43 protein-coding genes and 2 pseudogenes (1 of these 45 cut by a window edge) are annotated in these 57,671 nt (G+C 41.3%); 17 read left to right on the top strand and 28 right to left on the bottom strand.

All coding sequences use genetic code 11. From position 1 onward, the window contains the following. Nucleotides 1–45: 45 nt before the first annotated feature. The 6 genes and pseudogenes from MCT08_RS17505 to MCT08_RS17530 all read right to left on the bottom strand — a co-directional run bounded on the left by MCT08_RS17505 (nt 46) and on the right by MCT08_RS17530 (nt 7,658). Entirely contained in the window at nt 46–1,674 is a 1,629-nt protein-coding gene (locus tag MCT08_RS17505; RefSeq protein ID WP_274678998.1) for a PTS transporter subunit IIBC, read from the bottom strand. A gap of 59 nt (nt 1,675–1,733) precedes the next feature. Then, a complete protein-coding gene (locus MCT08_RS17510) occupies nt 1,734–3,467 on the bottom strand; it encodes a glycoside hydrolase family 13 protein (RefSeq protein WP_274678999.1) in 1,734 nt (577 codons plus the stop codon). Between the two features lie 68 nt (nt 3,468–3,535). Continuing rightward, nucleotides 3,536–4,501 (bottom strand): LacI family DNA-binding transcriptional regulator, encoded by a 966-nt coding sequence (locus MCT08_RS17515; RefSeq protein ID WP_017070321.1) that lies wholly within the window; start codon nt 4,499–4,501, stop codon nt 3,536–3,538. 400 nt (nt 4,502–4,901) lie between these two features. Further along, the gene (nagK, locus tag MCT08_RS17520) at nt 4,902–5,810 is read right to left on the bottom strand and encodes an N-acetylglucosamine kinase (protein ID WP_274679000.1); all 909 of its coding nucleotides are present in this window, start codon (nt 5,808–5,810) and stop codon (nt 4,902–4,904) included. Between the two features lie 131 nt (nt 5,811–5,941). Beyond that, nucleotides 5,942–6,148: pseudogene (locus MCT08_RS17525) on the bottom strand (TnsA endonuclease N-terminal domain-containing protein); the annotation flags it as partial. A 469-nt stretch (nt 6,149–6,617) separates the two neighbouring features. After that, nucleotides 6,618–7,658, bottom strand: coding sequence for a hypothetical protein (locus MCT08_RS17530; protein WP_274679001.1), 1,041 nt, complete (start codon nt 7,656–7,658; stop codon nt 6,618–6,620). Between the two features lie 887 nt (nt 7,659–8,545). On the opposite strand from MCT08_RS17530, the gene ltrA (MCT08_RS17535) reads away from it, so the two are divergent. Beyond that, nucleotides 8,546–10,018 carry a group II intron reverse transcriptase/maturase gene (gene ltrA, locus MCT08_RS17535; protein ID WP_274678579.1) on the top strand — a complete coding sequence of 491 codons (1,473 nt, stop codon included), beginning with the start codon at nt 8,546–8,548 and terminating at the stop codon, nt 10,016–10,018. 261 nt (nt 10,019–10,279) lie between these two features. Here the strand turns inward: ltrA (MCT08_RS17535) and MCT08_RS17540 are convergent, their stop codons facing one another. Further along, on the bottom strand, nt 10,280–12,727 hold the full coding sequence (locus MCT08_RS17540) for a beta-mannosidase (RefSeq protein ID WP_274679002.1): 2,448 nt from the start codon (nt 12,725–12,727) through the stop codon (nt 10,280–10,282). 260 nt (nt 12,728–12,987) lie between these two features. Next, entirely contained in the window at nt 12,988–13,203 is a 216-nt protein-coding gene (locus MCT08_RS17545) for a DUF3820 family protein (protein ID WP_053311095.1), read from the bottom strand. A 214-nt stretch (nt 13,204–13,417) separates the two neighbouring features. Between MCT08_RS17545 and MCT08_RS17550 the strand changes: the two genes are divergently transcribed. Next, the gene (locus MCT08_RS17550; RefSeq protein WP_053311096.1) at nt 13,418–13,762 is read left to right on the top strand and encodes a YajD family HNH nuclease; all 345 of its coding nucleotides are present in this window, start codon (nt 13,418–13,420) and stop codon (nt 13,760–13,762) included. 70 nt (nt 13,763–13,832) lie between these two features. Here MCT08_RS17550 and MCT08_RS17555 read toward each other — a convergent pair whose 3' ends face one another. After that, complete coding sequence (locus tag MCT08_RS17555) at nt 13,833–14,123, bottom strand: YkgJ family cysteine cluster protein (protein WP_053311097.1); 291 nt, start codon at nt 14,121–14,123, stop codon at nt 13,833–13,835. A 156-nt stretch (nt 14,124–14,279) separates the two neighbouring features. Here MCT08_RS17555 and MCT08_RS17560 point away from each other — a divergent pair, with 156 nt between their 5' ends. Continuing rightward, the gene (locus MCT08_RS17560; RefSeq protein WP_274679003.1) at nt 14,280–14,990 is read left to right on the top strand and encodes a tRNA (adenine(22)-N(1))-methyltransferase; all 711 of its coding nucleotides are present in this window, start codon (nt 14,280–14,282) and stop codon (nt 14,988–14,990) included. Between the two features lie 130 nt (nt 14,991–15,120). Here MCT08_RS17560 and MCT08_RS17565 read toward each other — a convergent pair whose 3' ends face one another. From MCT08_RS17565 to MCT08_RS17580, 4 genes are all read right to left on the bottom strand, one after another. Then, nucleotides 15,121–15,375, bottom strand: a complete 255-nt coding sequence (locus tag MCT08_RS17565) for an HP1242/YdcH family protein (RefSeq protein WP_141652877.1) — start codon at nt 15,373–15,375, stop codon at nt 15,121–15,123. A 184-nt stretch (nt 15,376–15,559) separates the two neighbouring features. Continuing rightward, a complete protein-coding gene (gene tdh, locus MCT08_RS17570) occupies nt 15,560–16,591 on the bottom strand; it encodes an L-threonine 3-dehydrogenase (RefSeq protein WP_171981223.1) in 1,032 nt (343 codons plus the stop codon). Then, nucleotides 16,588–17,784, bottom strand: a complete 1,197-nt coding sequence (locus tag MCT08_RS17575) for a glycine C-acetyltransferase (RefSeq protein ID WP_172532559.1) — start codon at nt 17,782–17,784, stop codon at nt 16,588–16,590. The genes tdh and MCT08_RS17575 overlap by 4 nt, the downstream gene beginning before the upstream one ends. Nucleotides 17,785–18,210: 426 nt before the next feature. After that, a complete protein-coding gene (locus MCT08_RS17580) occupies nt 18,211–20,544 on the bottom strand; it encodes a S8 family serine peptidase (protein WP_274679004.1) in 2,334 nt (777 codons plus the stop codon). Between the two features lie 834 nt (nt 20,545–21,378). On the opposite strand from MCT08_RS17580, the gene MCT08_RS17585 reads away from it, so the two are divergent. After that, nucleotides 21,379–22,308, top strand: coding sequence for a LysR family transcriptional regulator (locus tag MCT08_RS17585; RefSeq protein WP_274679005.1), 930 nt, complete (start codon nt 21,379–21,381; stop codon nt 22,306–22,308). Between the two features lie 3 nt (nt 22,309–22,311). Then, the gene (gloA2, locus tag MCT08_RS17590) at nt 22,312–22,698 is read left to right on the top strand and encodes an SMU1112c/YaeR family gloxylase I-like metalloprotein (RefSeq protein WP_053311102.1); all 387 of its coding nucleotides are present in this window, start codon (nt 22,312–22,314) and stop codon (nt 22,696–22,698) included. Here gloA2 and MCT08_RS17595 read toward each other — a convergent pair. Then, a complete protein-coding gene (locus tag MCT08_RS17595; protein WP_171981232.1) occupies nt 22,675–23,073 on the bottom strand; it encodes a hypothetical protein in 399 nt (132 codons plus the stop codon). The genes gloA2 and MCT08_RS17595 overlap by 24 nt on opposite strands. Before the next feature lie 345 nt (nt 23,074–23,418). On the opposite strand from MCT08_RS17595, the gene uhpT reads away from it, so the two are divergent. The 4 genes from uhpT to uhpC all read left to right on the top strand — a co-directional run bounded on the left by uhpT (nt 23,419) and on the right by uhpC (nt 28,579). Further along, complete coding sequence (gene uhpT, locus MCT08_RS17600) at nt 23,419–24,813, top strand: hexose-6-phosphate:phosphate antiporter UhpT (RefSeq protein ID WP_053311104.1); 1,395 nt, start codon at nt 23,419–23,421, stop codon at nt 24,811–24,813. A 291-nt stretch (nt 24,814–25,104) separates the two neighbouring features. Then, the gene (gene uhpA, locus MCT08_RS17605; protein ID WP_053311105.1) at nt 25,105–25,710 is read left to right on the top strand and encodes a response regulator transcription factor UhpA; all 606 of its coding nucleotides are present in this window, start codon (nt 25,105–25,107) and stop codon (nt 25,708–25,710) included. Next, complete coding sequence (gene uhpB / locus MCT08_RS17610; protein WP_274673073.1) at nt 25,710–27,233, top strand: signal transduction histidine-protein kinase/phosphatase UhpB; 1,524 nt, start codon at nt 25,710–25,712, stop codon at nt 27,231–27,233. The genes uhpA and uhpB overlap by 1 nt, the downstream gene beginning before the upstream one ends. A gap of 8 nt (nt 27,234–27,241) precedes the next feature. Next, on the top strand, nt 27,242–28,579 hold the full coding sequence (gene uhpC / locus MCT08_RS17615; RefSeq protein ID WP_053311107.1) for an MFS transporter: 1,338 nt from the start codon (nt 27,242–27,244) through the stop codon (nt 28,577–28,579). A gap of 36 nt (nt 28,580–28,615) precedes the next feature. On the opposite strand, the gene MCT08_RS17620 is transcribed toward uhpC, so the two are convergent. From MCT08_RS17620 to MCT08_RS17640, 5 genes are all read right to left on the bottom strand, one after another. Continuing rightward, nucleotides 28,616–29,002: a cytochrome b562 gene (locus tag MCT08_RS17620; protein WP_053311108.1), complete on the bottom strand. Its 387-nt coding sequence runs from the start codon at nt 29,000–29,002 to the stop codon at nt 28,616–28,618. A 105-nt stretch (nt 29,003–29,107) separates the two neighbouring features. Continuing rightward, nucleotides 29,108–29,851 carry a phosphatase gene (locus tag MCT08_RS17625; protein ID WP_053311109.1) on the bottom strand — a complete coding sequence of 248 codons (744 nt, stop codon included), beginning with the start codon at nt 29,849–29,851 and terminating at the stop codon, nt 29,108–29,110. Nucleotides 29,852–30,022: 171 nt separating this feature from the next. Next, complete coding sequence (locus MCT08_RS17630) at nt 30,023–32,950, bottom strand: M66 family metalloprotease (RefSeq protein WP_274679006.1); 2,928 nt, start codon at nt 32,948–32,950, stop codon at nt 30,023–30,025. Nucleotides 32,951–33,123: 173 nt separating this feature from the next. Then, a complete protein-coding gene (locus tag MCT08_RS17635) occupies nt 33,124–35,901 on the bottom strand; it encodes a glycosyl hydrolase family 18 protein (RefSeq protein WP_274679007.1) in 2,778 nt (925 codons plus the stop codon). Nucleotides 35,902–35,973: 72 nt separating this feature from the next. Then, the gene (locus tag MCT08_RS17640; protein WP_274679008.1) at nt 35,974–36,432 is read right to left on the bottom strand and encodes a hypothetical protein; all 459 of its coding nucleotides are present in this window, start codon (nt 36,430–36,432) and stop codon (nt 35,974–35,976) included. 422 nt (nt 36,433–36,854) lie between these two features. Here MCT08_RS17640 and MCT08_RS17645 point away from each other — a divergent pair, with 422 nt between their 5' ends. Then, entirely contained in the window at nt 36,855–37,169 is a 315-nt protein-coding gene (locus MCT08_RS17645; protein WP_261916637.1) for an HD domain-containing phosphohydrolase, read from the top strand. A gap of 49 nt (nt 37,170–37,218) precedes the next feature. Here the strand turns inward: MCT08_RS17645 and trmY are convergent, their stop codons facing one another. Continuing rightward, the gene (gene trmY / locus MCT08_RS17650) at nt 37,219–37,818 is read right to left on the bottom strand and encodes a tRNA (pseudouridine(54)-N(1))-methyltransferase TrmY (RefSeq protein ID WP_168780449.1); all 600 of its coding nucleotides are present in this window, start codon (nt 37,816–37,818) and stop codon (nt 37,219–37,221) included. Between the two features lie 616 nt (nt 37,819–38,434). Here trmY and MCT08_RS17655 point away from each other — a divergent pair. From MCT08_RS17655 to MCT08_RS17665, 3 genes are all read left to right on the top strand, one after another. Next, a complete protein-coding gene (locus tag MCT08_RS17655) occupies nt 38,435–41,833 on the top strand; it encodes a response regulator (RefSeq protein ID WP_274679009.1) in 3,399 nt (1,132 codons plus the stop codon). 3 nt (nt 41,834–41,836) lie between these two features. Further along, the gene (locus MCT08_RS17660; RefSeq protein ID WP_274673765.1) at nt 41,837–42,451 is read left to right on the top strand and encodes a response regulator transcription factor; all 615 of its coding nucleotides are present in this window, start codon (nt 41,837–41,839) and stop codon (nt 42,449–42,451) included. Between the two features lie 788 nt (nt 42,452–43,239). Continuing rightward, the gene (locus MCT08_RS17665; RefSeq protein WP_168780445.1) at nt 43,240–43,476 is read left to right on the top strand and encodes an RNA recognition motif domain-containing protein; all 237 of its coding nucleotides are present in this window, start codon (nt 43,240–43,242) and stop codon (nt 43,474–43,476) included. Nucleotides 43,477–43,597: 121 nt separating this feature from the next. On the opposite strand, the gene MCT08_RS17670 is transcribed toward MCT08_RS17665, so the two are convergent. Continuing rightward, nucleotides 43,598–44,641 carry an alkene reductase gene (locus tag MCT08_RS17670; protein ID WP_168780444.1) on the bottom strand — a complete coding sequence of 348 codons (1,044 nt, stop codon included), beginning with the start codon at nt 44,639–44,641 and terminating at the stop codon, nt 43,598–43,600. A 150-nt stretch (nt 44,642–44,791) separates the two neighbouring features. Here MCT08_RS17670 and MCT08_RS17675 point away from each other — a divergent pair, with 150 nt between their 5' ends. After that, nucleotides 44,792–45,370: a TetR/AcrR family transcriptional regulator gene (locus MCT08_RS17675; RefSeq protein ID WP_168780443.1), complete on the top strand. Its 579-nt coding sequence runs from the start codon at nt 44,792–44,794 to the stop codon at nt 45,368–45,370. Nucleotides 45,371–45,440: 70 nt separating this feature from the next. Here MCT08_RS17675 and MCT08_RS17680 read toward each other — a convergent pair whose 3' ends face one another. Beyond that, the gene (locus tag MCT08_RS17680) at nt 45,441–48,548 is read right to left on the bottom strand and encodes a hypothetical protein (RefSeq protein WP_274679010.1); all 3,108 of its coding nucleotides are present in this window, start codon (nt 48,546–48,548) and stop codon (nt 45,441–45,443) included. 560 nt (nt 48,549–49,108) lie between these two features. Beyond that, nucleotides 49,109–49,603 carry a fasciclin domain-containing protein gene (locus tag MCT08_RS17685; protein WP_053311118.1) on the bottom strand — a complete coding sequence of 165 codons (495 nt, stop codon included), beginning with the start codon at nt 49,601–49,603 and terminating at the stop codon, nt 49,109–49,111. Between the two features lie 353 nt (nt 49,604–49,956). Here MCT08_RS17685 and MCT08_RS17690 point away from each other — a divergent pair, with 353 nt between their 5' ends. Beyond that, the gene (locus tag MCT08_RS17690; RefSeq protein ID WP_261916973.1) at nt 49,957–50,151 is read left to right on the top strand and encodes an outer membrane protein; all 195 of its coding nucleotides are present in this window, start codon (nt 49,957–49,959) and stop codon (nt 50,149–50,151) included. A gap of 158 nt (nt 50,152–50,309) precedes the next feature. Here the strand turns inward: MCT08_RS17690 and MCT08_RS17695 are convergent, their stop codons facing one another. After that, nucleotides 50,310–51,194 carry a LysR family transcriptional regulator gene (locus tag MCT08_RS17695; RefSeq protein WP_274679011.1) on the bottom strand — a complete coding sequence of 295 codons (885 nt, stop codon included), beginning with the start codon at nt 51,192–51,194 and terminating at the stop codon, nt 50,310–50,312. A gap of 166 nt (nt 51,195–51,360) precedes the next feature. On the opposite strand from MCT08_RS17695, the gene MCT08_RS17700 reads away from it, so the two are divergent. Then, nucleotides 51,361–51,861: a nuclear transport factor 2 family protein gene (locus MCT08_RS17700; RefSeq protein ID WP_261916971.1), complete on the top strand. Its 501-nt coding sequence runs from the start codon at nt 51,361–51,363 to the stop codon at nt 51,859–51,861. 806 nt (nt 51,862–52,667) lie between these two features. Further along, the gene (gene ltrA, locus MCT08_RS17705; RefSeq protein WP_274678579.1) at nt 52,668–54,140 is read left to right on the top strand and encodes a group II intron reverse transcriptase/maturase; all 1,473 of its coding nucleotides are present in this window, start codon (nt 52,668–52,670) and stop codon (nt 54,138–54,140) included. Between the two features lie 272 nt (nt 54,141–54,412). On the opposite strand, the pseudogene MCT08_RS17710 reads toward ltrA (MCT08_RS17705), so the two are convergent. The 4 genes and pseudogenes from MCT08_RS17710 to MCT08_RS17725 all read right to left on the bottom strand — a co-directional run. Next, a pseudogene (locus tag MCT08_RS17710) lies at nt 54,413–54,544 on the bottom strand (integrase); the annotation flags it as partial. 25 nt (nt 54,545–54,569) lie between these two features. Then, nucleotides 54,570–55,922 carry a diguanylate cyclase gene (locus tag MCT08_RS17715; RefSeq protein WP_274679012.1) on the bottom strand — a complete coding sequence of 451 codons (1,353 nt, stop codon included), beginning with the start codon at nt 55,920–55,922 and terminating at the stop codon, nt 54,570–54,572. A 395-nt stretch (nt 55,923–56,317) separates the two neighbouring features. Beyond that, nucleotides 56,318–57,508, bottom strand: coding sequence for a mannose-6-phosphate isomerase, class I (gene manA / locus MCT08_RS17720; protein ID WP_274674615.1), 1,191 nt, complete (start codon nt 57,506–57,508; stop codon nt 56,318–56,320). 1 nt (nt 57,509) lies between these two features. Beyond that, nucleotides 57,510–57,671: the 3' portion of a glycerate kinase gene (locus MCT08_RS17725; protein ID WP_176313328.1), read on the bottom strand. 987 nt of this gene lie beyond the right edge of the window; only the last 162 of its 1,149 coding nucleotides appear in the window; the start codon falls outside the window, past its right edge; its stop codon occupies nt 57,510–57,512.

Consider the following 57,671-nt stretch of genomic DNA (forward strand, 5'->3'; position numbering starts at 1 on the left):
GCAGCGCAAGGCTGCGTTTCTCGAGGTTATTTGATCTAAAAATAATTACGCAGGTTGCGCTGAAAACTTCTGAACTAATTTAGATTTAATGACATCCACCCCAGGACCATAAATAACTTGTACACCCTGTTCTTTAATCACAGCACCAAGTGCTCCTGTTGGCTTCCATGACTCATATTCAGCAACCAACTGCGGATCATTAACGGTAATGCGCAAGCGAGTCATACAAGCATCAATCTCAGCAATATTGCCACGCCCGCCTAAATTCTGAATAATAATGTCAAGCTTCTCATCTTCCGACATAGCTTCTGAGCTTTCATCCAGGTAGTTACCCATACGACCCGGTGTTGGTAATTTCAATTTCACGATTAGGAAGCGGAACAATCCATAGTTAAACACAAAGAAAACAATAGAAACCAATGCAAAGCGAACCAGATCACCACCGATGCCCGCTGAAACCATCATAGGTATACGAGTGAGTAACTCAATCAAACCAAAGGCATGTACACGTAGGTCCATCACATCGACCAACGCAAATGCAACCCCTGTTAATACCGCATGCGCAACATATAAAACAGGAGCAATAAACATAAACATGAATTCAATAGGCTCTGTCACACCGGTTAATAACACGGCAAGACACGCAGATAAAAACATTGGCTTATATTGTGCGCGCTTATCACTATCAACACAGTGATACATCGCAAACCCAATACCAATCAATGAAGAGGCTGCGATAATAACTTGGCCCGCTTTAAAGCGTGCTGGGTGCACCGTATCTAACAGATGTTGGTAAGTTGTCGGATCGCTTAATTTAAGATTATTTAAATCGCTAACCCAAGCAAGCCATAATGGGTCTTGACCATAAACACTTGAGCCCGCATTCATCCCAGTCATAAGCTCATAAGTACCACCCAACTCGGTGTAATTCATTGGAATAGTTAAAGTGTGGTGTAAACCAAATGGCAGTAATAAACGCTCTAACGTACCATACAAGAAAGGAGCAGTGATCGGCGCAGTGTCTTTAGAGGTAGCAATCCATTGACCAAAATCATTAAGCGCACCTTGAATTAAAGGCCATATTACCGATAAACCAAACGCAATAATCAGCGAATAGAAAATAACAACAAAAGGCACAAAACGCTTACCATTGAAAAATGCTAATGCCTGAGGTAAGCGAGCGAAGTCATGATAGCGGTTAAATAAGTTGGCACCTAAATAGCCAGACATAATACCGATAAACACACCCATATTTAGGGCAGGAGCACCCAAAATATTCGTGAAGAATTGAGAGACCGGTAGCTCAGAACCAAGTAGGCTCATCACAACCGCCTCTGGGTCACTGAGCATAGCGTTATCCACGCCCAATATAACCCCAGTGATACGGTTGATTAAGATGAAGGCAATTAGCGCGGCAAATGCGCCTCCTGCACGTTCTTTAGCCCATGAACCACCAATCGCGACCGCAAATAATAGGTGAAGGTTAACAATGATCCCCCAACCTATGTTTTCCATAATAGCGCCTAGTGTTTCAATGGCACCGATACCACCGGCATACATGGCGACAACTTTACCGAGTGATATCATGATACCAGCGGCTGGCATCACCGCGATAACAACGATAAGGGATTTCCCAAATCGTTGCCAAAAATCAAAAGATAGTAACTTACTCATAAATGATTCCTTGGTTTAAATGCAGAGTAGTCTTATCAACGCCCTGCGATAAATATAATTTAGTGCTTTCTTGCAAATATGTACGCAGCATAAGCTGGGGCAATTCGCGTCGTTATAAAATCTGAGCGAACGTGTTCATTGTTAATATTCTGATTATCAAGCAGTAACTCGCCTAACTGCGTACAGTCGATATCAACGACACTCTCTTGCTTACTTAAGTTGGTAATAATGGTCCATGTCATATCTTGAGCAACACGTTGATAAGCATAGATATTAGGATCGTTAGGTAGCAGTAATTGATAACGCCCAACCACTAAGCTTTCATTTGACTTGCGCAGGGCAATCAGCTGCTTATAGAAATTCAAGATCGAATTTGGATCGTTCTGTTGTTGCTCAACATTGATATCTGCGTAATTTTGATTGACGGAGAACCAAGGTTGCACCTCAGAAAAACCGGCAAAATCCTGGTCGTTCCATTGCATTGGCAAGCGACTGTGGTCGCGAGATACTTGATTTAACAAGGCTAAGATGTCTGCATCGCTTTGACCTTGTTGCGAGAGCTTTTGAATTAAATTTCTCGCAGACACATCATTAAATTCATCAAGAGAGGTAAACTGATGATTTACCATACCAATCTCTTGGCCCTGATAAATAAATGGAGTTCCTTTCATCAAGAAATAACAACTCGCCAACGCGGTAGCACTGGCATACCTAGAATTAGGATCGGCAAAAGTATCAATACTACGAGCTTGATCGTGGTTTTCTAAATAAAGCGCATTCCAGCCTTTACCTTCTAAGGCATCTTGCCAACGCGATAAAATGCGTTTGAACTCCACGAGATCGAAGTTCTCGTTGCTTTGCTCTTCCGACCATAGCTTCATGTGTTCAAACTGAAAAATCATGTTAAAAACACCACCTTGATCGTGCTCGGTCGCTTCAGCAACCCAAGGCAATGCGTTGTCGGCCGTCACCCCATTGGCCTCACCAACGGTCACGATATCAAAGGGATCAAACGCCTGCTCTTTTAACTCATACAGATGTTTTTCAATCCCTGCCACATTCATATGATAATCGAACGAAGAGACATAATTTTCACCCTTTGGATTGGGTAAAGAGGGTAAACCGGGTTGTTTCTGAATATGGCTAATTGCATCGACACGGAAGCCATCAATACCACGTTCCAACCACCAATGAATCATTTTAAATAGTGCTTGTTTAACTTCAGGGTTTTCCCAATTAAGATCTGGCTGTTTTTTAGAAAATAGGTGCAAATAATATTGTGCAGTTTTGTCATCATATTCCCATGCACTACCATGAAAAATACTTTCCCAGTTATTTGGTTCGCAAGTCGGCTTTTCAGCTGTAGGCTCACAACCATCACGCCAAATATACCAATCACGCTTAGGGCTATCTTTGTTATCTCGCGATTCGATGAACCATGGATGCTCATCGCTGGTATGGTTGATCACTAAATCCATAATAATGCGGATGCCACGTTGATGCGCAGCCGCGATCAGTTTGTCCACATCCTCTAGGGTTCCAAAGTCAGGATGAATCGCTTGATAGTCACTGATATCGTAACCGTTATCATCATTCGGTGATGCGTAGAATGGGCAGATCCATATTAAATCAATACCCAAATCAGCAAGATAATCCAGCTTAGCAATGATCCCATTGATATCACCAATGCCGTCCTGGTTTGTATCATAAAAACTACGGGGATAAATTTGGTAGGCAGTTGCTTTCTTCCACCACGCGAGTGGTTTTGAGTGTAGATTATGAGCGAGTGTCATCGGTTATACTATGTGTGTTATCGTTAACACATAGTGTTAAATGGAACCTATTTGGACTCAATACAATTTCAGAGAAACTGTGAGCTCTCTCTCATTCTTATGTCGAATGTGCCTTCAACGGAACTGAAATCGCGCTTGAGCAATTTTTTGACAGCTTGGTAGCCCACTTGATAGTAGTTAAAAGCGACAGTAGTCAGGCTTGGGACTAACAAATCGCTGTAGTCATAGTCACCCATGCCTACAATCCATAAGTTATGACCAATCTTGAGTTGCTGCTCTTTGGCGCGACGATATAAACGAATGGCAATATTATCGGTGGCACAAAAGTAGACATGATTAGGCTGTAATTGAATTGCCTGGTAGCCGGCTTTGTCCTCCGAGTTGGCTAGAGCTTGTAGTGAAAAATTCAACTCAGGGACGGTGTCGGTAATGGTGGCTTGCATCAACTTAGTACGGCTGGAAAGCATACGCTCATCATAAATATAATGTACGGCTGCCAGCGGTGCCTGCTGTTGTTTTAACTGAGTGATGGTTTGGGAAACGAGTGCTTTAATTGCAGCATGGTCGGGGTAATATAAACAGCAATGGTGGGGGGTGTTTTTACCAATAAATAACACATTGTCTAAGGTTTGATAAAACGTCTCTTCGACACTGTGCTTTGAAGCAATAATAATAGTGCCCAATGCATTTAAGCCATTAAACTCTCTCACAGCTTGGCATTCTGACTCATGGTTAAACCCTGAGGCATGAAAAAGCATTCGTACTTGTGATTCATTGGCAGCCGCCAGTGCCCCTTTGATTACTAAACTGGTTGTATATGACTCAATGCGAGGAGCAACGAAACCAATAATATTAGATTGGCTACGAATGGAACGAGCAAATATATTAGGGGTATAATGATTTTCTTTGACGATAGCATCAATTTTAAGGCGATTTTCAGCCGAGACATAACCGTCATTAAAGTAACGTGATACGGTCATTGTTGAAATCCCAAGCTGTCTTGAAATCTCCGCCATGGTCATTTTTTTGCTCATTACATATCTCATTCAATTTTGCACTCTTTCCATACACCCAAGTGACTTCAAGATGCAGGATTCAGAGTTGAATCTCCTAGGCATAGTATCCAATATATTGGCTTACAATACAGTAAATAAAAACTGGGCGTGCGCATGAGTGCTTAATTTTTACTCACAAGATTTAGGCCTGCACTCAAGACCGGGGAGTGAGCATATCTTGAACAAGTTAGACTCCAATGCTGACGAATAGAATATACCGAATCAACTTGAAGATGCTGACTTGAGTACCTGAAAATTATCATTTTGAGATTTTGGCTGTAAGGTGGAAGATAATAGGATGCATGAAAAAAGCCAGCAACTTACGTTACTGGCTTACTAAAAAAATCGTCAACGTATTTTAGGGCGAGACAGATTGGTACTATTTAATGTTTAAGAATGCAGCGCCACGAACACCACCTGAATCACCGTGTTTCGCTTTGATAATCTTAGGGCACTTCGCAACCGATAGTAGGTATTTAGGGATGCGCTTTGGCATCTCTTCATAAATCAGTTCGAAATTCGATAGACCACCACCGAGCGCTACAACATGAGGGTCATTACCTGTAAATATGTTTGCAAAACAGATAGCCAATAGCTCCATAAAGCGCTCTACGTGTTCACAGGCTTTTTCTTCGCCGGCTTCGTACGCTTTAATGATATCAATCGCCTTTTTCTCTTCACCAAAGTAATGTGCGTAGATAAGTTCAAAACCGCGACCGGACAGGTAGCTATCTAGACAACCTTTCTTACCACAACCACAACCAAGTAGTGGTGCATTGTCGCCTAGATGGAACCATGCATCGATTGGCAGTCGAGTATGCCCTAGTTCACCCGCAACGTGGTTACGACCAGAGAAAACCGCGCCGTCATATATCAAGCCGCCACCAAAACCTGTCCCTAAGATAAGGCCCATTACAAATGGTTCATCTTTCAGCTCTTCATCCCATGCTTCAGATAGTGCGAAACAGTTAGCGTCGTTTTCTACTTTTACGCTGCGACCAATTTTAGCTTCAAGATCTGCACGTAATGGCTTGTCGTTGGCAGCAGGTACATTCACTGTAAGTACGGTGCCATCGTCTGCATCTTCCATTCCTGGAAGACCTAAGCCGACTTTGCCTTCACAGCTAAACTCTTGGTCGTACTTACTAACCAGAGAGGCTATGGTTTCGATCAGCAGAGCGTAATCGTCGGTTGGGGTTGGTACTCGCTCCGTTGCGACTCGTTCTAGTTTTTCGTTAAATGCACCAAATTCAATCTTAGTGCCACCAACGTCAAAACCGTAGTACATCTTTTCTCTCCCAGAAAAATATAAAAAAATCTTTAATGGAGCCATTATCCATAGAGCTACGCCTACAAACTGTGACTCACGACCAATTTGGCTTTTCAACGCTGTCAACTGAACAGAGACTATCCTGACACAGGGGGATAACGACACTTGCGACCATTAAAGTAGTAATAAAAACCGTGTGGTTGAGATATGTACCTTTTAACATCAGGGTTATATTCTAGATGGAAACAAAAATCGAACTCTAAAACAGAGAGGGTGCGAACGACAGCATCGTTTTTCAAGCTCATGAACTTGCAGATGTTGTGGACGTGAGAGGATTTTTTGGTTTGGTCGAACATAGTGCGCTTCACTTTTGTTGTAAACCTACAACAAAAAATAGACTATGCTGACTTATAGTGCGAATTTGCTAAATATTTTGCAATTTATGCTAAGTTATTTTGCAAACATCAGATGTCGCTGAAATCATAAAGCGTCCAATGAGCCAACTCTATTTCAATAAGTTAGGCCATCATGAAAACCATATCGTATCCAAACATAAAACCATAAGATGTCCTTTTCGTATACCTCTACAAAACGGCAACTACCTAGTGTAAGAAAGTTACACAACGTTGACTACATGACATATACCCAATTCAAATCATCTTCAGTTTATAAATCTTCAAATAATTCACACCTAAGGTAGGCAAACGCCTACGGAACTCACTTTTGGACAGAAATGCGTTATAGATTGTACACAGCGATACTATTTTCGGATAAGTTGAGTTAGGAGAAACGCCTAAATGGACCTTCAATAGAAAAGCTGCTGGTTCAGTTGGAAGATCTAAACCGATTTATAAGGCTGAATATTTCGTCAGAAACAGTATTCTCAATAAAAGCTCGTTCTTCGCTGTGAAGGCTATTGAAGTCAGCAATTAAGGTCTCCATCTCATTTCTAGATGAGAGAACTCTCTGTGCGTCTTCGGAAGACCGGGCAATTTTTCTCATGTGACCCAGCATCGCTTGCATCTTCTCGTTCTTGTTCTCGTGATTCTTTTCAATAGCCATATACATGGACATCCAAAGCTCAAGGGCAATGTTTGACTCTAGTTTTAGCGCAGTACCATTAGTTAAGGAATTTAAGAACGTCATGAAAGCGAGGTGGTTTTCTTTCCTTGCTAGGGGGGTAATCTTTCCAATTTCAATGTAATGCCCGGAGAAAGTTATAAGCTCTGACAATATTCCCCTTAATGCCCTCTGATATTGAAATGCACCAAACATGTTTAAAACAAGTACGTTTTCAACCTTTGAAGTACTGAACAAGTCGCCCAGTTCTGGATTACTGGAAAAGCGAATCGACATTTTTCTTTGTATTTCTAGCTGGTTATGGATATGAGTGTGTACATTCCTATGACCTAACCCGATGTCACTACTCAGGTTCTCTTCATGCGTTATGCGTTTATATATTCCCACCGCCTCAGAGAGAAAGCTACTGTCTGAAATGAAGGCTTTTAATGTGCAGAACTCGAAACTGTTACTTGGGAAAATATTTCGATATAGCTCATCTGGATCAATGAATGTAACACGGTATTGATTTTCCAGCTTTTTTAGGAGGCTTACAAAACTCTCCTTATGGCCTTGGTACCTCTGGAACGCGATTAGTTTTAATTGTTCTTTTTGTTCATGCCTTAACGCCCTATTTTGAATAATAAGGAATAGCAGTGTTCCGACCGTTCCTATTGCCCCTAGGCTAGTACTGATGGCAGAAACGCTCTCTGCTTTTGTCCAATCCATATCCCAAATTGCCGCCAAGATACCGCCACCAACCAAACATGCTACGACACCTGCAACAAACGCTAAGCACGTAAACATTAATAGCTCTGATATTTTCAATTTTCGGCTCACCCTATCTAGCTGATTTTTAATGCATACTCAGTTGAATTATACGTATTAAAAATGCTTATCTCTATTTCCAATGGCACTTCTCTGAAACGTATCGCAAAAACGGCAGTATCACCTCCGAACTAGGTCGGGGCATGAACGTACGAGAACTTATCGCTGAGCAACCGACCTTGTAGTGGCATAGTGAGTTTAGCCACAGAGTTAGAGTTCTAGACATGAGGGAAAGTAGGTCAAAATATGCTTTAGAGAACCGCGTAGCTGAACTCTCGCAACTCATTTCGGGGCGTGCGACGTGAGGTCGTATGAAGCGCTGTTCACCGCTTAATGTGTGAACCATCTGTATCACCAGATGAACCTAGGACTCTGAATAAAGTAGCGAGTCTGACAATGTAACGAAGGCTGGTCATGCACCAGTCGGGATCTAAATCGCGAGAGAACGATCCTCCTGATAACCACAATCGGGTGAGTGCTAGGTAGTCAGCATGATGAACATAAGTGAATCCGCATAAGGTGCGTTATATGATGAATCAGCGGAAGTGGTTAATACGCTGTGGCCAAAAGGCATGAGAGTCGGAAAGAGATTGCCCCGTGCTCTTTCGTGATCGTTGAACTCTCCGCACTATAGCGGGCATCTACACTGACATTGCGCGACATACGGAACACGGTAAGCCTGTATCACTCCCTCTGGGAAAGCCTTCGTGGCCGATAGTGATGCAGGTATAGGAGGTTGGAAAAAGCGAAGGCTGCATTGTAACGATGCAGATACAGATTCATATCTGATCACGAAAGTGGGCTGACTTCCGACTGGTCTTCCGTTGCAAGAGAATTTGAAGAACTTTATTCAAGGAGAAACGCAAATGATGATTTCAAAAGAGATTAGTGCCTCTCCTGACAGTGCTCAATGGCAATCCACCAATTGGAAAGACGTTGAATCTCATGTTTTAAAGCTTCAGATGCGTATTGCAAAGGCAACACGAGAAGGTAAACACAGCAAAGCGAAAGCGTTGCAGTGGATACTGACTCACTCGCGTTCGGCAAAACTTCTTGCTGTTAAGCGGGTATCACAAAACAAAGGCAGTAAAACGCCTGGAATTGATGGCGTTATCTGGAATACAGATACGCGCCGCATGAAAGCGGTCAATCAATTGAGCAGAAAAGCTTATCAAGCCAAACCGCTCAAGCGTATCTACATCCCCAAGAAAAATGGCAAGCTCAGACCACTGGGTATCCCCTGCATGGTCGATAGAGCGCAGCAAGCGCTTCATCTTCTTGCTCTGGAGCCTGTATCAGAAACACTTGCCGGCCCTAACAGCTATGGATTTAGACCAAACCGCAGCACTGCCGATGCAGTCGCACAGTGCTTCAAGTGTCTGGCATTAAAGAAATCAGCTCAATGGGTTCTTGAGGGAGACATCAAAGCCTGTTTCGACAAGATCGGACATCAATGGCTTATGGACAACATTGCCGTAGATAAACGTATGTTGGAACAATGGCTAAAGTCTGGTTTTATAGACAAAGGGTTGTTCTATCGCACTGACGAGGGAACACCACAAGGTGGGGTCATATCTCCGACCTTGATGCTTATGACTCTTGCAGGGCTTGAGCAACGCATAAAGTCTACTGCACTAAAAAAGGGTGCTAGAGCCAACTTTATTGGATACGCCGACGATTTCGTCGTCACCTGTGCTTCAAAGGAAGTGCTGGAGAACGATATTAAACCGTTGATTGCTGATTTCTTAGCAGAAAGAGGCTTAACACTCTCCGAAGAGAAAACGCACATTACCCATATCAGCCGTGGTTTTGACTTCTTAGGCTTTAATCATAGGAAGTACAAAGGGAAATTGCTCATTAAACCGAGCAAATCCAACACACTGCTGTTCTTGAGTAACTTGCGTGAACTCATCAAAAAGCACGCAACTATCCCCGTTAACGATTTAATCAAGTTGGTAAATCCGAAACTCAGGGGCTGGTCGAATTACTATCGACACTGTGTAGCTAAACAGGTATTCGGATATGTAGGTCACAAGCTATTCCATGCGTTATGGCACTGGGCTAAAAGGCGTCATCCAACAAAGTCTAGAACTTGGGTCGCTCTTAAATACTTCATCAACCGTCAAGGTCAATGGCAATTTCACGGTTGGCAGAAGATCATGAATATGGATTGTCAGTTCAATCTGTTTCAAATAGCCAAAGTGCCGATAGAGAGACATGTGAAAATCAGGAGTGCCGCTACACCTTTTGATCCTCAACACCAAGAATACTTGGCAAAGAGAAAGTCAAAGAGGCAAAGTCGCAACTCTTGGCATGAGCCTGCTCTCACTGCTTTGTAAGTTGCTGGGTGCCAACTGGTGCCTTCGTGAAGGCTTGAGCCTAGTGCGGTGAAAGTTGCACGCTGGGTTCTTAGAGGGGCGACACTTGGTAACAGGTGTCGTCTACTCGACAAAACCTTGCTAGCAATGATCGAGCTGAGAAGTGTCTGGGCATTATCGAGTTAGGGAGTGCTATCTACAATGGTGCATTCTTAGTAGGGCGTAAAAGAGCCAGTGATACAATCACTGGCTCTTTTATCTTAAGTAGCTCAACCTTCGATTTTAGCTCAGGTAGCTGCCGGCCAAATGGTAAATGTGCAGATCGGCTTGCAACTCTTCTGCTGTTGCATTACCAATATAATCGATGGTGACAGGATGGTGGGGTAAAAGGGTAAAACTGGCATCACTGAATCGACCTTTACCGCTAAACTCAGGGTGAACAAAGAAAGCTGGTGCATCAGTTTTGAGCACAACTTGTATCCCTTGATCATTTTTAATTACGTCTGCTGTGATGTTAGCAGCGGCGAGTGGCAAGCGTTTAAACAAATCATCAAACCAAGTGTTGTAAATGACCTCACCTTGGCAGTTCAGCTCGACATGATAGAAGCCTTGCCCTTGGCGTTTTTCTAATGCCTCAGGACTTAATCGCCATAATACCTTGTTGCCGTCTTCTTTAATGACATCAGATAAAGGCCACCCCTCAAGAATGTTCCCTTGCCAGTCGATTAAGGACACTTGCCCTTCTATTTTTCGGTCGGCGTGTTCATCATTCAACCCGTGTAAACGCAGCCCACTTTCATCATGAACGAATGTCGCCATTTGCGGAGCAAAGAAGCGTTTGGCATGGTAGTGCAGTTGTTTCCAGCGACCTGAATACTCAATGCTCGACCATGAACTTACAGGCCAGCAGTCGTTCAATTGCCAATAGAGAATGCCTCGGCAAATGGGTTTGTTGGCGCGCCAAAATTCGCTGGCGGTTTTTATTGCGAGTGCTTGTTGCACTTGGCTGAGGTAAAGCATTTGTTGAAAGTTGGATGGAAAGCGGAAATAGCGCGTAAACATTTCGGTGATGATGCTATTACCACGGCCGTTTTTTTGGTGCTGTTCAAACGTTGGAGAGGTCACATTCCAATCGCTAGGCTCGGCAAAGGTTTTGACTTCCGGCAGTGATGGCCATGATTGATAACCAAATTCGCTGCAAAAACGTGGTTTAATGCTGTGGTACGCATCTAAGGATTTGCCAGAATGCCATACATCCCAGAAGTGCATATCGCCTTTGTTGTCATCGTGCCAAGCATCACCAAAATCTAATTCGCCATTACATGGAGAGCTCGCCCAGAAACGGCGCGTTGGGTCTTCGGTTTCGACTGTTTGTTGCAACACGCGATTAAGCCTGTCGTAGTTCACCACATACTTTTCGCGATTGGTACGAGACTCAGGATACCAACCAATAGCACCAATCACTTCGTTGTCACCACACCAAAGTGCGAGACTTGGGTGATCTCGTAGGCGTTTCACTTGGTCACGCACTTCCAGTTCTACATCGGCTAAGAATTCTGGCGTTGATGGATACAGTGCGCAGGCAAACATCAGGTCTTGCCAGACCAATAGCCCAAGTTCATCACACAGATCGTAAAACTCGTCTTGTTCGTACATGCCACCGCCCCAAACACGAATCATGTTCATGTTGGCATCGACCGCATCTTGAAGTAGGGCTCGATAACGGTCTGAGGTATGCAGCGCTGGCATGGCATCAAGTGGAATCCAGTTCGCACCTTTGGCCATGATGGCCTTACCGTTGACGATAAAGGTCATCGACGATCCCACTTCGTCTGCTAAAGTTTCGAGTTCTAACTCGCGTAAACCGATTTTCTTGGTGATGGTCTGGCCATTAATTGAGACGACTAACGTGTAAAGAGGCTGCTCGCCATAGCCTGCTGGCCACCATCGCTGCGGGTTCTCAATACTAAAGTTGAGTTGTGTATCGGTTGTGGCTGAGGTTTGCACGTTTAATACGTCTTCACCTAACGGAGAGGTGAGAGTTGCTTCGATCAATGCGCTGGATTCTGAATTTAATACTTCAAGGTCAACACTCACCGCGAGTTCGCACTGTTTGCTTTGCCATATTTGTTTGGTCGTGATGTTGTTAAGTCGATATGCTTGGCGGGCAATCAACTCGATTGGTGCATATACGCCGCTGGTTAGCAAGCAAATCCCCCAATCCCAGCCTGAATGACATTGGGTTTTGCGCAAAGTATTCATATGCGGAATTTGGTTATTACCCACAGCCCAAGGAACCGGGAAAGGCAGCTTTTCGGCGCGAGCGGCCGCTTCTAGATCTGCACGTCTAATCGTAATAGTGAGAGTGTTTTCCCCTTCCACTAAAAATGGGCGAACATCCGTTTGATACAGGCGGAACATGTTGCTGCATTCCAACACGGTTTCACCGTTGAGCGTAATCTCCGCCATGGTATCGACCATGCTCATGGAAAGGTCGATTACGTCATGGGCAAGGAGTTCTGAAGATACCTCGAAGCTTCGGGTTATTTGCCAGTCGTGCTCAGAGACCCACTGCACGTTTTTTTCATTGGTTGCCCAATAAGGATTGGGAATGAACTCGGCAGCGAGTAAGGCAGAATGCACATCGCCTGGTAGTGTCATGTCGGTTTGAATGTCTGGGTTCGTTAGGGATGCTAGGCGCCAATTTCCGTCAAGAATTAAACGAGTCATGCCCACTCCTGTATTAGGTTAGATTGAAGTCGGGCCATCATACGAAGCGGTGACTTTGAATTGGGTGCGCATGAGCAAACATTGATCAAAAACTAAGCCAATTTAATTAAAAATTGGAGCTACTTCATAGTTTTACCTACAAGTGGAATTGGTTGATTTTAATTTGATTTTCAAGATGCTATCTAAGTTCACCTAGCGCTAAAAGCCAACCCGCTATCGCTCAATCAGATTGCACTAAGAGTTTCGGTATTTCTAAGGAATTACATTCGCTTTAACGGCTTGACGACACTATCTAAGCCTTCGATTTTCAATGCTAAGCACAATTGCAATAAACGACCTAACTCCCCCTCTGGGAATCCTTTTTTATCAAACCACAGTAGATATTCTTCTGGCAGATCGATAAGTACTCGGCCAGCATATTTACCAAATGGCATTTGCATGCGCGCAAGTTTTATCAGGTTTTCTTTTTCTAGCATTTCTTATCCACATGAATGACTAACCATTTGAGTTTCTTCAGTTTACTTTTCTCTGCTTAGTTACGGTAGTTTTTTGTTATTCACTCTCTTTGGAAACCAGTCACCTTGTGGTCTAATATCGGACATCGGTTCTCCGCCCAAGTTTTGATTTGCAGCGGATACTGGTTTTTAATATCGTAATAAGACTTTCAATAAACCAATGGTTGGAAATAGCATGTCATCAGATTTTTATGGTTCAAGTGCGAGCTATGCTCGTCAAGAAAGTGGCTACAGAGAAAAGGCACTCAAGCTCTATCCGTGGGTGTGTGGCAACTGTGCTCGTGAGTTCGTTTACTCAAATTTGAAAGAGTTAACGGTCCATCATAAAGATCACGATCATACCAATAACCCGGAAGATGGCAGTAATTGGGAGCTTTTATGTTTGTATTGCCACGACCATGAGCACTCTAAATATTCTGACCATGATCGATTCGGTGCCGATCCAGTCGCAAGGTTAGATGATCATCAAAGCGCTACCTACAACCCTTTTGCTGACCTAGCAAAGATGATGAAAAAGTAATGCAGATTGCTGTAAGGTACTCCGTTCGACCCCCGAGTACCTATATGCTTAAACGCTAAACGAATAAGGCTTACATGAACTCTGCTCTTTCATCGCGACACTCATATGAGCCCATTTCAAATTCTCGGCAAATCCAAGGACGATTTTCATAAATCGTGCACATGAAAGTCTCACGGTCTAATGCCGAACACCAACCATCAGCCAAACGTAGCATAGTTTCCCCACCCCACTCATCAAAAGCGATATGTTGCTGAGGTACGCCAGTATCCGTAATAATCATCACTTCTAAACGGCAACAACAAGCCTGACAATTAGAACAAGAAACTTCTGGGGTGGTTACGTTTTTAATCGGTATCGACATCGAGTATCTACCATCAATTGAATTAGCGCATAGTACTCTAAATTACGTTATGTTATCGACATTCTTGTGCGATGTGTCTTGCTCTCACCACTTTAACTTCGCAGATAAATCCATTATCTTCTCGCCAACTTCGCTAAAGAGAAGAAAACCATTACAATGCGCCCGTTTTTCATCGTTATATGGGCATTTTTCTTGAAACTGAGTAAAAGACTAGAACAAATAGAACAAATGGTGACAGCCGACTATACCCACATTTGGGATTGCTGCTGTGATCATGGGTTACTTGGCGCAGCATTATTGTCTCGCCTGGCTGCGCCAAATATACACTTTGTGGATATAGTTCCCAAGCTAATGGATGAGCTAGAAGGCAAACTGCAACGCTTTTATTCACACTCACTTTCTCGGTGGAAAACACACTGCATTGATGTAGCGACATTGCCATTGGATAAGCATCAAGGAAAACACTTAGTCATTATTGCTGGCGTAGGTGGTGATTTAATGATCAAGTTTGTTGAGACTCTTCATCATAAGTACCCAGAATTAGCCATTGATTTTCTGCTGTGTCCGGTTCACCACCAATTTGCACTGCGTCAGAAGCTCATTGAACTTGATTTTTCTTTGAAGGATGAAGTGTTGATCGAGGATAATAAACGTTTTTATGAAGTGATGTTGGTTACATCAGTAACCGATGAAAACGCGCCAATTAGCGCTGTTGGTGACAAAATTTGGCAATCAACCTCGCTCAAACAAGCTAATATTGCCGAAAAATACTTACGTAAAACACTCTGTCATTACCAGCGAATTGAACAGGGTAGCAGCAACAGCGTGACACACATTATTGCCGCGTATCACACCGTGGTGCTTTGATTCTAACGTTGAAAGATAACTCTTGAGTAGAAATTGATGCTAAAGCCGTTTTATTGCATCGACCAAAAATGGATCTGACGGCTAGCATTTTTTACTGACCTTTCGTCAAATAAAATATGGGAAAACACCGTTAGATAGCTTGCTGATGATGCTTGGTTAGCCTTTTGTATAACATGTCTTTTAACTCGACACGCTGAAGCTTGAGATCATTCATATTGTCATCATCAATTGGACTGCCCGATATCTCTAGCTGACGGATATCATAATCCAATTGGTGATACTGCTGCAGCTTCGCTTTGAATGTAGGATCATCATGGTTAAGCTGAACAATATCTAATTTAAGCTCAGGAAATTCTAAGATAAAAGCATGATTTTCATTAAGCATCGGCATTCCCTCTTCAGTTGAATTACTCACAGTATAGAAGGAATCGTGACAAAGAAATGTGGCTTAAAACGCAAAGCAGTGATGTGGCGAAACTCATTTTAATCGACCATGAAAGGTGATTGCAGATATAAAAAAGGCGACAAGTTAACCTGTCGCCTTATCTATTTCTAAGCCAGCTTCTTGCTTATTCCCAATCAAGAATAACTTTACCAGAAAGCCCGCTACGCATTGCATCGAAACCTGCTTGGAAGTCATCAACCTTGAAGTGGTGAGTGATGATTGGCGTTAGATCTAAGCCAGATTGAATCAAAGAAGCCATCTTGTACCAAGTTTCAAACATCTCACGACCGTAGATACCTTTGATCACTAACCCTTTGAAGATCACTTGGTTCCAGTCAATCGCCATATCTGATGGTGGAATTCCCAATAGCGCAATACGACCACCGTGATTCATGGTTTTTAGCATTGAACTGAATGCACTCGGTACACCCGACATTTCAAGACCCACGTCAAAACCTTCGGTCATACCTAGCTCGCTCATCACATCTTCAAGTTTTTGCTCTGCGACGTTGACTGCGCGAGTTACGCCCATTTTACGAGCTAGATCAAGGCGGTATTCGTTTACATCAGTAATCACAACATGGCGAGCGCCAACGTGTTTCGCCACGGCCGCAGCCATAATGCCGATTGGTCCAGCACCGGTGATCAATACATCTTCACCAACTAAATCAAATGACAACGCCGTATGTACAGCGTTACCAAATGGGTCAAAGATTGATGCTAAGTCGTCTGAAATTCCATCTGGGATTTTAAAAGCATTAAATGCAGGGATCACAAGGAATTCAGAAAAAGCACCGGTGCGGTTTACCCCCACACCCACAGTATTGCGGCATAAGTGCGTACGACCACCACGACAGTTGCGGCAGTGACCACATGTGATATGACCTTCACCAGAAACGCGGTCGCCCAATTCAAAACCACGTACTTCTTGACCAATACCAACCACTTCACCGACGTATTCATGACCCACAACCATAGGTACCGGAATGGTTTTTTGTGACCATTCATCCCAGTTGTAAATATGCACATCAGTACCACAAATGGCGGTTTTCTTAATTTTAATGAGCAGATCATTGTGGCCAAGTTCTGGCATGTCAACGTCTGTCATCCAAATGCCTTGCTCAGGCTTTAATTTTGATAATGCTTTAATTTTCATTTAATTAGTCCCATGTCTTGACCAACTTCGATAAATGCATCAATGGCGCGATCTAACTGCTCACGGCTGTGTGCTGCCGACATTTGTGTACGGATACGAGCTTGACCTTTTGGCACTACTGGGAAAGAGAAACCAATAACATAGATACCTTTAGCAAGCGCACGCTCTGCAAACTCAGCCGCAACTTTAGCATCGCCCAACATGATTGGGATAATCGCGTGATCAGCACCGCCCATAGTAAAACCAGCCGCTTCCATACGAGTACGGAAATGGGTAGCATTATCCCATAATTGGTCACGTAGCGAACCGCTTTCAGCCAGAAGATCTAACACTCTGATTGAGGCCGTCACAATCGCAGGAGCCACAGAGTTAGAAAACAAATAAGGGCGTGAACGCTGACGTAACCAGTCAATCACTTCTTTCTTGCCAGATGTGTAACCACCAGAAGCCCCGCCCATCGCTTTACCTAAAGTACCGGTAATAATGTCGATACGATCAATGACATCATGGTATTCATGCGTACCACGACCGTTTGCGCCCATAAAACCAACAGCGTGTGAGTCATCAACCATCACCAACGCATTGTATTTATCCGCTAAATCACAAATAGCAGGTAGGTTGGCAACCACACCGTCCATTGAGAAAACGCCATCAGTTACGATAAGCTTATTACGAGCACCGGCTGCATCTGCCGCGATCAATTGCTCTTCTAGCTCTTGCATGTTGTTGTTTGAGTAACGGAAGCGCATCGCCTTACACAAACGTACCCCATCAATAATCGAAGCATGGTTTAACGCGTCAGAGATGATCGCATCTTCTTTATCTAAAATCGTTTCAAAAAGACCGGTGTTCGCATCAAAACATGAGGTGTAAAGGATCGTATCTTCCTGACCAAGAAATGCTGACAACTTATGTTCAAGCTCTTTATGAATATCTTGTGTGCCACAGATAAAACGCACAGAAGCCATACCAAAGCCGTGCTTTGCCATACCGTCTCGACCCGCTTCAATCAGCGCAGGATGGTTCGCAAGACCCAAGTAGTTGTTAGCACAGAAGTTCAATACTTCTTCGCCAGTAGAAATTGATACAGCAGCTTGCTGTTGTGAGGTAATAACACGCTCTGATTTGTATAAACCTTCAGCTTTCACTGTTTCAAGTTGCTGCTGGATCTGTTGGTAAAATGCAGAAGACATTACTGATTCCTTCTTTGATTTATATCGCCTATGACTGGCTTTGTAGGGTGGTATTGATAGTCTTTATTTACACTGTAAACACATCGATTAATCATCTCCGTATTTAGCTATGGGTATCACCAATACCAAGACAATAAATGAGATAAATATAGTTTAATCCAAGCTCATCATGACGATAATCCCTCAAAGTGGAAAACCATTCGTGAATTCTAGGCACAAATTATTGTAGACCTGAAAGGTAAGTAATTTTCATAATGGAGGACCAAAGAAGGTAAATATCACGGAGTAAAGGTTAGTTCTTCAAACGGCAATATTTAAAATGCAAAAATCTTGCGGTGAATATCCTTAAACCTTCTTAATCAGCGGTTTAAAGATAGAAAATTGAAAGCAAGTAACATAACGCTACTTGCTTTTATTTAGTGACTATTAGTTATGAAGAAACTTCCACTGCTGAGAGACATGACTTGGATCAACTGCAACACCAGGCTGGTATCCTTGACTATTACAGTGCGCAGCCCATGCTCCAAAACATTGATACACACCGTGTCCAGGAAATTTCACCACCGTTCCATCGACATAAGAGCCAAAACCAGTTGGATATTCATACTCGAAATCACCACCAGGAGTACCACCATTATTCGTCGATGACACTTGAACTGATACTCTAGCGCTATCAGTATCTTGACCATCGCTTACCGTCAATTTAAACGTCAATGGTTGGTCGACATTGTTTAAAGAGCTGGTATTAACGGTAATCCGTGATTGAGTAGCATCACCCAAATTAACCCGTTCTCCACTCACTTGCTCCCACAGGTAAGTCAGAGTATCGCCATCTGCATCCGTTGATCGTCTGCCGTTCAATCGGAAGGTCTCACCGTGGTTAATACTGCTATGGTCGACATTGGCTTTAGCAACAGGCGCCTGGTTACCACCCCCATTGGGTGATACGTTAATTTCAACTACTGAAGTGTCTGAAGCTTGGCCATCACTAACCGTCAATTTAAATTTCAGCGCATGATCGATATTGTCAATAGTCTCAGTGTTAACCGTGATTAACTCTCTGGTATTATTCCCCAGCTCTACTGATTCTCCACTAATTTGACGCCAAAGGTAAGTGAGAGCATCCCCATCAGGATCGCTTGAACCACTGCCACTTAAAGTAAAGCTCGTTCCGTGCACAACCTCAGTTTTATCGACAGTGGCTTCAGCAACAGGCTTATGATTGACGGCATCACCGCTAGTAAGAGTTAAAATAACAGTATCATTCGCTTTTTCACCGTCAGCAGCAGTGACCTCTAATTTAACCGGAATTTGGATAGTTTCTTCAACTTCAACACTCGCTGGAATGCTGATTTTTGGACTTACCGATCTCGCCTGCCTCAGACTAATGAGAGCAGGATCAACACCCTCAACAAGTCTCTTCTTAATTGACCACTTGTAAGTGATATCATCTCCAGTAGATGCCGAACCATCTAAACGATAAACTTTATCAGCAACAAACTGTGCAGATACATCGCTACCGGCATTAGCTTCAGTTTCTAGAGCTGACTCCTTGATATACAACAGACGATTTGGCGACTGATACCCGACGTCATAAAGCGTGTTTTGCGTACTATTGGCAATAAGCGCTTGTTTAAGCTCACTTGGGCTCAACTTTGGGTTCGCTTGAAGCATTCTCGCTACCTGCCCTGTGACGTGTGGCGTCGACATTGATGTACCGGACATCACTTGGTAACCACCATGGTTACGCGCAGAGATAATATTTTCGCCCGGCGCAAATAAAGTAACGCACGCTCCCCAGTTTGAAAAGCTCGCACGATAATCATCTTTGGTTGAAGCACCAACGGTAATAGAGAAGTCTGAATACGGCGAGTGAGTACAAGCATCGGTGTTATTATTCCCGGCACTATGAACAAATGTTAGATTGTGTTGAGTAATCAATCTTTCCACGGCTTCGTCGATTGGCGGCCAACGCGAATTGTTACCAATACTGTAACTCACTACCGCAGGCTTACCTTGTTGCTTTGCATGTTCTGTGACCCAATCTAAAGCCTGTAATTGCTTAGTACCATTGGTGCGGTTATTACACTCAAGTACTCGTACAGAAATGATATCCGCTTTAGGTGCTACACCATACTGATGTCCACCCGCGGTAGCGGCAACATGAGTGCCATGCCCGTTGCAATCAGATGCGTCGCTGTCATTGTCGACAAAATCCCATCCAGACTTCGCTCGCCCTTCGAAGTCTGGGTGATTAAAATCGATACCAGAGTCTATAACATAAATCGATACACCTTCCCCTGTGTATTGACCATGATCGTATCGTCCATCCAGCGGTAAATCTCTTTGGTCTGAACGATCTAAACCCCAAGAAGAAACTTGCTCATTATTTAAACTCTGCACATTATCGCCGGTAAAGATAACATCTTGATAAACACCTCTTACTTGAGAGGAATCTCTAAGCAGCTCTGCTTCTTCAGGTGATAATTCGACAGAGAAACTATTAAAGTTTTGGTAAACATCAGATGCCGTAATGACGCTCGACTTCTCTCGAGTTCTCATTAATGAAGAGGTTGTACTTCGACTTAACTGCTCCAACAATTGTTCTACTTTCTGTTCTAACGAAATGTTGTCCTTCGATCTCAACATCATTGTTGGTTGATCCTCTTCAAGCAATACAATATAAGTATCTCTTTGTGAAGCATGAACCTGCACCGAGAGCACCAGTGTAAGAAGTAATAATTTGTTGTATGTTTTCATATAAATGACCGCCAAATATTCATTGAAAATACACCTGGCAAAAAAGTGCTATGACCATTGATTGTTTGACGCTGAAAGCTATCACCAAACACCTTATGAACCACCCACCAGATGCGAGATAAAATACGAAGGCCTTATCGAGAAGCTTTCCTCAATAAACCAATTTTCGTCATCAAAATAAGTTATCTCTCACCCCGAAAATGCACAAAGACAAATAAGGTTAATTAGAGCTAGAGCATAATATTAATCGGATGGGAATCACGATAAACAACACCATTAAACGACAAATAAGACATTAACGTACTTAATTTAAAAAAAAACATCCAATAAACCAATTTAATTCAGGGGTTCTCACTTCTGCTTTTAACCTACTAATTTAATTGGAATATGATGCATATCACCCTTAATAACAAAGTTCTCACCATCAAATCTAAGGTAGATATTATGCTAGGTCGTTTGCTGTCAGCCTATGTTTTTTGGGGTGCTACTAATACTTGCCGAAATATTTCAATCCCGTGAATTAAATCATCATTGAGACAGAAGACGAGCCGCCTACGTTGCTTAGATAAATCACAACAGTCCGACCAAATATTTAGTTTGTAACGCTATTTTGGAATGAGATTCCGTTTAAGTGCAATGAATTTATTGGGCATAAAAACCAACCATTTATGGCGAAATGTGAATGACAAACGATTTCAAATGATCGACAAATATCGCCGTAACCTAAGGATTCACTTCGCTATATAGTGAGCGGTGCAATTTCATTGAAAACTGGCTGCAATTCTGAGAAAGTGACGTCCACGTTGCCCTTGACGCTATTAATGTCTGATTCTTATGCTGCACCCCAAATTGATTGCTCTGTTACCTGATCTTGCTACTTTTATTCTTGTCGTTAACGAAGGTAGTTTTACCGCTGCGGCCCAAAAATTAGGGGTTACCCCTTCAGCGCTCAGTAAGCTGATCACTCGCCTTGAAGCAGCGCTGTCCGTAAAGCTGTTTGAACGCACCACTCGTAAATTGATCATCACTCAAGCAGGAAAACGTGTCTATGACCAAAGTTTACTGATGGTCAATGCCGCGCAGCAAGCTGTCGAACTGTCGACATCGGATCACACCGAACCCGCGGGATCTCTTACAGTGGCGGCACCAGAAGCATTTTTGAACTCGGTATTGCAACCCTTAGTTGTACCTTTTCTGACTCAATATCCTGAAATTCAACTCAAACTTAGGGCGGCGGATGGTGAAATCGATCTCTTCAAACACAATATCGATGTCGCGTTTCGTCTTACCGATAAACCTGATGAAAACTTAGTACTGCGGGAAATAGGCAAAACCAATTTAGTGCTATGCGCCAGCCCTGACTACACCGCGTTACGCGGAACACCAACCCACCCAACCGAATTAAGCGAGCATGATTGCTTGTATCTTGCGGAAACGGAACGTGACCATATTTGGAATTTCCTCAAAGACGATGAATTTCATACCATTGCAGTTTCTGGGCGCTATGCAGTTAATCACTCTCAAATGCGCCTAAATGCGGTGAAAAGTGGTTTAGGTATCGGTATCTTTCATGATTTTGTTATTCAAGAAGCATTAATGAAAGGTAAAGTCGTACAGTTATTAGAAGATTGGACCATCAAAAGTAACTACCACGGCGCCATTGCTATGCAGTACGCACAAACCAAATACATGCCTGCACGCTTGCGAGTGTTTATCGATTATGTGACTGAACACTTGGTCAACAAACTCAATACCAAAGGTTAACTGATGCTAAAACGAATCCACCACGCGGCGATTATCTGTTCTGACTATGCTCGTTCTAAAACCTTTTATACCCAGATACTAGGGCTAACTATTCTTGCTGAGAATTACCGTGAAGCGCGCGATTCTTACAAACTTGATCTTGCTTTACCTGATGGGGGACAAATTGAGTTGTTCTCGTTTCCTAACACACCACCAAGACCGAGTTTTCCAGAAGCTCAAGGTTTACGTCACCTAGCGTTTGTTGTTGATAGTGTCTGTGAGGTAAAAGCGTATTTAGAATCACAAGGGGTGGATGTTGAACCAATCCGTATTGATGAATATACCGGGCGCGAATACACTTTTTTTGCTGACCCAGACGGTCTGCCGCTAGAGCTGTACTCGGAAATGTAGATTAGGGCTATATCGGTTTTTTTTAATCGAAAGTGTTGGCGGTGCCCTAGGAACTTGCTGTTCAAATCGCACACTTAGAGCCAAAAAAGTGTAACTGTCTGAAATGAGCAAGCTCAGTCGTGTCAGTAAAGGTGTCGTTGGAAGTGAATCTTGATGAAAAGTAGAGAAATGAGCAAAGGGGCACGGCTTACTGTGCTGAGGTTGCACTTTGCCCTCTTCAATTTGAACCAGTTCAAAACCATTGATGGTACACAGCGTTGCCCACACCCCCGCCGTATTGCCATGTGCATTGATCACGGGCATTAACGCAACCAATACCCAACTCAGGGCACTGGTTATCAGCATCATTTTGTTAAAACGACTTTGGCGAATCATAGCAACACTCAACATAAACTTGCGCTCACTATATAACTCATTGATAAAAATAACAGTGCGTTAGCACTTAAAAATTAACAAACACCCAGAAAACGCTACAAAACCAATAACTACGCGCTTTGGTTCATGATGCATAACAATGTGATTCCATTCACGCTTTACCCACCAGCACAGCAAAACTAGGAAATATTCTTAACTTTTCTAGGCCATCCCCTCATGTCAACTCTTAGCGCTGTTTTTACAATCATCCCACTATGTAGCCGCAGCCTTTTGCTGCTATCGATTCGACTTTGTTGTCACGTAAACAACAGAGATTTCATTGACGTAAATTCCCTAGGATTTCACATGCTAAAACTTCTGGAACAAGTTCGGAAACCGACTTTAGATATACCAGCAGCAGAACGCCGCAAAATGTGGTTCAAACCTTTTTTACAATCTTATCTTGTGGTGTTCATCGGCTACATGGCGATGTATTTGATTCGTAAAAACTTCAACGTTGCACAAAACGATATGATTTCAACCTATGGCTTGTCAATGACACAGCTTGGGTTGATTGGCCTTGGCTTCTCCATCACTTACGGAATTGGTAAGACCGTTGTTTCTTACTACGCCGATGGAAAAAACACTAAGCAATTCCTACCGTTCATGCTCATTTTATCTGGTATTGCTATGCTCGGTTTCAGTATGAGCATGGGTGGATCAAGCGTTAGCTTATTCTTGATGATTGCTTTTTACGGCTTAAGCGGCTTTTTCCAAAGTACAGGTGGCCCTTCAAGTTACTCTACCATTACGAAATGGACCCCGAAAAACAAGCGTGGCACCTATCTTGGTTTGTGGAATATGTCGCACAACGTCGGTGGTGCAGGAGCTGCAGGCGTTGCACTATTTGGTGCAAACTATTTCTTTGACGGCCACGTCATTGGTATGTTTATTTTCCCATCGATTATCGCATTAGTAGTTGGTTTTATTGGCCTACGCTACGGCAGTGACTCACCAGAAGCTTACGGTCTTGGTACTGTTGAAGAATTGTTTGATGAAGCGATCAGCGAGGAAGATATCGCCGCTGAAGAAAATAAAATGACCAAGCGTGAGATCTTTGTTGAATACATTTTGAAAAACAAAGTGATTTGGTTACTCTGTTTTGCCAACATTTTCTTGTATATCGTACGTATCGGTATCGACCAATGGTCTACTGTCTATGCCTATCAAGAACTGGGCTTATCAAAAGAAGCTGCCATTTCTGGTTTTACCTTATTCGAAGTTGGCGCATTAGTGGGCACCTTAATGTGGGGTTACCTTTCTGACCTTGCTAATGGTCGTCGTGCCTTAGTGGCCTGTGTTTCATTAGGTTTGATCATCGTAGCACTCGAGTTTTACCAGCATGCTACCAGTGAATTCATGTACCTTGCTTCGTTATTTATACTTGGCTTCCTCGTATTTGGCCCACAATTATTAATTGGTGTTGCGGCTGTTGGTTTTGTACCGAAAAAAGCGATCAGTGTCGCTGATGGTGTGAAGGGTACGTTTGCTTACTTAATTGGTGATAGCTTCGCCAAGCTGGGGCTAGGTATGATTGCTGACGGCACACCAATCTTTGGTTTAACCGGCTGGAAAGGTACCTTTGCCGCCCTCGATACTTCAGCGGTAATCTGTATCGTATTGCTGGCATTTGTTGCGATTGCAGAAGAACGTAAAATACGCCACGAGAAAAAACTACTGCTGGCAAGTGCAGGCGCTTAACGAAAAATAAAGAAATCACGCGACGTTTGGTTTTATTCAGCGTCGCGTTTTGATATCTGTAATATTAAGATCAGCAGTCCTATTAGCTCATTTAGCTATATCCAAACTATTTGGAGTTGCAGGTAGGCGGCAAGTGAGTGAATCCCCATGAGCATAGATAAACTATGTGATTGGGGTGAGCAAACGTAGCCAACACCGCTGCAACTTCAAGTAGGAAGGGGATATATTGGTTGTTTAATTGACCAGCTAGAGTTAGTTTATGCCCCTTTTCTTATTTGCTGAGTTTTATCGATGATCAAAGTAGCCTTAGTGGATGACCACATTATTGTGCGTTCGGGATTTGCTCAGTTGATGAGTTTAGAAGCCGATATAGAAGTGGTCGGCCAATTTAGCTCTGCGGCAGAAGCCCGTAGCGGCTTGCCCGGCTCTGGCGCAACGGTGTGTATTCTTGATATATCAATGCCTGATGAAAGCGGTTTATCTTTACTGCAAGATCTCCCTTCTGGCATGGCGTGTATCATGCTCAGCGTACATGACTCTGCAGCCATGGTAGAAAAAGCTCTTGAAGCTGGCGCACTTGGTTACCTCAGCAAGCGGTGTAGCCCCGATGAATTAATTCAAGCGGTGCGCACCAGTGCATCTGGTGGCTGTTATTTAACGCCAGAAATTGCCCTTAAAATCGCATCACCTAAACGCGGTAGCCACAATTTAGAAAAACTGACTAAACGTGAACGACAAATCAGTGAAATGCTTGCTTGTGGTTTAGATGTCAAAGCCGTCGCAACCGAACTTGGATTAAGCCATAAAACCGTTCATGTGCACCGCGCCAACGCCATGGATAAACTGGGCGTGACAAATAATGTCGCCCTCGCCAAATATTTCCCTGACTCACTATAATGCATCGCTACCTTATCACTTCGATCTGCGCTTGGTTTCTGCTCTCTTGCAGCTGGTTTTGCTCATGGGTCATCGCTTATTACTTCGTCAACGATCCTGAACTTGCAATTCTTTTTTTCCCCTTTGCGCTGCGTTTAGGTATCACGCTACACACTCCAAAATACTACTGGCCGGCTATTTACGCGGCAGAGTGGTGGTTAACCGTTGCTTTAGCGATATTGATGGACCAACCACAGTGGCTAACTGTATTAGCTGCCAGTGCTGCTAGTATTCCATTGATAGCCGTTGCACAACGCTACTATTACGGTTCACAACAGCGTCGTTTAACTGTGATGGGAGTAATTATTGTGCTCAGTGCACTGACTAATACCCTCGCCGTCAGTCACCATGACATTGCCGCTTCAATGGTCGCTTTAGTCAGCATTACCGCTGGTTTAATGATGGTGCCTAGCTGTTACTTAGTATGGAATTACCTTTTCCAAAGTACTTGGATACCACTAACGGCCAATTTAGTCTCACGCCATATTGAGTTTAGAGCTCGGCACATCGTCTTTTACAGCTTGTTATTTGCTCTTAGCATCGCGCTACAAATTGGTTTACCAGACGAACTCCGGCGATTTGCACCTTTTTGTTTGGCCATTCCCATTATTTTACTTGCCTTTCGTTATGGTTGGCAGGGAGCCTTGCTTGGTACACTGCTCAACAGTATTGCGCTTATTGCCGCACGAAGCGGTGTTTCCGGCATAGAAATTACCGACCTATTACTGTCACTATCAGCGCAAAGTTTGACAGGAATTACTCTTGGCATGGCCGTTCAGCATCAACGAGATCTCAACACCAAACTGCGCCAAGAGCTCGACCGCAATCAAAACCTTTCACGCCAGTTAGTCAAAGCCGAAGAGTCGGTAAGGCGAGATATTGCACGTGAATTGCACGATGAAATCGGCCAAAACATCACCGCAATTCGAACCCAGGCCAGCATCATTCAACGTGTTGAAACCGAGCCTGTCACCACTCACTGCGCCAATACTATTGAAGCATTATCGCTCAATGTTTATGACACCACTAAAGGACTGCTCACTCGTCTTCGCCCCAAAACACTCGATGACCTGGGGCTTGAAGAGGCCATTGAACAATTACTGCGTGATTTGGAATTCAACGCCCATGGCGTTCAAACTCATGTCGAATGGTGTGACAACAGCGCGCTAAAACTTAAGGCTTTGAGTGACGCAACCAAAGTCACCCTATACCGTTTGTGCCAAGAAGCATTAAATAACGCCTTGAAATACGCACAAGCAGAGCATATCCACATTCACTTTTCGTTGGGTTCAAGTGTGACATTGCATATCACAGATGACGGTATTGGCCTTAAAGCAGAAGACCATTTGAAAGGGTTTGGCTTACGAGGCATGCGCGAACGGGTGCAAGCCCTAGGCGGACAATTTCAACTACACAGTGAGTGTAAACAATCAAACGTCTCGACCCATGGAACCCGACTGACAGTTATTCTGCCTAATTTATAGAGTGAAACATGATAGGTTTTCTTCAATCTAAACCCCACATTAACGGCCAATTATCGCCCGATGAAATTGATCGTCAGTATCGATATTGGCGTCGTCACATCATGCTCGCTATGTATGTGGGTTATGCAATGTTTTATTTCACGCGTAAAAGTCTCAATTACGCGATGCCAGCCATGATTGCCGATCTCGGTTTGGATAAGAGTGATATCGGCATGATGGGCACGCTCTTTTATATCACTTACGGCTGCTCTAAATTCGTGTCTGGTATTGTATCTGATCGCTCAAATCCTCGGTATTTTATGGGCTTAGGGTTAATCGCAACAGGCATTATTAACATTCTATTCGGACTCTCTAGCTCTATCAGTGTGCTCATCTTTTTGTGGGTATTAAATGCTTGGTTTCAAGGCTGGGGTTGGCCTTCTTGCTCTAAACTACTGACCACTTGGTATTCACGATCCGAGCGGGGATTATGGTGGGCACTTTGGAATACCGCCCATAACGTAGGGGGCGCGTTGATCCCGTTGTTAGTTGGTTTTGTGACTCTACATTTTAGTTGGCGAGAAGGGTTTATTGTCCCTGGATTTTTAGCAGTGCTGACCGGTGTGTTTTTATGCTGGCGACTGCAAGATAAACCCGTGACTCTGGGCCTACCAAGTATCGGTCACTGGCGAAACGATGCACTAGAACTGGCTCAGGAAAATGAAGGCGTGGGGTTAAGCACCACTCAAATTTTGCACAAATATGTTTTACGCAATAAATACATCTGGTTACTCGCCTTGAGCTATGTACTGGTATACATCGTCAGAACCGCCATTAATGACTGGGGTAATATCTATCTAACCGAGCAGCACGGGTATGATTTGATCACCGCTAACGGGGCATTATCGCTGTTTGAAGTGGGCGGTTTTGTCGGGTCATTAGTTGCCGGATGGGGCTCAGATAAATTGTTTGGTGGTAACCGAGGTCCAATGAACTTAATTTTCTCGATGGGAATTTTCATTTCCGTTGCAGCACTATGGCTGATGCCTTTAACCGGGTTTGTCCTACAAGCAGCTGGTTTTTTCACCATTGGCTTTTTCGTTTTTGGCCCGCAAATGTTGATTGGAATGGCAGCAGCAGAGTGTTCTCATAAGAATTCAGCAGGCGCTGCAACAGGCTTTGTTGGGCTATTTGCTTACATGGGAGCAGCATTGGCCGGCTACCCTATCGCCATCATTGTTGAGCATTTCCATTGGAATGGTTTTTTTGTCACCATATCCATTTGCTCTGCCACCATTGGTTTGCTCTTGCTGCCATTTTTACAGGCTCAGTTTGCGGATAGTCGCCACGCAGCTTCCCTTGATTAATTGCACTAAAGAAAACCGCATGGAAACAACCACGGCTTAACCGAATAAGCGTTTCCAAATACTTGGGTTACGCTGTTCATGGTATTCAATACGCAGCTCATCAACCGTGCGTAATGTCTGTTTTGCTTGTTCTAACTGCCCTTGTTCAAGGTCAGCTTCAATTTGATCCAGTACAACAGATAATTTATTGAATCCTTCCAAGTACAACGTTTCTTTTTCTGGCGGATAGCTACCTGATTTTGAGTTTTCAACCAATTCACTGAGTTTTAACACTGGCGCTTTCATCGCTTCAACCGATGTCGCTTCAGCAGCTTGTTTAAACTCAAGCTTCATCTGCTTCATGTTCTGCTTCAGGTCAACACTCGCAGCCAAAACGTTTGCAGACAATGCAACGCAAGCTGTTAAAATAAGAGCTTTTTTCATCATAATTCTTTCACTACAACAAGGAATCGCTAGTGTAAATGAAATGCAGCTTAAAGCGGGAAGAAAATTGTTTCATTTGTTAAAAAACACCCCCTCCCCCTCACTTTACAATGAGCGATATTCTTCAATAGCTGGGCGACCGCGTTGCGCCAAAAAAGCAAGAAACTGCATCACACTGTGCGTGATGACTTTATCTGGTGAAATACCAACACTGTCTAGCAAATCACTGGCTAAGTGTAAATTACCTACATCGTGACAAAAATGCGCATCACTGCCCGTCGTAATATACGCACCATGAGCTTTTGCCACCTTAGCAATCTCATAGCAGCGATCAACGCTGCCTACGCGACTGTGACCTTTCAAAGTACTATTGTTAATTTCTATTGCAACATTATGCTCGACAGCACAAGCGATAACCGCATTAAAATCAAAATCAAAATTAGGATTACCTAAGTGTCCTAACGCATCAACTCGTCCACTTTGAATGGTGTTGATTAACGCCTCGGTATGCGCAGCTTTATCCGCAGGCTGGAACACCGGCTCATGGAAACTGGCGATTACCCAATCCAAATTTTGGTCAACCGAAGGGTGGATATCAATATCACCTAAACGGTTAAGAATGTTGGATTCAACACCGCGAATAATGGCAACACCATCTAAAAAGCGTGGTAAAACTCGCTGGTTAGAGAAGAACCAATAGTGTGGAGCACCTGGCATAGATTCAGCGTGATCGGTGGTGCAAAACATAGCTAAACCATTTTCTTGAGCTGATTTCGCGTTCTCGATCAACGTGCTATAAGCATGACCACTGGCATAAGTGTGTGTATGAGTATCGACGACAAGTTTCATTTTGATAATTCCATTACAACCGAGATAGTTAAGTGTAACAGCCAGTCTAAGGACACATCAATCAAATGGCTTACAATCATACCTTTGAGTTGCTTACGAAGCTGAAAGTAAAAGCCAGCGCTTTATCACGCTGGCTTTATTTAGCTTAGTCCGAACTAGTTATAGTTGATGCTAATCATGCATAAATCGCCACTGCTGAGTAATCCAATTAGGATCGAGTGCCTTACCGGGTAGGTATGCTTCATCATTACAGTATGCAGCCCATGCTCCAAAACACTGGTAGACACCTTGACCGGGGATTTTTACAACAGTTCCGTCGGTATAAGAGCCGAAACCAGTTGGGTACTCATAAGCACCTCCTGGATTTCCACCGCCACTTTCAATAGGTGACATATGTACAGATACCGTATCTGAATCGTTGGCTTCGCCATCACTGACTGTCAACCTAAACACCAGCGTTTGCTCGGCATTAGAAAGAGACTGTGTATTAACACTAATTCGAGTACTTGTTGCATCTCGTAAAGTAACTGGCTCACCTGACATCTGTTCCCACACATAGCTCAAGGAGTCACCATCAGCATCATGCGAATTATTACCATTCAGAGTAAATTGATCACCATGCTGAATATTGCTGTTATTGACTCTAGCATCGGCAACCGGGGCTTGGTTGGCAACACCATTGGCACTTAATGTCAGTACCACCGTGTCACTATCTTTCTCACCATCTTCCCCTGTTACCGTCAATCTAACGGGAATAGAAATAACATCTGAAACTTCAGTACCCGCTGGGATCTTGATTTTTGGTGTTGCAGTTCTAGCCTGCCTTAAGACAATAGCATCAGCATCAACGCCCTGAACCTTGTTCTTCTTAATCACCCATTTATAACGAATACCTTCTCCAGTAGAAGCAGAACCATCCAAATAGTAAAAACGTTCCGCAACAAATGGGAGTTGTCTGTCCACACCAGCGTTAGCATCAATTTTAACGTCTATATCACCGCCCTCTGAAGTAATGACACTGGTGTGTAATTCATGTGCAGGTCCTTCAAGTTCAACGGAGGTGAGCCGCTCATCATCACACACAATCTCGGCAGAGTAAGGCTCGAGGGCCTCTTCGATATTGATGTGGAATCTATTCATATACCCAGACTCTAAACGTCGAGAATGAAGATTAAACGTCCTTTTCCCACCATTCCGAGTGAAAACATTCATCTGACATGAAGAGACAGTGAAATTATCCTCATATACGGCACCAAATGAGCCATGCAATGCAGGATAAATATAGCTACTCAGCCGTTTATCAGGATCGTAATAACCAACCAAGGTGGCAACGGCAACACCTTGCTTATATGGCTTTCGTTCTACTTCGTTATAACTGACTTCAGCAAGATCATCTTTGGTTAAATTATGCCAAGGTTGCATGCTTTGGGTTCTATCATCCCACAGGGAAAATCCTGTTGATGACTCTGGACTAAAAATGGCTTTGTTTTCGAAAAAATTCTGAATTTTGTTCAATTCATATGGTGTGTATAACGTATAGCGATTGTAAAGCGGCCAACCACCAGACATTGCCCCGGCGCTAAAACGGTGCCCATAAAATGATGAGGTACACTGATTCTGATAACACATATCTTCATTGGTAATGCTTCTTTCGAAATTCGGAATAAATCGATTTTCATGTACATCCCAACCCCATGTAGAATTAACTTTATTAGCAGGACGGTTGATCGCCCCATCAAACCCCCCGGGGTAATGCCCCAAACCAAAGTTATGCCCAAGTTCATGGCTAAATTCATTACCAACAGAATCGATCAATGTCACCATCCCCGCCCCACCAGATAAACCATGTACCTGAACACCATTAGCATATTTGCCTACTGCATTATGAACTGTAAGTTGCGCAGAAGAAAATGGGTGCCAAGATTCACGCGTAGAACCAGAAGAATTCAATCCATAGTTTGCATTATTAATACCATGTGAGATGAGCAACTTAGCAATTTGACCTCTCATATTACCAGTGTAAACATCACCTTCACTTGGGTCGAAATTCGTTAATAAACGTCCGTCAGGTAACATTACCTCTCTTAAGTACTGAGGCTCATACTCAGAGACCGTCAGACGGCGTACAGGGATATGTTGAAAATACTGCCGATGCAGCTCTGGATACTTTTGAAAGCTAAATTGATCTCGTGGGGGGGTCAACATACCAATGTCGATGGTATGAAGAATTAGCTCATTCGGAGCACCAATATCTAGATTGGTCAAACGCCCTTGTTTATCATCATGCTTGAAAGTAAATTTCAAACCTGACTGGACAATCTCGGCAGGAATAATGGCTGAGTAAGTTTTATCGTTATAGGTAATTCGGCTAAACTCCTCATCCAAATTCGAATACCACACGCCACCAATATTTTTTAGCGTAATTTCACTCCCGTGACTCAAAAGCAAATCAGAGTCAGAGTCAGAGTCAGAGTCAGAGTCAAATATAGTAGAGCTATAATCAGCATTGGATGTGAACGTCACTATTTTATTTTCATACCCACTACCTGCTGGAAGATGAAATTCACGCGTCCAGTTACCATTGCTGGTCATAATATGCAAAGTATCATTGGTTGCGAACAACTCAGCAAAGTAACTGCCACTCGGGTCAGAAGCAAAGTTTCCAAGAGTTGAATTATCCCTTATCGTTCTATCATACGAACTCGGCGGAGTAATATTAATACTACGGTCTCTCTGCCCCATCAATTTGGTCAGTTCATCCGGCGATAACATCGTATCTTGGTATACAACTTGGTTTTGGCTATTTTGAGCCGTAATCGTAATGATTGATCCTGATGCTATATTATTTTGTGGTTTAAATAGAACCATTGTTTTGCGCAAAGCGGTCATATGGGGTTGGACATCACCGCTCACACCATGCTTTGAAGGCATCACCGAATTTTGAACAAATGAAACAGAACCAGGTAAGTCACCACTAGTATCGGATGCAAAAGAATTCTGGTTAAACACAATTGGTTGAGCACTAGCTTGTGCAGCAAGGCTACAGTATGTGGTACCAAGCAGTACCATCAATAGACCTGAAAGGTAAGTAATTTTCATAATGGAGGACCAAAGAAGGTAAATATCACGGAGTAAAGGTTAGTTCTTCAAGCAGCAATATTTAAAATGCAAAAATCTTGCTGTGAATATCCTTAAACCTTCTTAATCAGCGGTTTAAAGATAGAAAATTGAAAGCAAGTAACATAACGCTACTTGCTTTTATTTAGTGACTATTAGTTATGAAGAAACTTCCACTGCTGAGAGACATGACTTGGATCAACTGCAACACCAGGCTGGTATCCTTGACTATTACAGTGCGCAGCCCATGATCCAAAACATTGATACACACCGTGTCCAGGAAATTTCACCACCGTTCCATCGACATAAGAGCCAAAACCAGTTGGATATTCATACTCGAAATCACCACCAGGAGTACCACCATTATTCGTCGATGACACTTGAACTGATACTCTAGCGCTATCAGTATCTTGACCATCGCTTACCGTCAATTTAAACGTCAATGGTTGGTCGATATTATCTAAAGAGCTGGTATTAACGGTAATCCGTGATTGAGTGGCATCACCCAAATTAACCCGTTCTCCACTCACTTGCTCCCACAGGTAAGTCAGAGTATCGCCATCTGCATCCGTTGATCGTCTGCCGTTCAATCGGAAGGTCTCACCGTGGTTAATACTGCTATGGTCGACATTGGCTTTAGCAACAGGCGCCTGGTTACCACCCCCATTGGGTGATACGTTAATTTCAACTACTGAAGTGTCTGAAGCTTGGCCATCACTAACCGTCAATTTAAATTTCAGCGTCTGATCGATATTGTCAAGAGTATCAGTGTTAACCGTGATTGACTCTCTGGCATTATTCCCCAGCTCTACTAATGCCCCATCAATTTGACTCCAACGATAAGTGAGAGCATCCCCATCAGGATCGCTTGAACCACTGCCACTTAAAGTAAAGCTCGTTCCGTGCACAACCTCAGTTTTATCGACAGTGGCTTCAGCAACAGGCTTATGATTGACGGCATCACCGCTAGTAAGAGTTAAAATAACAGTATCATTCGCTTTTTCACCGTCAGCAGCAGTGACCTCTAATTTAACCGGAATTTGGATAGTTTCTTCAACTTCAACACTCGCTGGAATGCTGATTTTTGGACTTACCGATCTCGCCAGCCTCAGACTAATGAGAGCAGGATCAACACCCTCAACAAGTTTCTTCTTAATTGACCACTTGTAAGTGATATCATCTCCAGTAGATGCCGAACCATCTAAACGATAAACTTTATCAGCAACAAACTGTGCAGATACATCGCTACCGGCATTAGCGCCTAGAGGGGGAGTTGAAGAGCCGCCACCGAGGTTGGTCAACTCTATACACTCTTCTCGAGTTATATTTTCACCACAAGAATAAATGATATTCGTCATATCAATATTGCTTGAACCCGCTTTTGGTGTATAACCCAAGCCTTCACGAGCTGCGTTGACCATGTAACCTGTGTCGTAATCAGCCATCCAGTTAAAAATGCCGCCCAATCCTTTTTCTTTTACATATCGAGCTTTAGCATAAACAGAGCGAGGAGTATCAAAAGACATAAAGAACTTATCATCTTCACTATAGATGTAATCCGCATTCGCCTCTTTGTCGGTCAGCAATTGATAACCTGGATGTGAATTATTCATCTTGAGACCGTCTACACTATTAATCTCAAGGAACTCTTGTTGAATGTCATACCATTCATAGGTGCCACGCTCCCAAGAGCCACCTGTGTATCGACCATCCGCAAACGTTGGAATGCCATTACTATCCGGGTGCGTTGGTTTCTCAAAAGAACCTCGCAACGGAGAGAAACTGGTTACCTCCGCATGCGCAGCATTACGTGAGTAGTTGGCGTAACCAATATAGATATTTTTAGGATCGATGCCGAGCTCATCGATCATGTAAGAGACAGAGGTATCAACAGACCAATCTCCTCCAGGGTACAGGTTCGAATGATGATTGAGTTCCTCTGCCCATTCGTTGCCAAAGAAGTCGTACGTCATCAAATGGATAATATCAACGCCATTATCAACGAGCCCTTTCAAATCACTGGCATGCATTTTGTCTTTTGGCGCACCAGCCGCGATCGCGATTTTAACGTCGTGCTTACCTGCAGAGTTTAGTGCGTTTCTGAGCTCTTTAATCAGCACTTTATAATTATCTGAATCATGTCGTGACCAGGAGTTTTCGCCAACTTGAATACCGGGGTATTCCCAGTCGATATCGACTTGTGAAAACATCTCATAATGACTAAAGATGTTCACAACACTTTCAACAAAGATATCTCGATTTGCTTTCGTTGCAGCCATGCGACTAAACGGTTCTGATAGCGACCAACCACCGATACTAAATGCCATTTTAGTGCTTGGACTATCCCGTTTTAGTTTCTTCAATGCGCCCAGATAGCCATTGTTAATGGCGTTTTGGCCTTGATACCACTTTTGCATCAGAGTAGGCATTTCCATTTGCTGCCAATCGATTAAACCAACCATGCCTGGAATCGCAGCGGCAATATCGCCCCACGGGTCGGTCGTGATTACTTCAAACTCTTTAGCTGAAGGGTTATTCGTGTGATTACATGCATACTTTTGAAGAGACTCTACCGCACTGGTGATCTGCGAGTCACCGACACCGGTACCACACATGGCCATAAATGAAAATACGATTGTATCGTAAACCCCGGCGATGTTCTTAGGGCTCCATTTACGGCCATATTGGCCCCAGTTAGACATGTAAGCTTCAACTTTAGGTAAACTCGTATCTGGGTTGTATTGGTTATAGACTGGCGCACTGTTAAAGTTTATGGGGCCAAGAGGAGTAGTATTATGTTGTCGTTCTGCTAACTCTTGCTTAGTCATAAAACTCACATTGTCACGTGTGAAACTCGCCCCAGTCGCTGAAGCTAAACCAGTCATTAAGGTTAATCCAACCAATATTGACAATTGCGTTTTTTGTAATTTCATAAAGTATCCTTTTATTCAAAAAAAACAGACAATGTATATCTATAATATTGTCTGTTTGAGAATTAAAATTTTCTATTGAACATATTTTTTGTAAACGATGTTCATACTTGTCATATTATCTTTATCCTCAATAACTTCAGACTGACTATCATTAGTAGGCTTGCAGGTAAAATCTCCCCCTTTACCATAAGAATAAACAGGAGTAAATGTCAGTTGATTCTTGTTACTCTCAGACAAAATACAATCGATACGAATACCATTATTATCGTTGTCGACCATCACGGTAACCATACCTGCGATCTTTTTTTGATTATTTGCCTTAAACTCCATAGGGGTTAATGTAAAACCATTTTTAATTTTATTAACATGTACTTTTTTATCACTTGATCTAAACACACTTTGAGCATTTAGCCCACCCTGCCATAGTTCACCATTGGCATTATTTTTAACTTGAATGTTAAGTGAGGTAGCAAAAGCCGAACTACAAATAAAAAGAGTAGACACAGCTAAAGAAAGAGATTTTAGATTCATATATTTGCCCTATATTTATATATTATTAAAAATTGAATAAAAAATAACATTTACTGCCAAAAATAAACCTATATTTAGGTGACGTGGCCGATAAGAATATGAGACAAGAGTTTAAAAAAAACAAATGATAAATAAGACAGAAAGTATGATTCATTATTTATCTTTAGTTTCACAAAAAATAATGTAATGATAAATCCATCGCTAATCATCACTGGTGGTAACTGATGGCCATGGAAATTATGCTTATTATTAAAATCACAAAAGGCCATCGTGTTAAAATTCACATAAAAATAAACAGCAGTAATTTTCATAATTAATCACACTTATTCTAATCAATTGATGTGAGGTTAATTCAAAAATAATATCCACCATAAACCTGTAGAACCCTACTCAAAGAATCATGAGCACTCGCGGTAAAAGCATTGTCTTACTATCAGATGCACAAGCCAGTGCTCGGTAACCATCACGAAGAAATGGATGGCGATAGTTACCCGAGAGGGTTAAATAGCGAACTGCTGTCCGCTCAAGCTAGAATGGGGGTAAGGGCAATAACGGATGTTTTCGAATTAATAGCATCAAGTAACGGAGCATGCAAAAAAGCAAAAACACTCATTGAAACTATCGAGATAATGACTCACATGGTCACAATCGGCCATATCGTATTTTTTGTTTTAGACAATGATAGCTATCAAGACTATGCCACCTATACAAAAATCAAAAACAGCACAGTCAAGTAGATAAAGAAAAATAGATTAGGTGCTTTAAAATGAGTTTAGATAAATCATTTTAAAGATCTCGAATATCAAGCTCATTCTGAATGAGGACTATACATTGTGAAGCAAACAACATTCTTGGCCCAAGACTTATTTTCTGAGTATTGAGCCGCTTGAGGCTGTTCCAACTTTTCTTCGGCATTGGAATGTGATCAGTGAGTAGAAAACAGCTATCACCTGCAAATTGATGTTCACGGATACTCTCGCCTTTTTTATCTAATAGATACAATGAGTAATATTCAGAAAGGCGCTGTACTAATTTTTCAAAGCTGATGGTTTCAACGCTCAGCCCTTGCTCGACCGAACGCTCTTGCTCCTTGTCCATTCCAACAGACACATCTAAAGCATGCGCAATCTTCGCAAGCAAAGCCTGTTCATGAAAACCACCTATGTTTTGTAAAAGATGAGATTCAAAACGCAGCGTGCGTGAAAAATCCTGTGTGCTTTCTAGTACAAGATAAACCACTACATCATCACGATGTGACTGCGCGGTAAAAATCGCATTCATAAGGACGTGGGCTAGAATTTCAGTATGTGCCTCCTGCCCAACTGATGCTAGAAAGGTATTTTTATCTGTGGATGCTGCGCGTGCTCTAACTACAAAAGCTCTCATTTTTACAACTCAACTCTCGATCAGTAAACTTTGTTTAATAACGTTGGGCAATACCTAAATTTACCTATTGCCCAAAATAGGCCGACACTCTACCACATACACTTTCCAGAGAAATATCAATTTATTGCAAAACTAACATGGCAGATCCAGAAAAAAGTACGACTAAAATAGCAACAGTGATTAGAATTTCTAATCGAGCAATACCGATTGGCGGTTTAGGTCTCTTGGGTTTAAACGCTATACGACATCCCATCAACATACCTTAATAACTAATTGATAGATAAGAAATTTAAACATAAGCCCAACGAGCTTCGTTGAAAATAGAAAGGCAAGATAACAACTTCGTACTTTCCCACAAGAAAACAAATTTACAATGGGAATATTCCTACGTGTATTTATTGATACCTATCATTACAATGTTGGCAGTTAGTTAACTATTGCTTATACTTCAGTCAGATGAATAAAAATGGTGCAAAGTGATCGCGTAGGAATTTTATACGATTAAATATGAAAGGTATGTAGGAGTACTGTTTGCGTGAATTTTTCAGAATTAAACAGATTCAACATCGTTATCATAACCATGATTCTATTTTTTAGTAGTCATCTGTCGTTCGCAATGAATAACAATTACCACTTATCTCCTAACGACTCAGCTAATACCACTGATAGAGATTGTCATCTAAGGAATGGAGAGAAAATCACTATTGGGATTCTTAATGACTTAGGAGCGCCATTAAGAATTACTTTTGACGATAGCATATCTGGGATAGAAGCAGATTATATACGACTATTTATACCCTGCCCTAATAATGATGTAAAAATAGTCACTTATGACGATGAAAGACTTTTAATTGATGATTTAAATAATAAAAAAATTGATTTTATCATTCTGAATAAAGACATTCACTCTGAAAATTATTCCAGCACTAAGTTTATTTCCGAAAAATATGTTGCGCTAAACAAAAATGCTCTTGATGTAAATAAAGATGAAATACAGGTAGGTTATGTAAATAATTGCTTTACTGAGGCGTTCATTCAACAAGGTTATAAAGTAATTAAGTGTGAAAAATTTGATAATGCCAAACGTGCATACATAGCCATGATAAATGGAAACGTTGATATTTCTGTTCTGGATTATTACTCCGCCATGTTTTTCATTAAACGATTCGATAGTGAAAAAATAAATATATCAACCTATCTAAATGAAAGATTTGAAAGGTTTATTATCTCAAATAATAAACCACTATATGACAGAGCCGTAGAATATGTCTATCCTAGGTATTACAAAGAACTAATTAAATCCACCTGGGGGATCAATAATAATAATCCAATTAATCTAACTGATGCTGAAATAAATTGGATAAAAACGGAAAAGCCAATTATTAAAGTGGTATTTAGTGGTTCCTTTGCTCCTTATACCTTTTACGATAATTCTGGAAAGGAATTAGGGATAATACCAGAACTATTAACGACTATTGGTATTAAAACTGGATTGAAGTTTCAATGGGTAAGACTAAATAAATTCTCCGATATTAAGAAAAACTTCAGTAATGGAAATGCTCATATGGTAGCATCCTCTCCTTATTATGAGAAATTGTCGGAACAGATTGCTTTTTCAATTCCCTATTCTATCGGATCATTATCTGTTGTTACAAGGAAAGATTTACCCAAAGAAAAAACAAACGATGTTATTGCAGTTGTAGAGAGTTATAAACTACAAGAATATCTTAGAAATACATATCCTAATGCTGAAATAAAGATCGTAAGTAATACATCTCTAGCAATAGAACTTGTAGCAAAGGAAGAAGCAACCTCAGCTTATGGATATAGTGAAGTAGTTAATTTCATCGTTGATACCTATTTTAATAATATTTTAGAATCAAAATTATACCCTACTGAATATAAAGTAGATATGAGATTCGCCATTAGCAAACAGTATAAAAACCATGAAATGCTTAAAAATATATTAGATAAATCTATTTATCACCTAGGATTTAATTATGTTGATAACTTGAGTGAACGCTGGAATTCATACCTAGTAGATTCGGATATGGTTTGGGTAGAAAAAGAAACAAAATTAAAGTTATATATCTATATTATAAGTGGTATATTGATACTGATTACAGTATATTTATTTCTATTTTATATAAGAGAAAAGAAGAGAAAAAATGAATTACTTGAATGGCAATTTAGAGCAAATTTAATCGATGGCATTCCTATACCGATCGCTGTACGAGACGATAAATCTCGATTTATACACTATAATAAAGCTTTTGCAGAATTTTCTTCTCTCGAAAATCCAAAACAAATTTTGGGGAAAAAAACATCCGAATACCCAAGTAGGCTTATTGATAACACTTTCTTTAAAAATGAAGAAAAAGAGTACCTAGAACTATTAAAATCTAAATCTCATGGACAAAAAATAGTCAAATTGACTATAGAAAATAGAGAATTAACATTAAGACTTTGGTGGGTTCCCTATGTGATTGACAACAATGTTACTGGATTAATCACTGGCTGGGTCGACTTGACTGAGATAAATTATCTCAACGATCAGTTGATCAAATCAAGAGATGAAGCAATTAATGCCAATAAAGATAAATCAAACTTTTTGGCTGTCATGAGTCATGAGATCAGGACTCCTTTGAATGCCATTTTGGGTACATTAGAACTTTCACTACTGAATGTTAATGAGAGAGATCGCTATTTAAAACAAGCGTACGATTCCTCGCTAGGTTTGTTAGATATAGTCAATAATATATTAGAAATATCCAAGCTTGAAGTAAGTGAAAAAGACTTGACACTGACATATATAGAAGTTGCCACACTATTAAATAATGTAGCAACTTCTTTTTTAGGTTTATGTAATAAAAAAAATCTAGATTTAAAAATTGATATACGCCATGATGAGAGTCACTACATTTTTTCTGATTGTAATTATATAAAACAGATTCTTAACAACATCTTAAGCAATGCAATTAAATATACAGACTCAGGTTTTATAAAAATCATCAGTACTCTGAAAGATGAGCATATAGAAATAGATATTAATGATACCGGTATTGGTATGACTGAGAAACAACTAAGTGAATTGTATCAACCTTTCGTAACTGATAGTACTAATGATGATAGCTATGGTCTGGGTTTGTCCATTGTTCATAAACTTTGCAACATGCTCAATATTAAAATTAATATTACTAGCACCATAAACATAGGCACAAATGTAAATTTATCGATACCAATCACTTCAAGATCGATTGCTGATCTTCACAAAAGCATAACCAGAAATGATATTCCATCAACTAAATTAAGTGGCAAAAAAGTCTTGGTCATCGATGATCATAGAATTAATAGAGATATCATCGAAAAACAGCTGGCTTTATTAGAAATGGATGTTTCAACTTGCAGTACAGGCCAAGAAGCTTGGAAGTTATATAATGAAGTATTAGATAAATTTGATCTTATCATCACCGATTGCTATATGCCTGAGATGAGTGGATTTGAGTTTACAGAACTCATTCGTATGCAAGAATCGAAGAATAAGGAAAAATCAATTCCCATCATCGGGTTCACTGCCAATGCACAGGCAGATATGGTAGAACAATGCTTAGTATCGGGAATGACTGATTGTATGTTCAAGCCAATTAATATTAAAAAGTTGCATGAGAAAATTTGCACAAATCTAACTCAATTCGACACGTGCATTGATATAGTGAGAATACGAAAATTTGCATATGAAACCAGTCAATCATTGAAAAATATGCTACTCAACTTACTAACAGCACTAGAAGATGAAGTCAAAACCTTATCTATTCATGGGTTAAGCACGGAAGAGCAACTTGAAAGCGTGCATAAGTTAAAAGGTGTGGTTCAAATACTTGGTGATTTTGATTTATTAAACAGCTGTGACTGCTTTGAAAATGAACCAGTCAGTCAGAATTTACTCAACATTATTAATAGAGTAAATAATTCAATCACAATACTTAAAGAAACTATTAAAACTGGAAAGGTTTAAAAAATGGCAACATTTATTTTAGTCGATGATCATTCAATAATATTAAGTAGCCTCAGAAGTGTTATTTCATCTATGGGACACGTGGTTCTAGATGAAGCTAAAACTGGTATAGATGCAATCAAAAAAATAAACATATTTGAACCTCAATATGTAATATTAGACATTAGCATCCCAAAATTAGATGGCTTTGAAGTAATTAAACGCTGCCCACCAAATCCTAATAGGAAATACATTATTTTCACTTCAATGCCAAGTAGCATATTGGAGGGTTACTTCAAAAAGATCAATGTCGACAGTTATATATCGAAGCAAGAAGACATTGTAGAAATAAAAAGAAAGCTTCACCAATATATAGATTCATCAGAAACAATTAGTAATGATAAAGCTGGTAGTGATGATACGACAGCACAGGAATCAGATATACTAGAAAGTCTTTCTTCAAGAGAGTTACTGGTTCTTAAATACCTAGCCCAAGGGTATAGAAATAAAGAAATCGCACGAGAACTCATTCTAAGTGAAAAGACAGTTAGCACATACAAAAAGCGTTTAATGGATAAATTATGTTGCTCTTCTATCTCAAATTTAATTTTATTTGCCCATAGGAATAACCTTTTATAACTATCAATTGGGAATATTCCTACTTTTAGTGCGTGAGGAGAATCGTTACTCTTGATAAGTATCTTTTTAACTTACTAGTTGGCAGTATGAAAAAATTTCCTTATCGTTTATTAGACCGAACAAAATACTTTCAAATTAAGATCAACAGTTTAGAGCAATTAACCATTAGGAATCAGGCTAAATGTAAATTTAATACCTTTAAGCGTAGCTCCATGTCCATGTTGGTTGAAAATGGACATTTAAAAGAACGAAAGTATACCGTAACAAAATCAAAAGGATAGATTAATTTACTCACGTTAATGTTTAAAGTAAAACATTTATCAACATAAATAACACTAAACACAATTTATATAACTAATTTTTCTTTCTTAAGCTGATGAGCACTACACTCAGTTATTTACTGTGCAAGATAATTACGCGCATTGCTCTCAATATATTAAATAGTAGTTATGCGCTGTAATTGATAGTCTATCATGGAAAATATGGTGTTAAACTATATCTAATGAATAAATGTTACTAAATCAGATAAAAGGTCCTCAACGACTTGAAAAACGAAAAATCGGTTATTTTATGTTTGTAACCGACATCATAGGAAATTACATATAGGAATTACCAATATTCAAGTACACACATATGAGCTCTCAAGATTTGTGTAACCTCAGGTACAGCTGAACCGTGTGATACTCTATATAAACCGTAGTTATTTTGACATAGTATTCATTAATGACTTGGTCTACTTTAACTTTACTGAGACAATGTAACAGTCATTTATTACCAATCGGTTCATTATGAAACTTTTAGTTCGTAACCTTGCTCGCTCTACCACAGAGCATGAAATTCGTGTCTTGTTTTCTGCTCATGGTACTGTCGCAGACTGTGATTTAGTCTTAGACCAAACGACTGGCCAATCAAAAGGCTTTGCTTTTGTAGAAATGCCCAACGTCAATGAAGCTAGATCAGCGATTTCAAAACTAAACCTTTCTGAAGTTGCCAACAGCAAAATTAGAGTAAAAATAGCTGAATAGTTGTTGAAAATCCTTAGTCAGTGCTTAAACCAATTTGAATTTCGTATGTTGAATTTTTCTAATTGACTAATTAAAACGAGCTAGGTCTACCTAGCTCGAAAGATCAACACGCCCTAGTGTATTAGACCAGAGTTTCTAACATTCCTGCGTCATACTCAACCAGCTCTTTATTATCTTGAATACGATGGATGTAGTCAGGGTTTGCAATGAATGGACGCCCTATTGCTACCAAGTCGAATTGATTCGCTTTAATCGCTTCTGATCCTGTTTGCGCGCTATAACCGCCCACACCAATCAGCGTTTTTGCGTAATTTTCGCGGAGGTACTGCGATACTCTACCGCCAAGAAAATCAAATTCCATACTGTCATCAAACATACCTTCGTGAAGATAAGCTAATTCACGCTTTTCTAGTTCAGCCAGGAAATAATCAAACACCTGACGATCACGAGCATCGGCATCCATATGGGCATATCCGCCAGGTGAAACCCGTAAACCTGTAAGTTCAGCACCAATTCTTGCAATTACTGCATCAACAACCATTAATGGGAATCGAGCCATATTTTCTGGTGTTTCTCCATATTCATCATTACGACGGTTGGTGTCAAAATGAAGAAATTGATCAATGAGATACCCATTAGCACCGTGAATCTCCACACCATCAAATCCAGCTTCAATCGCATTTTCTGCCGCTTGCGCATAGTCTGCAACGAGCTGTGAGATTTCCTCATGACTCGCCTCTTTCGGCACGGTATAAACCAATTCCCGCAACCGTGGCACGGTTCCATCGAATGCTACAGCTGAAGGTGCTAAGACATATTCTCCACCAAAAAAATGCGGGTGTGCAACTCGCCCTGTATGCCAAAGCTGAGCAAAAATTTTACCGCCATTGTCATGAACAGCTTGCGTTACTTTTTTCCATCCAGCTAATTGAGCATCGTTATAAATTCCCGGTGTATTTGGGTAGCCTTGACCATCCGGACGGATAATGGTCGCTTCTGAGATGATTAGGCCCGCATCCGCACGTTTTGCATAGTATTGAACCATCGCGTCAGTAGGTACGAGCTCGTCATCTGCCATACAGCGAGTTAGTGGTGCCATCACAATACGGTTTTGCAATGTAATTTTATCGTTGAGCTTATAGCCTTGGAATAAGGTTTCTATCATTGGATTATGTTCCTAATGTCGACTGTTTAAACACATGCTACCTTATTTTTGAATATTCATTCAACAACTATTTGAACGATCATTCAATAAACTTGTTAAATCAAGATTCACTAAGTAAACTAACCCTATCAACTTAAGTGAGGTTTCCGTGTGAGAAGTGCAGAGTTCGATCGTGAACATGTGTTACGTGCTGCTATGAATGAATTCATAGCAAAAGGCTATAACAAGACTAGTATGCAAGATTTAAAACGAGTTACTGGACTTCATCCCGGATCGATTTATTGCGCATTTGAAAATAAGCGAGGACTATTACTCGCCGCACTTGATCATTATGCGAAAACAAAAGCAGACGATTTTGAGCAATTCTTTACCAACTCAGATCAGATTTTAAACGGCTTTAAGGCCTACCTGAGTGATATTATTAACCACACTAACTGCTCTAAAAGCAATGGTTGTCTACTACAAAACTCCCTAACTGAGCTTGAACAACATGATGAAGAAATAGAAACCATCATTTACAATATGTCTGGGCAATGGAAACAACGAATAAAGTCGAAACTTGAACAGGCCAAACTAAACCACGAGATTACACCTGAAGCAAATTGTGAATTTTTAAGTGATTATCTGATGATGGGTATTTACGGTTTGCGCTCTTTTTCGAACACCAAGCCGCCGCAGGAATGCCTGCAGCAACTTGCTGATCATTTAATATATAACTTAAAAATTTAGAAAAAATAATTTCTTAGAAGTATCGTTTGTTTTAGTTCAATCACCCAAATTATTCGTATCTGATAGATATCTAATTGAGTTTGGTTGATGAGAAGATCTCAATGGGGTGTCCATCTGACTTTAGTATGAAGCCCCCATTTGTTGCTGTCAGTACCTTTTTCAGTTCTATCCCTGCCCAGCCAGGGTTTCCACCGATGTAGGCATTATTGGCACCATACACCACACCTCCATCATTAACAAAAATCATAGCGTGAACTAATCGGTCATCTCTAACAAAAGCAACTCTACTGCCTTTAGGTAAGTTTTCTAGATCTGATAATACTTTGATTTTTTGAGGATTATCACCTAAAAAGACTTTACTTCCACCAAAAGAGCGAGTGTTGCTACTTAGCTGAGACAGAACTTCTTTTGATATTTTTCCTGAAAGATATTCTAAACGATATACTGCATCCCAGCACACCCCCTTTCGGATCAACTCTACTCTAGCAAGTTTTTGATCATTGGCGTAACGCGCTGATAATTTGGCCATGTCAACCTTTGATGAACGGTATCCTTGCGTTATCCTTTTAGGGTATGGCATGATCATATCAACAAAAGCGCTAAATTCTTGCCTCTGTTGTAACGATTTCACTATATTTCGCGTGCTGGCCTCAGAAAAATCTGACTCAGTAAGACGCTTTGCCGCCTTTATACCTGATATACCTGACTTTCCTGTTTGCCAAATTTTCGCGACAAGATGCCCAATAGCAACTCCCTCGAACTCCGTAACTATCGTAGTCAATCCATTGATTGTATGATCCATGGCCTGTTGATCTGTATCGGCTTGCTGAGCATTAACAAAATGCGGTAATGAAGAGGCCAATCCTAGTAATAAAGAGATTCGACCGAATAATGGTGCGACCGCAATGCTCGCGACTTGCAATGAAGTGCTTACCCACTTCATTGTAAGCTCAGATTGAATCTCGCTATCCGATTTTACTAATACATCGAGCTGATTAAATCCAGACTGCAATATATCTTCAGACTCCCAATATATGTAGTCTCGTATATCTCCATTATTATTAATATTCAATGGTATAAACCAATGTATATCAGAATTAAACAAATTTATATTTTTCGGTTTAATTCTTGAGTTATGAAATAATAAGTTAAAGTACGATTTACCCGTTTCATATTCGTTATCTACATACTCTAGTTTTTTATTAAATTCCTCTTCACTATTAAATGTCCAATCCAGAGGATTTTCATTAATTGGGCTGGGTAATACAGAAACTATTCTAAATCTATCATTAGCATACCTTATCTTAAATACCCCAACGGCTCGATACCAACTTTGAGGATTCATAAAGACTACTGCTTGTACATCATCTATTGATTGTGCTCCTTTATTTACTAGTGAACTTTTGATGAAACGCCATGTTTCTTGATGTGCCTTGGGGTGTTGCCGCCACCACTCTTCACAGTCCGCGCTAAGAAGATCTGAGATTAATTCATTGGAGTATTTATTAGTACCAATGACATCTTCACGCCATGTCTGGCGCATATTTTTGTGTATAATACTTTCTGCAACATCTCGCGGCTCATTGCGATTAACTAAAAGATCGTAAATACTGAATTCTGTGAAAATTCTCTTATGCCCTGCAGATTGGTTAAATAAAAATTTTGTTAAGGGCCCACGAAAAAATTTAGATCTCTCATCAAATATTCGAATCACTATATCATTAAGACTATATTCTTCAATATTATTAATATAATGATCTTCTAATATAGATATAAAACACAGATTCAGTATTGAACGACCATTAAAGTAATCAGACAAATATTTTTGTGAAATAGTTTCACTTAGAAGAAGTGGAGCACTTAATAATTCAATTAGCTTGTCTTGTTTTATCTGAAGACCTATATCCATTAGCTTATAAAAGATTTTCCTTGGTATTTGCGCGCAATCACGACTGTGCTTAAGAAGGTATCGAAGTCTAAAATCATGCGCTATACGAATGCTATCAGGCCAATCGTATACAGACGGGGTAAATTCTTCATCTTTTATCAAGGCGTACCACGAATAGATCTGGTCGCCAACCCAAATGGGGTCATATATTGACAGCCTATGCCCTTTAGGCATATGGCGAACTATCCGATCAAATCTTTTTTTGACTCGACGAAAATCTTCATGATTCTCATCATCATCGAGTTTCTGCCACCATGCTTCCCTCGCTGCTGATCTAAGGTTACGGATACCCATGAACTGTTTTGATTTACGCCTAATCCATCTTCCCCAAGATATCAAATAAGAAACTGCTCTATTACGATCATTCGAATGAATATACCGTCTAAGAACCCTTTGATTTAAGGTAAAGCGACTTGCGTTAGCACCATCACTTTGGTTTAAATCTTCTTCAATTGCCCCCATTCGAGAATGAATTTCGATCAATTCATGTTTAACTGCAGCATAGGGGAGCATCGATGATTTAATGCTTTTTAAATAGTTAAGATCTTTTTTGACGATTTCCGTATTGAACAAAATTTTTGTTTTCTTGTCTTGCCCAGACAGTTTTGATATTGCGGAGCTCTCTATAGCCTCATCTGCATTAGCCTCATTTGCATTCCTTAATACCGATGTTGTATCAGGAAACAGTTCTCGCTTGCGTCTATTTTTAGTCTGTAAGCCATAATCCCTTTCAACCGAACCTTGCACACTATCGAAAGGCGCTGTTAACTCTTTTATTGGGCTAGATAATTTTTTATTATCTTCTGTTTTATTAGCGTTTTCTAAAAGATGATTTTTATCTACTACTCCAACTGAGATTGGATGGTTGCTCTCATCTAAGGTGGCATCGATACTGGTGGGCATTGTATTGGTTAATTGTAAATTTTCTGAAGGAGCAACGGACTGTTTATATGCTGGTTGTAAAGGCACCTTGTTTTGTAAAGGTGCAATTAATTGCATTAATGTAAGGAATGTTATTGTCGGCCCCGATTTAAAATAACCAGTAACAGGTGGATGAGTTGTTGCTCCGTTCCTATACTTGTAATTATAGTTGGTTAGCTTCGTCTCTACCTTACGAACACCCTTTCTCACACTTTTGCATTTCCATGCAAGTCGGTTCTCGCGATTGCCTAGTTGTTTTCTATATTCTTCGGTTTGTCTTACATCGGTGAATGATGTTGTTTTCCGCATAAATCATCTGTAATTTAGATTAGTGGTCTGGCTAGTAATTAATCCAGTATGATAATTTCATCTCACACCATAATTGAAGCACACAAGTGCTATATTCTGAACCCCACAAATATGCACCATTGAGCACATAATCATAAGCCAATCATCTCATCAACATAGTGAAAAATTCTGATATATATACCCAAACAACTTGAAGTTGCAGGTAGGCGGCAAGTGAGTTCATCCCCATGAGCATAGATCAACTATGTGATTGGGGTGATCGAAAGTAACCAACACCGCTGCAACTTAAAATAGAAAGGGTATATTGAGATTCACTTAACATATATTTATTTACATTATAATTTTTCATTAAATAACCATGGGAATATTTTAATTTTGAAATAATTTTAATATTAAAAACCCATTAATTAAATGATAGGTGATTATATGAAAATTATACAAAAAAAATAAAAGACAAACTTAGCAAGTGTAATCACAGTTTCTAATTGACGCTGTATTATGAATTAATATTATTATTTCTAATGAGAGCTACACCATAGCTCTCATTAGAATATTTGTGATTATGGCAACAGTACGGTATCGATTACATGAATCACACCATTACTCGCTTTGACATCAGCAGCAACGACATTTGCGTTATTTATCATCACACTATCGCCATCCAAGGTTATCTTAACCATTTGGCCTTGAATTGTTCTAGCATTGTCCATTGTTATAACGTCAGCCGCCATTACTTTTCCAGAAACGACATGGTATGTCAGGATGGATACAAGCTTATCTTTGTTTTCTGGTTGCAATAGTGTCTCAACAGTGCCATTTGGAAGTTTAGCGAAAGCTTCATCCGTAGGAGCAAAGATAGTGAATGGGCCTTCCCCTTTCAAAGTATCCACTAACCCAGCAGCCTTCACCGCTGTGACTAATGTATTAAAAGAACCATTTTCAACTGCGACATCAACCACATCCTTCTTCATACCGTGACCATCAGCATATGCTGTGAACGGGAATATTGCGGTTGCTGCTACCAAAGAGAGTAAAGCGGCAATTTGTTTAAACATAGTATGTTCCTTCTTACGGTGTTTTTAGGTTTCGAAGCTTTTATACGACTAATCAATCAAATCGATCATTAGTGCCGTTCTAACCTTAGGTATGTTTGTTTTAATGTCGTGTATCATTAAGCAACCCTATCAAATCCCTTTAATATATGTGTGCCGCTAAATGAGAGGGGAAGTGGGTAGGCCGGGTGCGTAACGTTAGGCTGAATTCTAAAGAAAACTGCCAGAAGATGTGGATACAACTACTGGTAGTAAACCCAGAGACCAAGCCTCATTGATCTCCCCGCTTGGTTCTGACGACATAGCGTTTAGTTCATTCACTCCAGACTCTGCATTGTGAAGCATTTCAACGATACGTGGGTACAGAATTCACTTGGAACATTGGTTTTGGTGGCAGCTATGAAATTAACGATCAGTTCAACATTGTTGCAGAATACCAGTTCATTTCTTTGGGTGACGTACAGACAGGTCAGGATGCCTTTACTGACGGCTTCCAGATTGACGGTGCAACGGCTCATGAAGTGGGCGTAGGTGTTAAGTATAATTTCTAACCTTCATTCTCTAGTTAGTATGCAATTTAATGCTAGAAGTTGTCTTAAATGCTGGCTGTAGTCAAGAGGCAAAAAGCTAAATACTCATGCGGCCAGCCTGCTTAATTAGCCTCTTATTGAACCATCAAAATAAGAGGCAATATAAGAGGCAATACGCGCTAATTTCTGAAACCCGCTAATTGATTGTGATCTGGCTTTATTGCCTCTTCCATAAAGTTGAAAAACGCCTTCACTCTGGCAGAGTTTTCCAGATCGTTGTGAGTCATCATCCAAAGGTATGTACTCTGGTGTTTCACTTCCAAATCCACTTTTTGCAGAGTTCCAGAACTGTCACCAATGAAACAAGGTAGATAAGCAAGCCCCATCTTATTCTCAGCCGCCATTATCAGAGGTTCGAAAGAATCTGTTTTCATAACTATCTTTTCTTCCGAAATAAGTTCTGAGACTTGTAGCGAAGCGCTGCCTTGATCCATAACTAACCAAGATGCAGACTCTAGAGGATGCTTGCCTTGGAGACCTTTAATGTAATTTGGTTCTCCATAAACACCAAAGGCAATTTTGCACAACTTAGTCCCAACCAAAGACTCCGGTAACTCACTAGCAGGACGAATCGCAACATCCGCATCTAAGTTTGAAATATCCAATCGACGAGAGGTTAGACTGAGCTCCAACTGAATTCTTGGATAAAGTTGATGAAAAGCAGCCAAATGAGTACCCAGAATCAAACGAGACAGCGCGTCTGTTGTCGTCAACCGCAGCACACCTTCCAACTGCATTTCCTGTTCGAAAATTTTTCGCTCCAACTCTTTCACTGTGGATTCTATATTAAGTGCGGACTCCAGCAGCATTTGCCCTTCAACCGTTAACTTGTATCCGGTAGAAAGTTTATGAAAGAGCTGTAATTTATGTCGGTGCTCAAAAGCATCAAGACGACGCAACACAGTACTGTGATTCACACCAAGTGATCTGGCAGCAGCAGATAGTGATCCTTCATTCGCCACCGTCAGAACATATTGCAAGTCATCCCATCGTATGTTGTGCATTTTTGCATACCAAATGTGTCTAATTAGTGAATTTACTAAAAATTTAGCACAGGTATAGTTATCACATCAACGCAATGAACAGAATTGAAGGTCAAGGCATATAATAGATAGCGGTTCTTATCTCTCACGCGTTGAACCCCAAAATTTGACAATCAGGAGAAAGATAATGTTTAAGAAATATCTACTAATCGGTCTTACTAGCCTTCTGGCTTTCTTCCAACTAACCCCGGCACTGGCGGATGATACAGAAGCAGTTGACCCAGCTAAGACACTAGAAACGGCTCAAGCATTCCTATGGGCAGCAGGCTCTGGTGATATGGAAAAACTTCAGGCACTGATGGCAGACGATTTTGTCTGGCACAACGAAGGTGACGCAAGCATCCCGTGGATCGGTAACTGGGATTCAAAAGAAAAAGTACTAAACACCTTCCTGCCTCGCTTCGGTGCAGGTTTGAAAGTAACAAGTTGGTCTACAGACTATAGCTTTGCAAACGGTGACCAAGCAGTATTTATGGGCAGTATGAGTGCAATTACTAACGAATCTGGTGTAGACACTGGCAAATTCAGCTGGGCAGTACGTGTTCAGGTTGAAGGTGGCAAAGTGAAAAACTGGAACTGGTTTGAAGACAGCTACGCGGTATCTAAAGCTTACCACGCCATGAAATAATTGCTGCTAACAAGCTGAGTTCTGAAAGCTCAATATGTTCACTGGACATATTGAGCTTGTTGCTTACAGTGAGTTGCATAGTTATGCAGATGCAAAAGTCTATTCAGAAACCTACACTTGGAAGGAAATGGGAGTTTCCTGCCACGGCTTCGATACTACTAACCATGAGAAAAAGTACTGTAATTCCAGTGGCACGAACAGCCACTGAGTAATTGCGTTAACACCGAATGGGGCGTGCGACGTGAGGTCGTATGAAGCGCTGTTCACCGCTTAATGTGTGAACCATCTGTATCACCAGATGAACCTAGGACTCTGAATAAAGTAGCGAGTCTGACAATGTAACGAAGGCTGGTCATGCACCAGTCGGGATCTAAATCGCGAGAGAACGATCCTCCTGATAACCACAATCGGGTGAGTGCTAGGTAGTCAGCATGATGAACATAAGTGAATCCGCATAAGGTGCGTTATATGATGAATCAGCGGAAGTGGTTAATACGCTGTGGCCAAAAGGCATGAGAGTCGGAAAGAGATTGCCCCGTGCTCTTTCGTGATCGTTGAACTCTCCGCACTATAGCGGGCATCTACACTGACATTGCGCGACATACGGAACACGGTAAGCCTGTATCACTCCCTCTGGGAAAGCCTTCGTGGCCGATAGTGATGCAGGTATAGGAGGTTGGAAAAAGCGAAGGCTGCATTGTAACGATGCAGATACAGATTCATATCTGATCACGAAAGTGGGCTGACTTCCGACTGGTCTTCCGTTGCAAGAGAATTTGAAGAACTTTATTCAAGGAGAAACGCAAATGATGATTTCAAAAGAGATTAGTGCCTCTCCTGACAGTGCTCAATGGCAATCCACCAATTGGAAAGACGTTGAATCTCATGTTTTAAAGCTTCAGATGCGTATTGCAAAGGCAACACGAGAAGGTAAACACAGCAAAGCGAAAGCGTTGCAGTGGATACTGACTCACTCGCGTTCGGCAAAACTTCTTGCTGTTAAGCGGGTATCACAAAACAAAGGCAGTAAAACGCCTGGAATTGATGGCGTTATCTGGAATACAGATACGCGCCGCATGAAAGCGGTCAATCAATTGAGCAGAAAAGCTTATCAAGCCAAACCGCTCAAGCGTATCTACATCCCCAAGAAAAATGGCAAGCTCAGACCACTGGGTATCCCCTGCATGGTCGATAGAGCGCAGCAAGCGCTTCATCTTCTTGCTCTGGAGCCTGTATCAGAAACACTTGCCGGCCCTAACAGCTATGGATTTAGACCAAACCGCAGCACTGCCGATGCAGTCGCACAGTGCTTCAAGTGTCTGGCATTAAAGAAATCAGCTCAATGGGTTCTTGAGGGAGACATCAAAGCCTGTTTCGACAAGATCGGACATCAATGGCTTATGGACAACATTGCCGTAGATAAACGTATGTTGGAACAATGGCTAAAGTCTGGTTTTATAGACAAAGGGTTGTTCTATCGCACTGACGAGGGAACACCACAAGGTGGGGTCATATCTCCGACCTTGATGCTTATGACTCTTGCAGGGCTTGAGCAACGCATAAAGTCTACTGCACTAAAAAAGGGTGCTAGAGCCAACTTTATTGGATACGCCGACGATTTCGTCGTCACCTGTGCTTCAAAGGAAGTGCTGGAGAACGATATTAAACCGTTGATTGCTGATTTCTTAGCAGAAAGAGGCTTAACACTCTCCGAAGAGAAAACGCACATTACCCATATCAGCCGTGGTTTTGACTTCTTAGGCTTTAATCATAGGAAGTACAAAGGGAAATTGCTCATTAAACCGAGCAAATCCAACACACTGCTGTTCTTGAGTAACTTGCGTGAACTCATCAAAAAGCACGCAACTATCCCCGTTAACGATTTAATCAAGTTGGTAAATCCGAAACTCAGGGGCTGGTCGAATTACTATCGACACTGTGTAGCTAAACAGGTATTCGGATATGTAGGTCACAAGCTATTCCATGCGTTATGGCACTGGGCTAAAAGGCGTCATCCAACAAAGTCTAGAACTTGGGTCGCTCTTAAATACTTCATCAACCGTCAAGGTCAATGGCAATTTCACGGTTGGCAGAAGATCATGAATATGGATTGTCAGTTCAATCTGTTTCAAATAGCCAAAGTGCCGATAGAGAGACATGTGAAAATCAGGAGTGCCGCTACACCTTTTGATCCTCAACACCAAGAATACTTGGCAAAGAGAAAGTCAAAGAGGCAAAGTCGCAACTCTTGGCATGAGCCTGCTCTCACTGCTTTGTAAGTTGCTGGGTGCCAACTGGTGCCTTCGTGAAGGCTTGAGCCTAGTGCGGTGAAAGTTGCACGCTGGGTTCTTAGAGGGGCGACACTTGGTAACAGGTGTCGTCTACTCGACAAGAACAAGTTAGAACAACTCGGATAAACAGCTAAAAATGTTCTGACTTTGAACACTCTGCTCCTCCGAAAATGACAAATAGTATTCTAACCTAGAACACTTTTAAGATCGGTTGTTGGGATCTAACCGTTAATTCAACGCCCTAGATAAACCGCTGTCACTTACTCTCGACCATGTCCTAACTCTTCGCTAATGATCATTCTGGCTTCATAGTCACGCTGTTTGTCTGCACCAATCAACCCTTTCGTTGACGGGCCTCCCGCAGCAGGAGCGCTGTTACAGGTAAGATTCATAGACAAAGGCGTTATATGTACTTATTCATTTCTCACTATTGCGCCGTTTAACTTCATACATACTAAGATCTGCTTTAGATAATATTTCGTCAATCGATGAGGGGTCTGCTTTACCAGTATAGCTATAGTGCCCAATGCTGAGTGATAGAGGTAAATCTTTATCCTGCCAGCGAAACATATTTTGCTCTGCATGGACTTGTATGTTCTTAATTATTTTTTGTACGTCGTGAGGATTTGTTGCGCGTTGCAAAATTACGATGAACTCATCTCCTCCAACTCGTGAAGTAAAGTCTGACGATCGCAAACTTTGGGTAAGAACTCTAGCAATATGCTTCAGTACTGCATCACCAGCCTCATGTCCAAGTGAATCATTAATCTCTTTAAACTTGTTTAAATCTATGTTCAATATGGTTAAGTGAACAACGCCATCACTACAAGACATAATACGGTCAAGTTCACTAAATAAAAACCGTCTATTGGGTAGCCTTGTTAACTCATCATGGAGAGAAAGGTTCTGAGCTAACAAGTAGTTTTTCATCAGAAACCAAATCAAAACGTAGAACAAGCTAAATGTTGCCCATCCAAGTGTCTTAAACAAAATCTCAAATCGACGGATACCCTCGAATTGGTCGAAATCAGTGTATTTTGCGAAAAGTTTCCATTCCCCGCTGGGTAAATAGATAGGCAGACTTAAGTCATAGTCATCAAGAACTTTTTCATTCCCCTCTATGAGTTCACCATTAATGTAGCCTGTTAGAGCAATGTCTGCACCTTGCAAGGCATTTAAGTCAGACTGTTCTATTAGCTTATCGTAGTTAATAACAACGCTGAGTCCGCCCCAATACTCCTCATTGTTCGGTATATCTGTGAAGATTGGATACCTAGCAATTAGGGCAGTTCCGCCTTGTACCAGTTCTAAAGGGCCCACAACAAAAACTTTTTTTTGCTTTTTAGCGATCTGAACGGTTCGATACTGATTGGGAACGGTACGAAAATCCAACCCAATCGCTTTTTCATTTCCTTCTAAAGGGTATAAATGAGAAATGATGTCGTCGGGGGCTAAACCTATATTGCGTACAAGGTTTGCTTTCCCCAGGAACTGCTCAGAGATCAAGCTCCAGTTGTTCATTGCAAATTGAGGATCAAGAGCGACGACCGATGCGAAACTGTCAGCTAGGTAAGTATCTCGATAGATATTTGCTTCAATATTATATCGAACCAAGTTAAGCTTATGCCGCACGTCGTCCCTCACTTGCTGAACTTGCTTACCTACAAAGCCATCACTTGTGAACCCGATAATATTATAAGAAACAAGAACATAAACCACCGTCAGTAGAGCGATAGCCCATCGATTAATCTTGTAAGCTCTCAAAAGCACGATATTTTAATCCCTTTCTAGAAACTAGAATTCCAATTAAAAATATAGACATATTTCCATAAAAATCAGTGATTTATAGCAACTTCTCTCCAGCGCGTTTTTGTCCTGAAACGACCTCACTAGCATAAAAAATCATTTCTACTGAATGAGCCTCGTTGGTGTCACATAAGCTGCATTTGGGCAAACCCTGGCTACTTACGGTCGATGGTATTTGTACGAAACTCATATGGGCATTTTCGTGTTTCATGCCCCGTTAGCAGGTCTTTGGACAAAATGTATGGTACGCGATTTGCTAATCTAGTGAACATTGTTTACAGATGCCATTTATTTAGTAGTGTTAACTTTTAAAGCTAGACCTAGTTGCAAGCCACATGAAGGTTCAAAGTATATGTAAATTAATTGAATGCTCGGGCTATCCTCCCATGCCCTTGATAATCGTATCTCACTGAGTTGCTGCTAACGAATACTGATTCACCAGCTCTCAAGACAACGTGATTATTTTGACTTGAAATTGCAACTTCACCTTCAATACAAAACAGTATTTCTGCGCTACGAACAAACTGTGCTTGGCTGATATGTTCGACTGTCATTACTTCAAAGCAGAAGTCATCAACTGGGATGGGATAGCTCACTTTATTACCCTCTTTATATATGGGTTTTAGCCGAATCTCCGCTGGATTAATCGGTTCGAATGAGGTGTTATCTATCAACTCAGTTACATCAATGTGTTTTGGTGTTAGCCCTGCGCGCAAGACATTGTCTGAATTTGCCATTATCTCAAGACCCGTCCCCTGCACATATGCATGTGGGGTTTCGGCGAACAAAAACATTGCTTCGCCAGGTGCTAATTCAACAGTATTAAGCATTAGTGGAGAAAATAGACCGATATCTCCCGGATAGTGCTGTTTGAATTCAGCACTGTATTGCAACGCCTCTCGTCCCATCATGGTTTTAGCGGGGCGATTATGGGCGGCTTCCAACTCTGCCAGAGCCACCTCTTTGTGTTTGCCTTCAAGTGACATAATCGCAGTAAAGAACTCTTGTAGCGCTGCACTATCTGCGTGCTTTTCTAGCTCGGAAATTTCTTTCGCCAGACTTGGAATGTCGGCCTCTTTAAACAAAGCAATAATGTCTGCAATTGGGCGAAATCCATTCATCGCTTTATAAAAGGTTAAAGCATAAACCAACTCAGGCTTATGGTTGGGATCTTTATAGTTTCTGTGGGCGGCATCTAGCGGTATCCCTTTTAGGTTTTCTCGTTCAAAGCCTTGCTGCGCTTTATGTTTACTGGGGTGTACCTGAATAGAGAGTGGCGTCTCTGCGGCAAGCACTTTAAATAAGAAAGGCAACTCCCCAAAACGTGCAGCGGTGTAGTCACCTAAGATATCCATTTTGTTTTGTTCAATAACGTCTGACAGTGGCTCACCAGTTTCATTCAGTCTAGAACAACCATTAGGGTGAGCACCCATCCAGATCTCTGCCTGTGGCTTGTGCTCTGGATTATTGATACCAAATAGGTTGTGAATGGAGTCTTTACTACCCCATGCATAGTTTTGGATGACGTTATCAAGCTTAAATAGAGACATACTACTTCTCTCCAAAAATCTGTGCGCCGACTTTCAAGGTAGCGGCAATATTGCGTGCAGTGCGAGTCAGATTATCGCCCGCCTCTGTCAGAACTTGTTCTAGTGGTTGTGGTGAACGAACCGTGCCAAAGGTGCTATCGACAACGTTGTAGAGTTCATCAAT

The organism is Vibrio aestuarianus (genome assembly GCF_028858425.1).
GTDB lineage: Bacteria > Pseudomonadota > Gammaproteobacteria > Enterobacterales > Vibrionaceae > Vibrio > Vibrio aestuarianus.

Excerpts from the sequence above, each read along its gene's own strand:
- MCT08_RS17530 (WP_274679001.1), bottom strand. The coding sequence starts at position 7,658 with ATGTTTACGTGCTTAGCGTTTGTTGCAGGTGTCGTAGCATGTTTGGTT.
- MCT08_RS17565 (WP_141652877.1), bottom strand. The coding sequence starts at position 15,375 with ATGCTTAATGAAAATCATGCTTTTATCTTAGAATTTCCTGAGCTTAAA.
- ltrA (WP_274678579.1), top strand. The coding sequence starts at position 52,668 with ATGATGATTTCAAAAGAGATTAGTGCCTCTCCTGACAGTGCTCAATGG.
- MCT08_RS17640 (WP_274679008.1), bottom strand. The coding sequence starts at position 36,432 with ATGAATCTAAAATCTCTTTCTTTAGCTGTGTCTACTCTTTTTATTTGT.
- tdh (WP_171981223.1), bottom strand. The coding sequence starts at position 16,591 with ATGAAAATTAAAGCATTATCAAAATTAAAGCCTGAGCAAGGCATTTGG.
- MCT08_RS17560 (WP_274679003.1), top strand. The coding sequence starts at position 14,280 with ATGCGCCCGTTTTTCATCGTTATATGGGCATTTTTCTTGAAACTGAGT.
- MCT08_RS17670 (WP_168780444.1), bottom strand. The coding sequence starts at position 44,641 with ATGATAGAAACCTTATTCCAAGGCTATAAGCTCAACGATAAAATTACA.
- MCT08_RS17635 (WP_274679007.1), bottom strand. The coding sequence starts at position 35,901 with ATGAAATTACAAAAAACGCAATTGTCAATATTGGTTGGATTAACCTTA.
- MCT08_RS17620 (WP_053311108.1), bottom strand. The coding sequence starts at position 29,002 with ATGAAAAAAGCTCTTATTTTAACAGCTTGCGTTGCATTGTCTGCAAAC.
- MCT08_RS17700 (WP_261916971.1), top strand. The coding sequence starts at position 51,361 with ATGTTTAAGAAATATCTACTAATCGGTCTTACTAGCCTTCTGGCTTTC.
- MCT08_RS17660 (WP_274673765.1), top strand. The coding sequence starts at position 41,837 with ATGGCAACATTTATTTTAGTCGATGATCATTCAATAATATTAAGTAGC.
- MCT08_RS17680 (WP_274679010.1), bottom strand. The coding sequence starts at position 48,548 with ATGCGGAAAACAACATCATTCACCGATGTAAGACAAACCGAAGAATAT.
- uhpB (WP_274673073.1), top strand. The coding sequence starts at position 25,710 with ATGCATCGCTACCTTATCACTTCGATCTGCGCTTGGTTTCTGCTCTCT.
- trmY (WP_168780449.1), bottom strand. The coding sequence starts at position 37,818 with ATGAGAGCTTTTGTAGTTAGAGCACGCGCAGCATCCACAGATAAAAAT.
- MCT08_RS17655 (WP_274679009.1), top strand. The coding sequence starts at position 38,435 with ATGAATAACAATTACCACTTATCTCCTAACGACTCAGCTAATACCACT.
- gloA2 (WP_053311102.1), top strand. The coding sequence starts at position 22,312 with ATGCTAAAACGAATCCACCACGCGGCGATTATCTGTTCTGACTATGCT.
- MCT08_RS17595 (WP_171981232.1), bottom strand. The coding sequence starts at position 23,073 with ATGATTCGCCAAAGTCGTTTTAACAAAATGATGCTGATAACCAGTGCC.
- manA (WP_274674615.1), bottom strand. The coding sequence starts at position 57,508 with ATGTCTCTATTTAAGCTTGATAACGTCATCCAAAACTATGCATGGGGT.
- MCT08_RS17540 (WP_274679002.1), bottom strand. The coding sequence starts at position 12,727 with ATGACTCGTTTAATTCTTGACGGAAATTGGCGCCTAGCATCCCTAACG.
- MCT08_RS17695 (WP_274679011.1), bottom strand. The coding sequence starts at position 51,194 with ATGCACAACATACGATGGGATGACTTGCAATATGTTCTGACGGTGGCG.
- MCT08_RS17625 (WP_053311109.1), bottom strand. The coding sequence starts at position 29,851 with ATGAAACTTGTCGTCGATACTCATACACACACTTATGCCAGTGGTCAT.
- MCT08_RS17545 (WP_053311095.1), bottom strand. The coding sequence starts at position 13,203 with ATGCTAGAAAAAGAAAACCTGATAAAACTTGCGCGCATGCAAATGCCA.
- MCT08_RS17505 (WP_274678998.1), bottom strand. The coding sequence starts at position 1,674 with ATGAGTAAGTTACTATCTTTTGATTTTTGGCAACGATTTGGGAAATCC.
- uhpA (WP_053311105.1), top strand. The coding sequence starts at position 25,105 with ATGATCAAAGTAGCCTTAGTGGATGACCACATTATTGTGCGTTCGGGA.
- MCT08_RS17515 (WP_017070321.1), bottom strand. The coding sequence starts at position 4,501 with ATGAGCAAAAAAATGACCATGGCGGAGATTTCAAGACAGCTTGGGATT.
- MCT08_RS17685 (WP_053311118.1), bottom strand. The coding sequence starts at position 49,603 with ATGTTTAAACAAATTGCCGCTTTACTCTCTTTGGTAGCAGCAACCGCA.
- MCT08_RS17575 (WP_172532559.1), bottom strand. The coding sequence starts at position 17,784 with ATGTCTTCTGCATTTTACCAACAGATCCAGCAGCAACTTGAAACAGTG.
- uhpC (WP_053311107.1), top strand. The coding sequence starts at position 27,242 with ATGATAGGTTTTCTTCAATCTAAACCCCACATTAACGGCCAATTATCG.
- MCT08_RS17510 (WP_274678999.1), bottom strand. The coding sequence starts at position 3,467 with ATGACACTCGCTCATAATCTACACTCAAAACCACTCGCGTGGTGGAAG.
- MCT08_RS17630 (WP_274679006.1), bottom strand. The coding sequence starts at position 32,950 with ATGAAAATTACTTACCTTTCAGGTCTATTGATGGTACTGCTTGGTACC.
- MCT08_RS17550 (WP_053311096.1), top strand. The coding sequence starts at position 13,418 with ATGTCATCAGATTTTTATGGTTCAAGTGCGAGCTATGCTCGTCAAGAA.
- uhpT (WP_053311104.1), top strand. The coding sequence starts at position 23,419 with ATGCTAAAACTTCTGGAACAAGTTCGGAAACCGACTTTAGATATACCA.
- nagK (WP_274679000.1), bottom strand. The coding sequence starts at position 5,810 with ATGTACTACGGTTTTGACGTTGGTGGCACTAAGATTGAATTTGGTGCA.
- MCT08_RS17555 (WP_053311097.1), bottom strand. The coding sequence starts at position 14,123 with ATGTCGATACCGATTAAAAACGTAACCACCCCAGAAGTTTCTTGTTCT.
- MCT08_RS17580 (WP_274679004.1), bottom strand. The coding sequence starts at position 20,544 with ATGAAAACATACAACAAATTATTACTTCTTACACTGGTGCTCTCGGTG.
- ltrA (WP_274678579.1), top strand. The coding sequence starts at position 8,546 with ATGATGATTTCAAAAGAGATTAGTGCCTCTCCTGACAGTGCTCAATGG.
- MCT08_RS17585 (WP_274679005.1), top strand. The coding sequence starts at position 21,379 with ATGCTGCACCCCAAATTGATTGCTCTGTTACCTGATCTTGCTACTTTT.
- MCT08_RS17665 (WP_168780445.1), top strand. The coding sequence starts at position 43,240 with ATGAAACTTTTAGTTCGTAACCTTGCTCGCTCTACCACAGAGCATGAA.